Source organism: Acinetobacter sp. CY05 (assembly GCF_059515805.1).
Genome location: NZ_JCAKMW010000011.1, coordinates 57,672 through 107,069, shown reverse-complemented (window position 1 = coordinate 107,069; position 49,398 = coordinate 57,672). Strand labels below are relative to the sequence as shown.

Below are 49,398 nucleotides of genomic sequence, written 5' to 3'. Positions count from 1 at the left end.
AAGAACAACTTGTTGTGGATTCTTACCGGTCGCCAATCTTTCGTTAAGGAGGTGATCCAGCCGCAGGTTCCCCTACGGCTACCTTGTTACGACTTCACCCCAGTCATCGGCCACACCGTGGTAAGCGTCCTCCTTACGGTTAGACTACCTACTTCTGGTGCAACAAACTCCCATGGTGTGACGGGCGGTGTGTACAAGGCCCGGGAACGTATTCACCGCGGCATTCTGATCCGCGATTACTAGCGATTCCGACTTCATGGAGTCGAGTTGCAGACTCCAATCCGGACTACGATCGGCTTTTTGAGATTAGCATCCTCTCGCGAGGTAGCAACCCTTTGTACCGACCATTGTAGCACGTGTGTAGCCCTGGTCGTAAGGGCCATGATGACTTGACGTCGTCCCCGCCTTCCTCCAGTTTGTCACTGGCAGTATCCTTAAAGTTCCCACCCGAAGTGCTGGCAAATAAGGAAAAGGGTTGCGCTCGTTGCGGGACTTAACCCAACATCTCACGACACGAGCTGACGACAGCCATGCAGCACCTGTATCAGAGTTCCCGAAGGCACCAATCCATCTCTGGAAAGTTCTCTGTATGTCAAGACCAGGTAAGGTTCTTCGCGTTGCATCGAATTAAACCACATGCTCCACCGCTTGTGCGGGCCCCCGTCAATTCATTTGAGTTTTAGTCTTGCGACCGTACTCCCCAGGCGGTCTACTTATCGCGTTAGCTGCGCCACTAAAGCCTCAAAGGCCCCAACGGCTAGTAGACATCGTTTACGGCATGGACTACCAGGGTATCTAATCCTGTTTGCTCCCCATGCTTTCGTACCTCAGCGTCAGTATTAGGCCAGATGGCTGCCTTCGCCATCGGTATTCCTCCAGATCTCTACGCATTTCACCGCTACACCTGGAATTCTACCATCCTCTCCCATACTCTAGCTTCCCAGTATCGAATGCAATTCCTAAGTTAAGCTCAGGGATTTCACATCCGACTTAAAAAGCCGCCTACGCACGCTTTACGCCCAGTAAATCCGATTAACGCTCGCACCCTCTGTATTACCGCGGCTGCTGGCACAGAGTTAGCCGGTGCTTATTCTGCGAGTAACGTCCACTATCCTAGAGTATTAATCTAAGTAGCCTCCTCCTCGCTTAAAGTGCTTTACAACCAAAAGGCCTTCTTCACACACGCGGCATGGCTGGATCAGGCTTTCGCCCATTGTCCAATATTCCCCACTGCTGCCTCCCGTAGGAGTCTGGGCCGTGTCTCAGTCCCAGTGTGGCGGATCATCCTCTCAGACCCGCTACAGATCGTCGCCTTGGTAGGCCTTTACCCCACCAACTAGCTAATCCGACTTAGGCTCATCCATTAACGCAAGGTCCGAAGATCCCCTGCTTTCCCCCGTAGGGCGTATGCGGTATTAGCAGTCGTTTCCAACTGTTGTCCCCCATTAATGGGCAGATTCCTAAGCATTACTCACCCGTCCGCCGCTGAATCCAGTAGCAAGCTACCTTCATCCGCTCGACTTGCATGTGTTAAGCCTGCCGCCAGCGTTCAATCTGAGCCATGATCAAACTCTTCAGTTTAAAATCAATAGTGCCTATAGGGCACCAATCTTGGCTCATCAATTACTGACAAAAAATTTGCTCAAATAAACTTCGAGAAATTCTTACCAATTATCAATGAAAATATATTCGATTGATCAACCAGTAAAAATCCACACAAGTTGTTCTTCATAATCTCTTAATGATTTTCTTGCATCTTCGTCAGAAGCAAGTAGTCGGCTATAATACTCTTATTCTCACAAGAGTCAAGCGATTTATTTCAATCACCGCCGATGGATGGGCATTATAGAGAGATTTAATCGTCTTGCAAGTGATTTAAGTTAAAAAGATAAATTTTGAGTTGTTGATTGTATATTAAATCACCAACCATCTTCTTTAGCGATAATCGCCATAGGACTAAAAGCCAAATCACACTGTGTTTGATCTTGTTTTAGCTCTTGGTATTTTAAACTGCGACAATCTACATATTCACAATAGCCATGCTCACCTTCAAATTTTTGGCCATTAATGACGACTTGATAGGAGAAGCTACCGACAAAACCTGCTGCTAAGCCAAATTTAAAATCACCACGACTTTGTCCACAAATGTCTATCTTAATGTCATGTTGTTGCAATGACCAACAAAACACTCGTGGTAAATACATAGATTGATCATTAGGGGTTCTTACACATGGATATAATCTTTGAATCTCTAAACACAAATTTTTATCAAAGATCTGTACTTGTCCGGTCGCAATATTTTTTAGATACAAGCGTGAGTAGAGAACTAAATTAAACTGATCCCGCAATTGCAGCACAATCAATTGTTGGGTATCACTGAGCGGAATCAGTTGATAAATATAAAAAGCTAAAGGTAGCCAACTAAAGTCGATAGCCCGACCATATTCCACCACACCCAATTGATCAATAGCATAAACTTGATCTTTATAAATCACTTGTCCCTGACACTGACAAGGGAGCGACCAATACTGACCTAATGACCAACGTAGCTGACAAAAATAACTGACCAGATCTAAGCTTTGGATGTTCAGCTTAAAACTCAGCTCTGGATCCCGCCTCTCTAATTTTAAATAAGGCAATTTCCCTGAAAGCTGTTCACGCTCAGCAAATTGAAATTGTTGCTCTTGAAATGAACAGTCTTGAGCAATGTCATAGGCATGAAAATGCCCCACACTATGCATACTACTGCTCGCGAGTACAGTTGCCACTTGTAAAGGCTTCTGGATATTAAGATGCGGCTGTTGAAAAATTGGCGCCCGAGGCTGACCAATTAAGCTGTAGAAATTAAGATAATGTAGTGGTGCAGGTAAATTTGGAATTTTTATTGCTTGGTGAATAATTTTATAACGCCCTTGTTGGGCATGCAGCGCTACGGGCTGAGGTGGAGCCTGATAAAATTGTTTAGAACGATCGATTAAATCCTGAAACAACTGCATATCAAGCTCCTTATCTTGTTATGCGTGGTGATTCTTTCTCGCCATAAATGTTGTTACAAAACCAGATAATGCATAAATGACCGAGATCACCAAAATACCTACTGGAATGTTATACGTTACCGCAGCAAGAATAAACACTGCAAGAGGTAGCACGGCAAATGGTACCCGCTTACGGTCAACAGTCTTAAATGAATAATATTTAATATTGGATATCATCAAAAGACCCGCAACCACAATCGAGACTGCATTAACAATTTGAACACCCAAATCACTTAAATCAAAGATTTCTGGCGTATTTAAGCCCACCCAAACCAAGGTCACCATCATGATGGCTGCTAAAGGACTGGCAACCCCAATAAAGTAACGTTTATCCACTACACCAATTTGAACATTAAAACGGGCTAAGCGAAAAGCAGCACAAGCCGTATAGACAAAGCAAGCTGCTAAACCTAAACGACCTAAGTCATTTAAACTCCAGCTATACATTAAAATTGCGGGGGCAACACCAAAGGCCAGTAAATCTGACAATGAGTCAAACTGCTCACCAAAGGCACTTTGTGCCCCTATAGCACGTGCCACACGACCATCTAAACCATCAAGCAATGCAGCCACAAAAATTGCATAAATGGCTTGTTGAAACTCCCCATTCATACTGGCAATAATCGAATAAAAGCCTGATAACAACGCTGCGGTTGTTATCAGATTTGGCCACAGATAGATACCACGACGCTTCACCTTACGCCCTTCATGAGTTTGTTCTTCTTCCACCACTTCAAACGTAATCCCATCATGATCGTGATCTTGAGAACTATATTCTCCCTCAGGCTTCGATTGATTTGTCATTATTTTCTATCCTAACTGTAACCATTTTTCTCTAACTAAATCTTGAGTCAGTGCTTATTCGCCGACTAACCAACGCACCGCAGCATGACCACCATTTTCGCTCATGCGTAAATGTGGGAATAACCATTGTAAAGCTTCATCTGCATCTTGAGAGAATTTCCAAGGTGGATTGATCACCAGTAAACCACAGCCGTTTAAGCCCACAGGGGTGTCATCTGGCCACACACAGACTTCACAGACCAATTGACGACGAATGCCTGTTTTGTACATTTTCTTTTCAAAGCGCTCAATCATGGCACGGTCTTTAATTGGGTACCAAATTGCAAATACGCCTGTTGGCCATTTTTTGTAAGCGGCAACAATCAGCTCAACCAATTGTGGGAAGTCCTTACGCTCTAATTCGTAAGGTGGATCAATCATCACCAAGCCGCGTTTTTCTTTCGGTGGAATCACCCCTAATAAACCTTCGTAAGCGTCACGCTCATGTAAACCTGCGCGCTTGTCACGAATGTTCATATATAGCTGTTGAAATACATCACGCTGCATTTCAAAAATAGTGGCTTTATCGGTGTCGCGCATGCCTTCTAAAGCAAACCACGGCGAACCAGGGTAAGCACCTTTACCTGAACCCTCACGCATTTTTTCAACAATATCTAAATACTGTTTTACACCCTCAGGTGCATTACGTTTAATCGAGTCATCAAGCTTGACTAAACGGTGAATACCATTTAAAAATTCGCCTGATTTTTGTGCTGCTGAAGTTGATAAATCATATTTACCCGCACCACCATGTGTATCGATATAGCGATATGGCTTATCTTTTTGATTAAGGCGAGTCAAAATCTGAAGCAATAAAACGTGCTTCATGACATCGGCAAAGTTGCCTGCATGGAAATGGTGTCGGTAATTCATGTTTCATTCAATTCCTAAGATCAACACGTATTTTAGCATGAAAAAGTGTTTCTTTCCGAGCCGATTCTTGCTCTAGAATAGCTGACCTTTTTTCGTGATGTATAGAGAGTTTGTATATGGACGCAGCCACAATCCCTTTAGGTTGGAACATTGATCAAATCCTCGATGATTTAGATCAACACGGATTGAGTATTATTGATGCCGCCTACCCTCAACACTATCAGCAAGCAGTCGTACAAGAATGCTTATTACATTTAGATGAGTTTCGCAACGCCGCCATTCAAAATGGTGTAGTCAGTGATATTAGAAGCGACCATATTTTATGGCTTAAACCAGAACTTCAAGTCTCCGATCAACATAGCCAGACTCTAGCTGCCTTAGCACATCATTTAAACCGCGCCTTTTATTTGGGCATTAAAGATGTAGAAGCACATTTTGCCTGCTATAACGCTGGCGAGTTTTATGCGCTGCACCGTGATAATCCGCAAGGCAAAAATGGTCGTATGATTTCAAGCGTGTATTATTTGCATGAACATTGGCAAAATGATTGGGGCGGTGAATTACGCTTGCAAGATAAACACGGTGCTTGGCATATTATCAAGCCTCAACCTAACCGTATTGCACTGTTCCAAAGTGATTTACTACATGAAGTTTTAGCTTCCAAACAACAACGCCTCTCCATTACTGCTTGGTTACGTAGTGACAACTCGATCTTTTAAGCCTTTAAATTTTTAGAATCAGCCTCATAATAGGCTGCATATTGTAAGCAATTGAGGATAAAGCCAATGCGTATGACCACCAAACAAATTATTCAACGTATTGGTGAAACAGATCAATTATTTTTGCAGGGCAATACCCCAGAACTTGCGTTAGAGCGTGGTGATCTACGTTTGCAATTGGTCACTCTTAGCCAAGTACGTCAAGAACAGGTGCATTTTTTACAAGAAGCCATTGTGCTATTAGAGCAAGGCCGCATTGAGTTTGAAGAAATTGAGATGATTTTGTATATCAAGCTATCTTTGCATTTGGCCAAAGCCTATATGTTGTTCTTTGAGCTAACGCGCGAAAAGCATTATGCGCTGATTACACAGCAAATTATGAAAGCCTTGACCCAAGCCGAACATAGCGATGTATTCTTCTTCTTGGCTTATGCTTCAGCAGCCAAAGAAGAGCCAGCAATGACCCGTTATTGGTTAAAGAAATATAGTCAAAGCAAAGATTTTGATTTTGATTTGGTACATCAGCACCCGTGTTTTAATGCTTACCGTGAACAAGAGTGGTTTCATCAAATTTTAAAAGCCAAAATGCATTAAAAAAACGCCTCTAATGAGGCGTTTTTTTATGCAGTTTGTAAGCGGTAGGCATCTAGATGTAATTGTTGATTCAATTCATCCACCCAAATTGCCCAATCATCATCTTGTACCAAATGACTAATGAGCAATGAGCGCTGACCTTTATTCCAAAAAGGCGCATCGTGTAGAGAAACTGCCGCAGGCAATTGGTGAGTGCGCACGTAAAGTTCAATAGCTGCAGGACTGTTAGCAAGACCCAATTGTGAAAATAACAGCTCTAAAGATGGTTTATGTTGCATAATTAGCGCCTCTTATCAATTTATTTGTCATTTATTATGTGTATAACTTATAAGAAAGCGTAAAAAAAACCTAGTCATTTTGACTAGGTTTGTTGTTTCAATTTGTACAACCATAGCATCTATACATCTTTACCATCATTTTGGTGCAACAAAGCATTGAGTTCATCTACTACAATCGCCCAATCGTCGTCTTTTTTCCAGTGACTAATAATAAAGTCACGTTGCGACGGACTCCAAAATGGCGCTTTATGTAAGGGCATGTTCTGATCTAATTGATGATCACTAATAAATGCATCAATGTCAGCTTGATTGCTGTCTAAGCCAAGTTGCTGAAACAATAATTCTAAAGTGGGTTGTTCATCAAACATATTCTGATCCTGTCAAGTCATCACTTGCTTCTACACTAACGGGCTTTGGATTTAAGATCAGCTACAACACGTTTGCAGGGTGTTATTTTTTGTACATAAAAAAAGCACCCCAACAGGAGTGCTCTTTTTTAATTTAGTTAAAAACTAAATTATTTAAGCATGTCAGCAATTGCTGCGCGCTCGCCTTCTAACTCGTCAAGCGTGAATTGGATACGCTCACGGCTGAATTCGTCGATTTCAAGACCTTGAACGATCTTGTATTCGCCATTTTCGCAAGTTACAGGGAAACCGAACATTACCCCTTCAGGGATACCATAAGAACCGTCAGAAGGAATACCCATCGTTACCCATTCGCCGTTTGTGCCAAGCGCCCAATCACGCATATGGTCAATTGCAGCGTTTGCAGCAGATGCAGCAGAAGATAAACCACGCGCTTCGATGATCGCAGCACCACGTTTACCAACAGTTGGAAGGAACACATCTTTGTTCCATTCAGCATCGTTGATTTTGTCTTTTAAGCTTTCGCCGTTTACTGTAGCAAAACGGTAGTCAGCATACATTGTTGGAGAGTGGTTACCCCAAACAGTCATTGTTTTGATATCAGAAACTGCAACATTTGCTTTTTGAGCAAGTTGGCTTAACGCACGGTTGTGGTCAAGACGTAACATTGCTGTGAAGTTTTTCGCTGGAAGATCTGGAGCAGATTTCATTGCGATGTAAGCATTCGTGTTCGCAGGGTTACCTACAACAAGAACTTTAACGTCACGGCTTGCAACTTCGTTCAGTGCTTGGCCTTGACCGATAAAGATCTTACCATTTTCAGTAAGTAATTCAGCACGTTCCATACCTGGACCACGTGGACGTGAACCAACAAGAAGCGCGTAATCAGCATCTTTAAATGCAACTTTAGGATCATCAGTACCGATCATGCCAGCCAATAATGGGAAAGCACAGTCGTCAAGTTCCATCATTACGCCTTTAAGCGCAGCTTGAGCTTTCTCAAAAGGAACTTCTAATAATTGAAGGATAACTGGTTGGTCTTTACCCAACATTTCACCGCTAGCAATACGGAATAATAAGCTGTAACCGATTTGACCAGCAGCGCCAGTAACGGCAACGCGAACAGGTTGCTTCATGTAATTATCTCCAATCGAGGATCGTCATAATGATTAAATAGCTGTTCTATTTAATCTTAATAAGCATAAACGGCAAAGATTGTACTCCAATCCTTCGCCAGATGCATGTAAAACAGAATGCATTTCCACAAAAGTATGATAGAAAATATAAATAAATTTTCAAAAAAACTTAGTACGCCCCTTTTATGTAATAGCGTGTTGGGCAATTCGATTGAACCGGTTGTGGACAGGCTTTGTACTGTCCTTTGGCGTTATAACACACTCGAACTTCGGTCAGATAGCTCATATGACGTTGACTTTGACAGTGAAAATGCAGTGCTTTGCTAGTGAGCTGCGGATTTAATCTTAAAAATTCTTGCTGAATATGACTGGCTGAGACTTGATAGGTTTCAGCCCGCGAAAGATCAGTCGGAACTTTTAAACGATCCGCATAATTAATAATGGCACGGAAATACTGACTGGCATTCATAGGGACACAGCCCCCCACACTGTTCCAAAGTTGCAAGCGTGCGGGTTCATCGGGCATGACCCGTGCTACCACTTTGGCTTGTAAGGGGGGTAAGGTGGCCGATGATGTGGTCCGACAACGCGCTGACATGTGTTCAGGATATAAACCCACAATATTTAAAGAATACCCCTCTAAACATTTGCGCTTCTTACTTTGACTACTGTTGAGATGACACATCGCAGGTGTCATCTGAATTTGCATTACATAACCCGTGACAGGCGTGCCTGCATTAACCTGAGAAGCTAAGCCCCAAGTCAATAATGCCAAGCTAAAACCTGTCCAATAGTTCAAATCATTCATCCTCTTAAGGAGTACTCATACGCATTGGGATGCTAGTCATACGTTGACTGATGGGTTTAGCACCCTGCCCCAACAACATGCCGTAATGCGTGGCATTGGTCATGACATGTTTGACATAGTCACGTGTTTCTAGCAAAGGAATTGATTCTGTATATTGATCTGCAGCTAAAGATTGTGTCTCTGGTTGCCAACGACGGGCACGGTTAGGTCCAGCATTGTAACCTGCTGTGGCCAGTACCGCATTTTGACTCAATTGCTGATGAATCATCGATAAATAAAACGTGCCATAACGTAAATTGGTGTTTGGATCCGTTAAGGCCGCAGGGTTATAGGCTTCACCCATATTTTTAGCCACCAATTTGGCCGTATCTGGCATAATTTGCATTAACCCCCCAGCCCCAACATGTGAACGTGCGCCTGTATTAAAACGACTTTCTTGACGCATGAGTCCATAAGCCCATGCAGGATCTATACCAGCACGGTAGCTATGATTGACCACTAAATCTTTATGCGGTGTAGCAAAACGATAATTATAGTTATGTTTTTTAACAGTACGGTCAGCCGCATAGATTGCACGGTCGTACCAGCCCATATCGGTGGCGCGTTTGGCAGCGGCCAACAATAAGCCATCGTCATGTTTTAGGTACGCTTGGCGAACCGCCCAATTCCACTCACGATTAACATAACTATCTGCTGCACCCACGCTACGCAAGGCAAAAGCTCGATTAAAATGAATGTCTTGGCTTAAACGCACCACATCACTTTGACTTGGCTCACTACTTAACGGTAGTTTGGGTGCTTCACCAACGCGCGCTTTGGCCAACAAATTATGATAATCATCGCCTTGCGCTAGGCGCTTATAAATCTCTTGAGCAGTGCGTTTGGATTTACTGTCACCACGTTGCTCAGATGCACGCGCTAACCAATATTGCCAACGATCTTCTTGACGCTGCGTTGGGCTCATAGCATCAATCGCGCGGATTAAAGCTTCCCAATGGCTAAAACGAATGGCTTGACGGGCATAAATTTCAGCCTCTTCTGCACTAAATGGCAAACCATAACTGGCGTCTAAATATTTAATCACATCGGCTTTAAAGTTATTTTTCATCACCGTTGTACCGCCAATATAGCCCACGGCGCGGTACAGTGCGCGTTGTACATCTTGCGGTGTACCTTCTGCAGCACGTGGTACTGAGGCAATCGCAGTATCTAAATCGCTATCGGCTAAACGTCCCATGGCATAAATTAAATAGGCGTGATCAATATTGCTGGCTTTAGGGGCTGACCATAAATAATTCAGTGGATTAGCCTGAATTTGATTGAGCTGCGCTAGTGATAAATTCATGCCCATGGTTTGTGCTGTTGCAATCGCTTGCCCAGCTTGACCGGCGCGCAGCTGCACCCACACTCGCTGCTGCCGATCTTGTGTGGTCATCAGCGGACTTGATAACATCATACGACCTAAACCGGTACAGGATTCAGGTTGCGTATTGGTGGCCAACCAGACATCTTTATATTCAGCAAATACTAAGGGATCACCCATTTTGGCTCTGACTTGCGCGATGGCACAACTTTCTGCTTGATCGGCATTATGCACATACTGCAATACAGGCTGGGCCGGGGCAAAATCGGCCATTTTGACTTTTTCTTCCACATAGTCCGCACTTAATTTTTCTGCCATGGCTGAGTTTGGATAGCGCTGTGCGAAACTCATAATTGCTTGAGGACTTTGTGAGGCTAAATTACGGTTGAGTAACCAATATTCAGGATAGTAGCCCAGCACATCATTTTGCATCGAGACCTGATATTGGCGTAATAATTCGGTGTTACCCGCATTAGCGGCACGTAAGGCATCATTGAATTGTTGTTCTGCTGCTGTTGCACAGCCCGCAACGGCAATTGATGCGACCCCCAATGCCAGTTTTAAATGCTTTTTATGTTGGATCATGATGTTACTGAAGGTAGACATACGCTGCTGTTTCGTCATTTGGGTTTCGCCTGAGTCGTTTCACTCACCATTTTCGGCTAGTTTAAATACTCTGAGTTAAGTCGTGTGTTGAGTTGTGTAACCTTATGATTACACAATATTAATTTTCAGACATTTTTTATCCATAAATCAATCTGATGCCTGCACCAATTAGCGCTGTCCGTTTGCTAAAATTTCCTGCTAAAATGTGCCCCTTTCATTTCTCATGCGCGCTATGGCAATTTTGCCACATTCAAGGTCTATTTTTCCCAGAATGTCGCGTGCTTTATCCCGTTTTATCGTTTAGGAGCTTACATGACGGTTCAAACCTTCACTCCTTCTGCTGCCCCAGCTGCCTCAGAAAACACTGTTACCCAGCCACAGCACACCCCAGTCGATGGATCAGTTAAAAAACTGTATATCGAAACCCAAGGGTGTCAGATGAATGAGTACGACAGTCATCGTATGGCAGACTTGTTAGGCGATTCACATGGTTATGTGCTAACAACCGATCCTAAAGATGCCGATATTCTACTGATGAATACCTGCTCAATTCGTGAAAAAGCCCAAGAAAAAGTATTCTCAGAACTCGGTCGTTGGCGCAAGCTTAAAGAGAAAAATCCAGATCTTATTATTGGTGTAGGTGGCTGTGTCGCGTCGCAAGAAGGGGACAACATCCAAAAACGCGCTCAATACGTAGATATGGTTTTTGGTCCACAAACACTACACCGTTTACCACAAATGCTGGATCAGCATTTTGACCAGATCGAAAAACCCAAGAAAGAAAAAATCAAACTGGTGGATATTTCTTTCCCAGACATCGAAAAATTTGACTTCTTACCAGAACCACGCGTGGAAGGTTATAAAGCCTTCGTTTCGATCATGGAAGGCTGTTCAAAATACTGCTCTTTCTGTGTCGTACCGTATACCCGCGGTGAAGAAGTATCACGTCCTTTAGATGACGTTTTAGCCGAAATTGCAGGACTTGCTGAAAAAGGCGTGCGTGAAATTTCGCTCTTAGGTCAAAACGTGAATGGCTATCGCGGTGAAACCTTCGATGGTCAAATCTGTACCTTTGCAGATTTGTTACGTCTTGTTGCAGAAATTCCAGGCATTGGTCGTTTGCGTTATACCACATCGCATCCACTTGAATTTAATGATGACCTGATTCAGTGCTACCGTGACTTACCACAAATGGTTTCGCACCTGCATTTACCTGTACAAAGCGGTTCTAATGCAGTGTTACAAGCCATGAAACGTAACCATACTATTGACGTGTATATCGAAAAAATTAAAAAGTTACGTGCTGTGCGTCCTGATATGCATTTATCCAGTGACTTTATTATTGGCTTCCCAGGTGAAACCGACGAGCATTTTGAGGAAACATTCCAATTTATCAAAGATTTAGACTTTGATCACTCATACAGCTTTATCTATTCAAAACGTCCAGGTACACCTGCGGCTGAACTTGAAGATACAACGCCTGAAGATGTCAAAAAAGAACGCTTAGCCAAAGTACAACAATGGATTAAACGCTCAAGTATTGATAAAACTGATGCCATGCTCGGCACGATTCAACGTGTGCTGATTGAAAAAGTCTCTGATAAAGATCCAAACATGCTCGTTGGTACAGCAGACAACACCCGTTATGTGACCTTTATTGGTGATGCCGCTTGGGTGGGTCGCTTTGCTGAGATTGAAATTACCGAAATTAAAACTTTGAATTTAGTTTACGGTGAGCTATTGAATCTTGAGCCTGACGTGGCGTAATGTAAGGATATTGCCAAAACAACTATTTCAAAGGAATTCTCTTGACTGCAACGATTCGACGTACAGTAAATTTTCCCGGCATTTCAATGGACCGTTTACAAAATATGCTTGGTGCATATAACGGTCACTTGAAGCAAATTGAACAACGCTTAGAGGTAGAAATTTCCCATCGTGGCGACACATTCTTTATTGATGGTGAAATTGAAGCAGTCGAGAGAGCCGAAGTGCTCTTGCAAAGCCTGCATGAAGAGTCTGAAAATGCCAAACAAATTAGTGCAGATACCTTGCATATGATGATTCAAGGCAGTCAGACCGATCGTGAGCTGCAAGAGGACTTATCCGAGCAAGAACATACAGGTTTAGACAACGTATGGCTTCAAACCCGCAAAGGGCGAATTAACCCACGCGGTGCCAATCAAAAACGTTATGTACAACGTATTTTACAAAGTGATATTTCTTTTGGTATTGGCCCTGCGGGTACAGGTAAAACCTACCTTGCAGTTGCTGCTGCGGTAGATATGCTTGAGCGCAATGAAATTCAACGTATTTTATTGGTACGCCCTGCGGTAGAGGCAGGCGAAAAGCTGGGTTTTTTACCGGGTGATTTAACCCAAAAAATTGACCCTTATTTACGCCCGCTGTATGACGCTTTATATGAAATGCTGGGCTTTGAAAAAGTGGCAAAACTGATTGAACGTCAAGTCATTGAAGTTGCCCCGCTGGCCTACATGCGCGGACGTACTCTAAACCATTCTTTTGTGATTTTAGATGAAGCGCAAAACACCACACCTGAACAAATGAAAATGTTCTTAACCCGTTTAGGTTTTGGTTCGCGTGCGGTGATTACCGGTGACGTGACACAGGTCGATTTACCGCGTGGTCAACAATCTGGCTTATCGCATGCACTACGCATCATCGAAAATATTAAAGAAATTCACATTACCCGATTCCACTCTCGTGATGTCGTGCGTCACCAATTGGTACAAAAAATTGTTGAAGCCTACGAGGGTTGGGACTCTGAGCAACAACGCCTAACCCGCGCTGAACGTGAACAACGTAAAGCCCTGCAACAGGCGTTGGTGGCCGAAAATGATGCTAAAGCTGATCAGCAGCATCAAGTTTAAATTTTAAGGATCTGTTTTGAAAATCAGTCTTTCCCTACAGCAAGAAATAAGCGCGCCAGAGTTAAACTTAAAACGCGCTTATATTAAAAAAGTTGTAGAAACCACGCTACGCCACATTGAAACGCAAAGTAACTGCGAAATGGGTATTGCCTGTGTTGATAATGATGCCAGTCATCAACTCAATCTAGAATATCGTCAAAAAGACAAACCAACCAATGTGTTATCTTTTCCAAGCGATTTACCTGATGAAATGGCTGCTGTCTTAGACAGTTTCCCAATTGGCGATTTAGTGATTTGTATTCCTGTGGTACTACGCGAAGCCATTGAGCAACATAAAACGCCGCTTGAGCATTTCACGCATATGTTGGTGCATGGCACATTACATCTAATGGGCTATGACCATGAAACCTCAGATGAAGATGCTGAAGAAATGGAAGCGCTTGAAATTGAGATTTTAGCTAAATTAGGTCTAGCCAATCCTTATTTAGAACAAGATTAATTCAGCAAGCATTTTAAACAAAGCGAGCTTCGGCTCGCTTTTTTATTTGACTTCAAATTCAGCATCAGCCGGATCAAAACGCCAAGTCCGTACAATACGTAACTCTTGCGTGTCGCCTAAGGCACGGTCAAAACGTGGAAAAGGCGCCGCCTTACGCACTGATGCCTTAGCCGCTTCATCTAAAATGGCAGAGCCTGAGCTGTCTAATAAACGCAGCGCTATCACCTGTCCATTGGCTGCCAAAATCACCATTAAACGCACCTCGCCGGCTAAGCCCAATTGCTGTGCTTCTAAGGGATAATCACGATTGCCATAGAACTCCACCTTTTTACGAAATTTTTCTAAATAGCTCGCTGCAGGATCAGCTTTGGCATGAACACCATTTACAGTTTTAATCTGCTGCTGACGACTAAAATTTTGCTGTTGCTGTAAATATTCCGCCTCAAGTCCAGCAATTAAAGCAGCTTGCTGCTGATACTGACTGTGCAACGGCTTGATTTCTTCCTGACGTTGATCTTGGCTATGCTGCTTTTGCCAACTTAAAATAGTGGTTAATATCTGCGCATCATTGCTTGAAATAGGCTGTGCATGTTGTTGTATGTTTTGTTCAGGCACCACATGCTGCCCTTGACTGCTTTGTGCTTGCCATGCATGACTTTGCGTTGAAATTCGATGCGCTTCTCGAAAGGTTCCTGCTCCTTGTTGATCCGCTTGCGCTAAAAAATCAGGGCTTTCAATTTTATCTGCGCTAGGTCGAATGCTAATCGCAATTTCTTTGACGGCTTGATCTTTCTCTACTGGCATCGCAAATTCAATAGATAAAACTGCCCCATGCAGCAACACGGCGCAGCCAATCATCAGCAAAAATAGTCGGTCCTGCCACCACACGTGCTGCACTGCTGTAAGATGTTTAAACATACATTAAACCGACAAAAAGCCTGATTCCACAAATCTAAGAAATACAGTATAAGGGATGGTAACTACTGATATTTTTCTGTATAACAGCCCATTATTGTAGCGCTATACTTGCCAAGAATACCTGATTGATTTTAACTATTATGGCAAACATCATCCGACAATAACCAGCTCAAGCTAGGAAGCCCATCATGCAATCACTCATAAGCAATATTTCTAACCGCCTTCGCCAAGTGTACCAAAAGGCAGAAGGATTTATTGAAGATGAACGTGAATTTGCCTTGTCACAAGTCTTCTTAAACGCCACTTTCCAACGTTTTGTAACTGATAACGTGGGTTTACTTAAAGACTTACATGCAGATTTACATGATGATTGGTTACGTTTGTATGCCTCAATTGATGTCAAAGGGATGCAACTGACGCTCTCGGTTGATTTAAAACTACTACAAATGGAGCTCAATAAAGATAAGCAACTCATTGTCTTTGAACAACTAAGTAATACACAAATTTTAGATGCCCAATATCCAAGTGCCCTATACAAATGGGGCGTGCAAAGTGCCTTATTCTTCTATCACAAAGTATTAAAAAAAGATCCTTTAGGGCCAATTTTACAAAAATTTGATGTTATTGAAGTTAAAGATGATTTGCTCTATTTAGATCTTAATCGTTGGTTAGGTAAAAATCGCTCGATTATAGACACTTTAAGTAAAGTGAATATTAACCACGCCGAATTACGTGAATCACAGCTGATGGTCATGGGTAATGTGAATTTGATGGCACTTATGAACAAAATGTCGGAAGATGATGATAAAAAATCGTCGCAAAGTAGCAATCAAGACAGCGATACTGTGACGCCAATTAAGCAAAAGTAAATTTTAATGGTGTGCAATCGCTATGCAAAAAAACACATAAAACTACAGTTTAGTCTTAAATTTAAATTTTTTATTCATGATCTAAGTGCATAATATCTATATACAAATATTGTGCATAGGACTTTCAACTTATGGCTATTTCATTTAAAAAATCTGCGCTTGCGACTATTAGTGTTGCCGCTGTGCTTTTGGCATCGGCAAGTCAAGCCTTTGCCATGAGTCCATTCCAAGCCAATTATCAGTTTAGCTATAACGGTAAAAATATGGGCTCTGCGACCCGAAGCTTAAGTCAAGCTGGCAACAACTGGACTTATGTATTTAGTGCCAAAGCAGGTGGTATTGCATCCGCCTCGGAAACCAGCCGTTTTACGTTTAGTCATGGCAAAATTTCGTCATCAAGCTTTAGCCGTACCAGTAAAATATTGATACACAATAACAGCATGAATATTAAATTTAATCCAAGCAGCAAAACCATTAACACCAAAAAAGACGATAAAGCGCGTTCTTTTGCATGGCAAGCCGGTGTCTTGGATGAACTCAATGCTGAATTACAACTACGTGAAGATTTAAAGGCAGGTGGTTTAAAATCCACTTACTTGATTGCTGATGCAAAAGAGGTTGAAGCACGTCGCTTTGTTAAACAAGGTACAGAACGTGTGAGCACCAATTACGGTACCTTTGATACAGTAAAAGTCATTTTAAAACCAAGTAAGCCAAACCGTAGTACGATTTTCTGGCTAGCACCTAAATTAGACTACTTACCCGTTAAGGTTACTCATCAAGATGGTAACACTTCTTATGGCTTATCTTTAACTGGATATAAAGGCAAAACCAATTAAGACTTGCATTTTTTTGGGTGCTTTTTAAAATACGCATTTGCTGAATTAGCACTCACCCCTTAGAGGATCCTCCCCGTGCATGCACTAGAACAGAAAATCTTGGCTGAAGGTATCGTTCTATCTGATCAGGTTTTAAAAGTTGATTCTTTCTTAAACCACCAGATCGATCCACAATTGATGCAACAAATTGGTCAAGAGTTTGCCCGTTTGTTTAAAGACGCTGGTATCACCAAAATCATTACCATCGAAGCATCTGGTATCGCGCCGGCGGTGATGGCGGGTTTAGAGCTTGGCGTGCCAGTTATTTTTGCGCGTAAATATCAATCTTTAACCTTAAAAGATGATTTATATCGTTCTAAAGTATTTTCGTTTACCAAACAAACTGAAAGCACCATCGCAATTTCAAACAAACACATCAGCGCAAGCGATAAAGTGTTAGTGATTGATGACTTTTTAGCCAATGGTCAAGCAGCTCTTGGCTTAGCGGATTTAATTCACCAAGCTGAAGCTGAAGTTGTGGGTATTGGGATTGTAATTGAAAAATCATTCCAACCAGGTCGTGATATTTTGCTCGAAAAAGGTTACCGCGTAGAATCACTTGCCCGTGTGAAGTCTTTAGCAAACGGTACTGTAGAGTTCGTTCGTGATTAATCCTTAGGTTTAAACGAAAGAGCGCTGATGCGCTCTTTTTTATGCTCTAAATTTAAATCAAGCAGATACCTGATCTTAGCCCAAACAGCCGTGATTTTTTAGCGCCACCTCAAAACATCAAATGAGGTTTTTGACAAATAAGCATACACTTTTTATGCATTGTTCTTTATGATCAAAAGCATTATGTCGTAACAAGTTTATGGAAAAACCTATGCAGTGTCCAAAGTGTGGCAGCGATCAAATTGAACAACGTGACCATGAAGGCGGTTTAAAAACCGCGGGTAGTTGGCTAATGACATCAGCAGGTGCAACTGCGGGTACCGTCGGTGGCGCAGCTACAGGCGCATCAACAGGTGCGGCTATTGGCGCAATTGCCGCAGGCCCCCTAGGTGTCATTGTCGGTGGCACCATTGGTACTTTTGTTGGTGCAATTACTGTAGGTGTCACTGGTGGCGTGTTAGGCAATATATTGGGCAAAAAAGCAGGTGTCATGGTAGACAAAAATCTATTTGCAGATTTTCGTTGCTTAAAATGCAAAAAGCGTTTTAAAGCACACATCCCACCTAGCGACACCCATCAGGAAAAGTGAGTCTCAAACTTACTTAGATGACACTTGTAATTGCTGAGCAACCGTGGCTAAACGTTTACCTTGCTCAATACATAACGCTTTTTCATCACTGCTAATGCTCTGTTCATGGCGCGCACCACTGACGTGACTCACCCCATAAGGCGTGCCGCCTGTTTTAGTATTCGATAAAGCAGGGTGTGCATTGCTTAAGCCCATGATTAACATTCCATGATGGAATAAAGGCGGTAACATACTGAGCAAGGTAGTTTCTTGACCACCATGCATAGAACCTGATGAGGTAAAGACACAAGCAGGTTTATGGTGTAATGCACCACTTAACCACAAACTGGTGGTTTGATCCCAAAAATACTTCATTTCAGCTGCCATATTACCAAAACGTGTTGGTGAGCCTAAAGCTAAGGCTGAACAGTGGGCTAAATCTTCTAAGCTACAGTAAATATCACCATCCTCTGGAATACTCGGTTGCGCCTCAGTCACTACCGTCGCAAGATTGGGCACAGTACGAATTTTTACCGCCATACCCGCCGCCTCAACCCCATCGGCAATGAAATGTGCCAACTGCTTTGTGGCACCATATTTGCTGTAATACAGCACAAGAACATAAGCTTCGGTCATGATTGTAAACGTCATAAAAAAGAAAACTATACGGTATTGTGCTGCTTTTTTGGTTAAGCTTAAAGCTGAAAAATCGACAAACACATTAAAAAAATTGAGATGTTGCGCGTATGTTAGAAAATTTACTCAAAAAGATTCCCTTTTATGACCACACTTGGTTTCAGTTTATCTTGTTTGTGATTCGTCGTTTTGAAGCAGATAAATGTCGTGATCAAGCAGGCTCGCTCACCTACACCACACTGTTTGCTGTGGTGCCTATGCTGACCGTGTTTTTAGTGATTATTTCTTCTATTAAAGCCTTGGAGCCTGCGCGACAACAAATTCAACAACTCATTTACAGTAATTTCTTACCTAAAACCACCATTGCTTTTGACAAAGCCTTAAGTGCCTTTGCTGATAAATCGAGTAATTTGACAGTCATTGGTATTTTATTTCTATTTATTACCACCGTGATGATGCTGACCAGTATTGAAACTGCGTTCAACCGTATTTGGCGAGTGAAAGAAACTCGCGGTGGGATCATGGGTTTTATGCGCTATTGGACCATTATTTCGCTAGGTCCTATTTTGCTCGGTAGTGCCTTTGTGATTTCATCGGCCTTGGCATCACTGAATGTCTTAAGTAATAATTTTACAGGTTATGAGCTCAATGGTGCCTTTGTACTGTGGGCGATTTCCTTTGGTCTGACTTTCTTAGGTTTCTTCATTTTGTATTGGACTATTCCCAACCGCAATGTACCGATTAAATCAGCTTTAGTGGCTGGTATTTTTAGTGCTAGCGTCTTTGAAGCCTTAAAAAACTTATTTGGTTTTGTCATGTCTAACTTTACCAGCTATGAGATTGTGTATGGTGCCTTTGCTGCCGTGCCTATTTTTCTACTCTGGATTTATTTATCTTGGAATATTATTTTATTAGGCGTCGAAATTAGCTTTGCTATGACAGCATTTAATTCAGAAAAAGAACAAAAACGTCATCCTTTAATTATGTTGCTTGATCTGCTGGAATTATTTTATCAAAAACAAAAACTCGGTAAACCAGTAACTGAGGCACAAGCTTTAGACGTACTAGGACGGGAGGAAATTGGCTGTTGGCCTACCTATGTTGATTTACTTGAACAACAACATTTAATTCAGCGCACCGACAATAATGACTATGTTTTATCTAGAAACCTGAACGAAGTCGATTTTTGGCAATTTTATAGCCAACTACCCTATACCCTGCCGCAGCGTAAAGATGTGGGGAATATTCATCCTGATGATGAATGGATGCAGAAACTTGGTCCTGCTCTCATTGATGCTGATGATTATTTGGCAGCAAAACTTTCTATTCCTTTATCTAAAATTTTAGATCGTCACTAAAAGTTAAAATCACCCAGCTAAAAAAAGCGCCTCATGGGCGCTATTTTTAGTTATCGGTTGCAAAGGCAATATCGGTGAGTCCGGCTCCACTCGCCCGAGACATCACTTGTGCAACAGTGTCATAACGTGCCTCTTTATCAGCTTTTAAAATTAAGGTCGGCTGACGTTCAGCTTGTCCAGCATCTGTTAAGCGCTGCTCTAGCTCTGCAATTGTGATCACTTGATCATCCCAAGCCACATCGCCATTGGCATTAATGCTGACTTGAATTTGCTCTGGCGGTAGATCAACAACTTCCGCTGTGGTTTGTGGCAAGGTTAATGGAATTGATGGGTTAGCAACAGTGGCTGTCACCAAAAAGATGATCATCAATACCAACATAATATCGATAAGCGGAATGAGGTTCATCTCATTCATGCCTGCATCGTTGTCTTCACCCAATTGAAAAGCCATTAAGCTTGACCTCCAACTAAACCTTTTTGTGCTGTAGTTGCTTCAGCTTTGACGCTGCTGTCTTGTTGCAACATGGTATCAATCAGCAAGCTATGTGCATGATCTTGTAATTCATTGCTTAATGTCTTGTTAAAGCGCGTGCAAATGTTATAAGCAATTACCGCAGGAATCGCCACAGCCAAACCAAAGCCCGTCATAATCAAAGCTTCACCAACTGGCGTTGCTACTTGCGCTAAACCTGCTTGACCACTTTTACCCACAGCAACCAACGCATGGAAAATTCCCCATACTGTACCAAATAGACCCACGAATGGTGCAAGTGAGGCAATGGTCCCTAATACTGAAACACCTTTTTCAGCAGATGCTTTTTCTGATGCAATTTGGCGCAGTAAAGCTTGCTCTGCCACAGCTTTACGCTGCTCAAAATTAAGCGGTGCAAATTTGGCTTTTAAACCGGTTAAGGCGGTAGACAGTTGAGCATAAGCGATCTGTTTAAGCTGACGTGTACCTAATAGACGTAGCACAAAGATGGTCCACGTTGCGATTGACATCGCCAATAACACGAAATACAGCGTCTTACTTACCGCATCTGCATGTTCCCAGTAAACTGAAAAGTTCATACTCGAACTCCTAATAAATGTTAGCCGTTAGGATTCAACGTTAATTCAAATGGTTGCGAAGCCGAAATCGGATAAGCGACACCATTTTCCTTATATGGTTTGAATTTTGCACTCATCACAGCGCGACGAATTTTTTCATCTAAAGCAGGTACACCACTCGATTGGGTAATACGCGCCACTTTAATATTGCCTTTTTCATCCGCTTCAATATGTACCACAACACGGCGGGTTTCACCTTGTAAATCTTTGTTGCTGTATTGCGGCTTAGGTGAACGACTCCATTGTACGCCCGAACCCCCAATTGATACAGATTTAGGTGATGGCGGCGCAGCAGGTGCAGGTGGTGCTGGTTCAGCCTTAGGCGCTGGTGGTGTTGGCTCTACTTTAGGCGCAGGTGGTGTAACCACAACAGATTCTGCTTTAGTCACTACTTTAGTTTCAACCACAGGGCTTGGCTTAGCCACTGGCTGTGGTTTCGCTTCAACTGGTTGAGCCACTGGTTTTGGTGCTTCCGCTTTTTTCACCTGTTCCACTTTTTCTACTTTTTTAGGTGGTGGCGGTGGTGTGTCTTTTGGAACAATCTTCACTTCTTTTGGCGGCGGCGGTGGTGTTTCTTTTTTCGGTTCCGCTTTAGGCTTTGGTGGCTCAGGTTTAACCTGTTCTTGAATTTTGACAAAACGAACCTTGAGCGGCTCTTTTTCAACGGGTTTGAGTTCAGGTGTCTTCATATGTGCCACGCCCCATAATACAGCTGCATGACCAAGGGCCACAGCCACAAGTGCCGTGATTAATTTCTTCTTCATCGGGTGTGGCGTTTGAGGGCTTAGTGGAGACATCTGACTCATTAGAATCTGTTACCTTGTAAAAGCAAAATTTATTGCATGTCCTGAATACATCAAGCTTATCGGTTCATACAATCAAAGTGGCAACATGATAAATGAGAAGTGTTTTCATTTGCAACCATTAATTTGACAATCTTGATGACTTTTTCAAATGATGCAGATAAAAAAAGGGCATACAGCCTGTATCCCCTTTTTCTGGCTTAAATTCTCAGATTATTGGAAAACAACTGTTTTGTTGCCATCCACAATAATACGATCTTCTAAATGCCATTTGACCGCACGTGCTAGTACATTACGCTCTACATCTTGCCCGAGCTCACGTAATTGTTCAACGGTAAAGTCATGGTTTACACGCTCTACATCTTGTTCAATAATTGGGCCTTGGTCAAGGTCAGCAGTCACGTAATGTGCTGTTGCACCAATCAATTTCACACCTTTTTCGTGCGCTTGTTTGTATGGGTTAGCCCCCACAAACGCAGGCAAGAATGAGTGATGAATGTTGATCACTTTCATTTGCCATTTTTCAACAAATTCTTCATCGAGAATTTGCATATAACGCGCCAAGACCAATAAATCGTTGCCTTGCATCAATTCATCAATTTTTGCATATGCTTCGCGTTTATTGTCTTTATTGACCGGTACCACTTCAAACGGAATGCCAAAGTTTTCTACCGAATCACGTAAAGTTTCATGGTTAGAGACGACTTTGGTAATTTCGCATGGTAAACCGCCACGTGCATGACGCCATAGCAGCTCAAGCAAAGCATGATCTACTTTAGAGACCAAAATACCTACTTTCTTAATATCGCTCACTAAAGCCAAACGCCATTGCATGTCATAACGCTCAGCAACATTGACTGCAAACGTTTGGATAATGCTTTCTTTACGACTTTGTAAGTTGTCTAACTCAAACTCAACACGCATGAAATAACGTCCGCCTTGAGCTTCAGTCGCGTATTGATCAAGTGCGGTAATGTTTGCTCCCTGATGATACAAAAAGCTCGATACAGCCTGCACGATTCCTGGCTTATCTTCACAAGTAATCAGTAAACGTGCTGTGTTAGCAGTACTCATATTCATGTTGGTTGATCGCACTCGTAAACTAATAAAAAAATAAGCCGAGTATTCTAACGTGTTTCTAAACCTTTCTAAATAGCAGATTACATTTCTGAATTGTCAGTTGTCGCTAGATGAGTAAATAATTCAGATGGGCCTAGCGTTTGTAACAAGTTTTCATAAGTGGCACGACTTTCACCCCGTAAATAAGCTCCTTCCAAAAACAGCATTTGACGTAGCGCTTGTAACACCCACTTTTCTTCTAAGTGATTAGAGTCACTAATATGCCCTGACATATATAAAAAGTTGGTCCAGTTGGTCAGCATAATCCATAAATTAATGGTCAACGCCTCAATTTCTGAATCTGTCATTGCCATTAAGCCCGCATTAACAAAGGCTTTATAAATTTTCTGCCCTTGCTGCATCACTTGATTGGCAAATCGCGGATACATTTGTCTAAAATCTTCATGATTTTCCACCAAGTGATAAACATCACGATGCAAAAAACGATACGCCCACAATTGACTACTTAAAACTTGAAAGTAGCGAATTTTATCGTTGGCATCTAAAACCCGATCATCAGGTAAAGCCAGCATTTCCAAAGTTTGCTGCTGATATTGCGCCATCAGCTCTTTAATAATTTCGTTTTTATTGCGAAAGTGATAATACAGATTGCCGGGACTCATGTTCAGTTCAGCCGCAATATGATTGGTGGTGACCGAACGTTCGCCACGCTCATTAAACAATTGCAGACTCAACTGCAAAATTCGTTCTTTGGTCTTCAAAGTTTTGGAATGAGACATGCGTTTTTCCGAAAAATAACCAGACAGGCAACATAAAGTTGCTTGACAATTAGAGCAAATACTCTAAAAATTTTATACATCGCTTTCGTTTTATGGTATCACGTCATGAACAGTCAAACAAAAACAACTTCTATGACCGCTCAGCGTTTTAATCTGCAAGATTTACAAGATATTTTAGATTTACAAAAGACGGCTTATTTACGTCATCCTCTCTCAACTGCCCATGAACGAATTGAACGCTTAAATCGTCTAAAACGTATTTTAATTAAATACCAAGATCAATTTGCTGATGCCATTAACAAAGATTATGGCAACCGTTCTATTAGTGAAACCAAGATTGGCGAACTACTAACCTGTTTAGAGCAAATCAAATATTACGCTAAACATATCCATCAATGGATGAAACCCTCCAAACGCCGTATCGCTTTGATTCATCAACCGGCTAAAGCTTGGGTCGAATATCAACCTTTAGGTGTGGTGGGAATTATTGCGCCGTGGAATTATCCCCTTTTACTGTCGGTTGGCCCTTTAATCTGTGCTTTAGCGGCTGGCAATCACGCCATGATTAAGGTATCAAGTGCTTCAAGTCATTTTGGCCGTGTGTTGGAAATGGCACTCTCTGAAGCATTTCCGCAAGATTTAGTGTCCGTGATTAATGGTGGTGGTCCAATTTCAGATGCTTTTTGTCATTTGGCCTTTGATAAAATGATTTTTACCGGCTCAACTGCAGTGGGTAAAACTGTCATGAAAGCTGCCTCTGACAACTTAGTGCCCGTTATTTTAGAGTTGGGCGGTAAATCACCCGTCTTGGTGCATCCGTCTATGCATATGCAAGATGTGGCCGAGCGTATTGCCGCAGGAAAACTTTGGAATGCAGGACAAACCTGTGTTGCCCCAGACTATATGTTCTTACCAAAAGGCAAAACTGAGGAATTTATTCAGTACTTCACAGCTTATGTGAGCAAAATGTATCCAGTCTTTAAAGATAACCAAGACTACACTGCGATCATTAATGATAAACAGTATACGCGCCTGCAAAAATGTCTAGATGATGCTAAAATAAAAGGCGCTAATATCATTGAAATTTATAAAGAAAAAGAGGATTTATTGGGTACACGAAAAATCGTTCCAACCCTGCTCACCAATGTCTCAACAGACATGCAAATTATGCAAGAAGAGATCTTTGGTCCCCTACTTCCAATACTAGAATATGATCAAATTGACGATGTAATCGACTTTATTAATAGCCGTCCGCGTCCACTTGCTTTATACTACTTCGACTTTAACCGCGCACGTGCGAATTATGTCGCACAGCGTACCCATTCAGGGCACTTTGGACAGAATACGGTTATTACCCATGTCGCACAGGACGATCTACCTTTTGGTGGCGTTGGTGCATCAGGTATGGGCAAATATCACGGTCCTGAGGGTTTCTTCAGTTTGTCGCATGAACGGTCGGTAATGTCGAATCCTAAGCTGTATAGCCTAAAATTCATTCTGCCGCCCTTTAATAAGCCGATTCACAGACTGATTTCGAAGCTGCTACTGCGTTAACTGATTAAGGCATAACCTATCAGACAGGGTCATGCCTTGTTTCAGAGAAAATCGCTTGTCTTTTAAGCGCATTTTTGGTATAAAACGCCCCTTGAATGAATTCATCCTTTATTTTTGACTGGCCAAACAGGTTTGCTGTTGGCTAAATCATTGGAGTTACACCATGTCTAAGGTTTGCCAAGTTACCGGCAAGCGTCCAGTCGTTGGTAACAACGTCTCACACGCCAACAACAAAACTAAACGCCGGTTCGAGCCGAACCTGCATCACCACCGTTTCTGGTTAGAAAGCGAAAAACGTTTCGTACGTCTTCGTTTAACCACTAAAGGTATGCGTATCATTGATAAATTGGGCATTGAAAAGGTTGTTGCTGATCTTCGTGCTCAAGGCCAAAAGATCTAAGGAGTCCTTACAATGCGTGATAAGATTCGCCTAGTTTCTACAGCTGGTACAGGTTACTTCTATACCACGACTAAGAACAAACGTACTATGCCGGAAAAAATGGAAATCAAAAAATTTGATCCAAAAATCCGTCAACACGTAATCTTCAAAGAAGCTAAAATTAAATAATTTTAGTGTTCTTGCAAAAAAACGACTCCTTGTGGGTCGTTTTTTTTTGCACTTTTTTTACTCAGCTTGTTACACTTTTAGTGATTTTTCTGGCATTTTTCATGCTTTTATTTTTACCCCTATGCAGCTGAAAGGAGTTTTTAGTGCCTCATGACGTAGATCTGATTATTTTACTTGCTGTTGGCTTTGGCCTAGCACTGCTATTTGGCTATCTTGCCGCACGTTTACGCTTACCCCCCTTAATTGGTTATTTAGTGGCTGGTATTTTAATTAGCCCCAATACCCCAGGAGTCGTGGGTGATTTGGCCCTAGCCAACCAATTGGCTGAATTAGGCGTCATGTTCTTAATGTTTGGCGTGGGGATGCATTTTTCTTTAAACGATTTAATGCAAGTCAAACGCATTGCCCTGCCCGGCGCCATCTTACAAATTGCAGTCGCTACTCTGTTAGGGATTGGCGTTTCCATGATGTGGGGCTGGAGTTTTGGTGCTGCACTGATCTTTGGCTTGAGTCTTTCTTGTGCCAGTACCGTGGTACTGCTTAAAGCCTTAGGCGACCGTGGCTTACTTGAATCCGTCAATGGTAAAATTGCCGTTGGTTGGCTCTTGGTTGAAGATTTAGTCATGGTCTTGGCCTTAGTGCTACTTCCTGCTACGGCAGTATTACTGGGTGGTCAGGCAGTTGAAGGGGCAAGTGATGAAAATATTTGGCTCACACTAGGCATTACTTTACTCAAAGTTACTGGCTTTATTGCCTTTATGCTGATTATTGGTAAACGTGTCGTACCGATGATTATGCAAGTGGTGGCACGTTTAGGCTCACGTGAGTTATTTACTTTGACTGTAGTCGCAGCTGCGATTTCGATTGCCTTTGGTGCCTATAAAGTCTTTGGTGTCTCTATGGCATTGGGTGCTTTCTTTGCTGGCATGGTGGTCAAAGAGTCCGATTTTAGCCATCGCGCAGAAGAAGAAACACTGCCACTGCGTGAAATTTTTGCCATTTTATTCTTTGTGGCAGTCGGCATGCTGTTTGACCCCCGTATTTTACTCGAACAGCCCTTACATGTTTTAGCCGTTGTTGCCATCATCATGGTGGGTAAAACCCTCGCTGCAATGGCCTTGGTGCTATTTTTCCGCTATCCGATTAATACCGCCTTAACTGTGGGTGCATCGCTCGCGCAGATTGGCGAATTTTCATTTATTTTAGCCGCCTTAGGTGTATCGCTAAACTTATTGTCACTTGAGGGTCAAAACTTAATTTTAGCCGGTGCTTTAATTTCCATTACCCTAAATAGTTTTATCTTCTCAGCAATTGAACCTGTACAACGTTGGATCCGTGAACGCTCATCCCTAGCACGTTTATTAGAGCGTAGTGGTGACCCATTAGCCATGCTACCTGATGAAGTTTCACAGGATTACCTACGCGATCAGGTGGTCTTAGTTGGTCATGGTGAAGTGGGGCGTCGTATTACCCAAACTCTCATGCAAAACAATATTAAAGTGGTCATTGCCGAAGAAAACCGTGAAATTGTGGAAAAATTACGTGAAAAAGGCATTGCAGCTGTATCTGGCGTTGCCACCGAACCGAGCGTATTAATCCAAGCACATATTCAACATGCGCGTCTGTTGGTGCTATCACCTATGGATATTATTGATATTCATAAGATCGTGGATATTGCCAAAACATTAAATCCACAGATTCAAGTGTTGCTATGTGCTGAAAGCAAAGAAGAAGCTGAGGTGATTCGTCGTGATAATATTGGTGATGTGTATTATGCCAAAGAAGAAATGGCCACCAATATGAGTAATCATATTTTAAACCAAATTGAGCTAGCGCATCATCAAAGTCCAAGTCATTAATATTTCACTTTAAAAAAACGCGCCTCAAGGCGCGTTTTTTAGCTCATATATTTGGGCTTTTCATCCACCACTTGTGCTTGCATTTCATTCATTTGCTGCTCTAATAAACCAAAAAGTGCAGCTTGAATCATGCTTTGCGCGATCACAGCAGTGTGATCACCCAGTAAAGCTTTCACTTCATCATTAAATTGAATAGTGACTAAGGGCTTCTCTTCTGAACCAGCATTACGCAATGCTAATTCACCACTTTCAAGTTGAACCAATTCTAAAATGGCTTCTTGATTACCAAATAATTGCTTTAATTGTTCAATAGACATAGTTTCTCCATGGTCAACATGGTGGCAAAACAACAATTGCATTGCTGTGACTGTACTGTTGAGATTGGGGCAAGCCTTTAACTTACAAGTAAAACCGTTAAAATTCTACCATTTCGTTACGAAAACCCTCAATCAGCTCAGTCAGTTCACGATGCCATTCGCGCAAAATTTTGCTATCTGGTAACCATGCTTGTGGGCTTTGCGTGACTTTAATAATTAAATTAGATGAAGTTTCACTTTCTGGCTCAGGCGCAGAAGGCTCAGGCGCATATTGGGCTAAGCGATAAGCACGTTTTAACTCAGCAATAAAACCGTCCTTAGCAAGTTTTTGTAATACGTTAATTTCAGGTGATACTTGCCCTTTAGCTGCCATCAGTTCTTCAATGGATTTTAAAGTGGGTTGAGGGTCATTTAAACGGTAATAGCGGCTGAGTTCTTGCAAAAATGCCAGTACAGCGCCATGCAAATGAAAAACTGCAGCTTCGCGCTGTGCTTGCGCTTGTTGAACATGTTCGGTTTGTTCTGCCTGTTGGCAAGCCAAACGGCTAAAATAAAGTTTCTGATTGGTTCGATCAGCATGGAAGCGAGCAACTCGAGACATGTGCTTTTTCCTTAATATGTGTTTGATTTTGGCGCTTCTAACTTAAATCCTGCTTGCTCATTTGACAATCAAATATTTCTTTTAGTGTAACAATATGATTTTAAATCGTTTATTTTTTAATCTCTTTAAAGATAATCTGATTTATCGCAAGCCTAAAAAAGGCGCATCACGCGCCTTTAGGATTACTCTGCTTTTGGCTTCTCTTCAGCAGCCTTAACACGGATACCCATGCCTTTGACCTTTAAAGTATTTAAACCTTTAATTGCTTTAATCGCTTCACGCGGGTTTGGCATTTCAACAAAGCCAAAACCTTTCGATTTACCTGTTACAGCATCCAGTACCACCACAGTTTCATCGACTTTACCGTATGCTTTAAACAGATCAAGTAATTCAGCATCAGTCACTGAACGTTCTAAATTACGCACTAAAATTTTCATTACATCTTCCAATAGGCAAAATCATCAAAAAGTATTTGCCTAGCTTACTTTTTGAATACGTATCTCTGAGCCCTAGTTTAATCGAGATCAATGCCAAAATCTAAATTAATCGCTTGGCGTTCAATTAAAGCACTTTTCACAGTTTGCTGACGGGTACGGGTATGGGTGTGCATATTGCACAGCAAATGACTGAGTTCATTCAGGAAATAGCTTTCTAACTTGCGCCCTTGTTCATCAACCTTAGTCACTGCCCAATGACTTAAACTTTGTTTGGTTAAAATTAATTCGTTTTGCGCACGGGTTAAAGCCACATATAACACACGGCGTTCTTCCTCAATGGCGTCAAAATCGCCTTGCGCACGTGCGTGTGGATATTGTCCTGCCGAGACATTGGCCACATAACAGACCTTTTGCTCTGTGCCTTTGGCCGAATGAATGGTAATTAAAGTCACTACATCGGTATCAGATTGACGCTCAACTTCTGAGATAGAAACAGGATCCAATACGTATTCTTCTAAAAATTCACTCAGTTGGCTGTGCTTAGTTGCCAATTGTTTGACCAGCTCAAAATCACCTTGGCGTTTATGCCAATCTTTTTTGTAATTGTCACTCAGCTGCTGTTCCAGTGCTTGTATGCCTAAAGTCACGCAATGTTGAACTTCATGACGCAGTTCTTGCATTTGCTTCATAATTAAAATCGCTTGCAAAGGGACTTTGCCAAAGCGTTCTAATTCACTAAACACCTGATCTATATGCGTGGCTTGTAACAGCTTTTGCGCTAAACGACTGGCACCAACATCACCAACACCCGGCCATAGGGTTAAAAAGCGCATCCAGGCAATATCATCCATAGGATTAGCCACTACGCGTAATAAACTAATTAAATCTTTGACATGTGCGGTTTCAAGCAGCTTCATGCCGCCAATAAAACGATACGGTACATTGGCTTGAATACAGGCGGCTTCAATACTACGTGCGGCAAAGCTAGAACGTACCAATACCATATGATCACGCCATGGCGCAGCATTTAAAAAATGCCGTTCTTTAATATCAATGGCAATCCATTTGGCTTCGTCAAACTCATTGGGGAAAATGTGCATCTGTGGCTTGATACCATCACCGCGATGCGCCTCTAAGCGTTTGTCATAAGCAATTGGGCTACCTTCTAATAGCCAATTGGATAAATCTAAAATTTCTTGGGTAGAACGATAATTTTGTTCCAATTTATAAATTTTGGCCTTGGGTATACGTTCTTTAAAGTGATGAATATTTTCAAAATCTGCGCCACGGAAGCCGTAAATAGATTGCGCGTCATCACCTACACAAAACAGCGAAATACGCTCTTTCAAGGGTTCTAACAACGCCCATTGTAAGGGATTGGTGTCTTGCATTTCATCGACCAACATATGCTGACACAAGCCTGCTACGTAATCGACTAAACCCTCAGATTGTGCCAGTGCTGCTGCGACAATCGCCAAAATATCATCATAATCTAAAAAGTGACGTGCCTGTTTACGGCTTTCATATTCTTGCATAATGTCGGCAATTTGCCCGTGATACAGCTCAAATTCTGGCATATTGGCTGCTAAGACTTGTGAAAGTTTTTGTCGTGTATTACGCGCAAAAGAATATAAGTCACACAGATCTTTGGGCGCGGGTAAAGCATTGGGATTTTTCTTATCATCTTTACCACGAATTAAACGAAACATCATCAACTGATCATCACGATCAATAATGGTGAAATTTTCTAAACCAAAGGCTTTGGGCACACGGCGCAATAAATACATACAAAAGGTATGGAAAGTTGAGGCACGTAAACCTTTGGCTTGTTCGCCTAATGCCAATTCTACCCGCGCCACAATTTCACTGGCCGCACGACGGGTAAAGGTTAAAATTTGAATTTGGTTGGCAGGAATGCCTTGTTCAATCAGATAAGCCGCGCGCGCCACAATGGTTTTGGTTTTGCCACAGCCTGCGCCTGCGAGCACTAAACTATGCTGTGCTTGAGTGGTTGCGGCCTGTTTTTGCTGCGGATTCAATTCATTGATTAGGGCGTCTAAACTCATTCTTGGGCATCTATTGGGTTTTTGCCTATTTTAACAGAAAAACAGCCGCCTTAATTTTGCTGCTTAAGCCATGCTAACGTGGCTTGTTGTAAATAGTGACTTGCATTTTGCATAGCTTCTATTTGGCTCACCTGTTTTGGATTAATGCCAATAATTTGGCTAAAACCTTGCTCATATAAACTTTCAATGCCCTCGCCGATGCAACCTGCAAAAGCAATCACAGGTTTATTCAAGCGCTTAGCCAGTTGAGCTACAGCAAATGGGGTTTTACCTAAAGCAGTTTGCCCATCCAGTTTACCCTCGCCTGTGAGCACATAATCAGCTTGCTGAATTTTGGTAACTAAACTAGTGTGCTCCATCACAAGCTCAGCGCCAGATTGCATCTTAGCCCCACAAAATGCCATTAAGGCAAAACCTAAACCACCTGCTGCACCAGCCCCTGCACGATTGGAAAAATCTCTACCCACAACCTGTTTAACCCGTGCTGCATAATGTTGAAGATTGGCATCAAGTTGCTTAACCATCTCAGCATCTGCGCCTTTTTGTGGGGCAAAAATATGCGACGCGCCATTGGCTCCACAGAGCGGATTATTCACATCTGAGGCAATCACAATCTCTATATGTTTTAAGCGCGCATCAAGTTGCGATAAATCTATATAAGCAATTTGATTTAGATTACCGCCACATACCTGTATGTTTTGTTGGTTGTGATCTAAAAACTGAACGCCTAAGGCTTGTGCTAGCCCACTGCCGCCATCATTGGTGATACTGCCGCCCAAACCTAAAATGACTTTCTTTACCCCTAAATCGAGTGCTTGTTGCAGCATTTGCCCCGTACCATACGTAGAAGTCAGCAGTGGATTACGCTGATGAGGTTTAAGCAGATCTATGCCATTGGCTTTGGCCATTTCAATGACTGCTGTTTGACCCGCATCTAGCAGGGCAAAATAAGTGTGGATAGTTTGACTGGCTAAAGGGCCTTGTACCTGACACGCAATTTTTTGCCCTTGGCCAGCAGACAATAAGGCGTCGAGTGTACCTTCACCGCCGTCGGCCATCGGTACTAAAATACAAGTGGCGCTATGATCATGTGCCAAAATTGCACGTTGCATGGCCTGACACGCCTCAACTGCTGTCATACTTTGTTTAAAAGAATCAGGGGCCAGTACAAAAGTAGCCATACCTTTCTCCAGTGATAATGAGTGAATCAGCCATAAATTGTATTTAGTCTTTGATCCAACCCAATTCTTGGGCAGTGCGCATTTGAATCACGGTGGCCTTTAGACTTTGAGCCATTTTTTTGCTTTGTGGCGAGGATGGAATACTGACTGCCATAATTTCTGCTTTTGCCTGCGGATATAAGGGCCGCTGTTCTGGTGTAGCATAGCCATGTGGATAAATCGGCTGACCTGTGGACAAATTATATTTATCGCTGGCACCAAAGGCATGCAATAACTCGTGCATAATCATAATTTGGTTTTGTTCACGTTGTTTAGGTGTAGCAAATAAATGTACCACCCCAATACGGCCTTTTTGCAAAGCGGTCGAGTGTGGCAAGGGCTGCCCTGCTTGAGCTTGTTGATAATTTAAATATAAGGTCACGCTTGGCGAGCCATCAGCACTTTGCTGTTGTTGCCATGCATAAAAACGGAATTTTAAACTCCACAGCATCGTGCGCCAAATACTGGCATCTTGCGGCACCCCAGGTGGCGCCTGTTGTAATTGGCGGCCTAACTGAACATAAACTTGGATCGGCATCCGATAACGTTTGGACATTTCTTGTAAATATGCGGATAACTCCAGGTAATCCTGCATGCTTAACTGCTGTAGATAGGCTGCGGTTTTAGGGTCAGCATCGGCATTAATCGGATGTAATAAAACAAAAATCGGACGTTGCCAGTTTTGGTGATGGTCTTGCCAAGTGGTGACTGCAGCCCAAATTAAAATCAGCAATAAAATACTGATTCGGATATTTTTCCACATAATGCCTGTCAATTGTTTTAATTATGCAAAACAGTGTATAAAAAAATGCTGACCTCAAGTCAGCATTTTTGTTATTTGTCGATTAAATTATCCAGTTTAGCCTTCAACCCATTTGCCATCTTGATAAACCAATGACCATTTAGTCGCTTTACCTTCAGGCGTTTCTGAACCAATGTATTGCGCTTGGTTCTTACGACTAAATTTCACTAAAGTTGGATTCCCTTCAGGGTCAACATCAGGGGCTTGCAAAATAAATTGATACTTTGGATCTAGCTGATCTGCCACAGTGCGGATTTCTGCCACTTTTGGCGCACGGGTTTCACGTACTTTCGGGAACTTACTTGCCGCCAAGAATAAACCTGCGGCACCATCACGTAACACAAAGAAGTCATCATGCTTAGTTGAGCGTAAATGTTCCATTTTAATTGGATCTACACGCGGCGGTGCAGGCTGACCACTCTTTAACACTTTACGGGTATTGTCACAGCTGGTACAGGCAAAGTACGGTCCAAAACGACCCGTTTTAAGCTGCATTTCGCCATCACATTTGTCGCAAGGAATGGTTGGGCCATCGTAGCCTTTAATTTTGAACTCGCCTTCTTCAAGCTCAAAACCGCTACAGTCTGGGTTGTTACCGCAAATATGTAACTTACGACCACCGTCCACCACATAACTGTCCATAGCAGTTGCACATATTGGGCAGCGCTTTTTAGACAGTAAGTCCGCGGTTTCTGCCGCTTCATCATCCGACAGTGCTGCAAGTGACTCTACAGGCGTTAAGTTTAACGTGCCTTTACAACGTTCTTTAGGCGGTAAGTTATAGCCTGAGCAGCCTAAGAATACGCCCGTCGTACCAGTACGAATCTGCATAGGACGTTCACATTCTTTACAATGCACCGCATCCACTTCCACTGGCAAATTACGACGCATGCCATCTTCGCCTTGGGCTTTACCTAAACGCTGTTTAAAGTCACCATAGAATTGATTGAGTAGATCTTTCCAGTTTTGCTCACCATCGGCGACTTTATCTAACTGACCTTCTAAATCTGCAGTAAAAGCGTAATTCATCAGGTTGTTAAAGTTTTCGTCTAAGCGATCGGTAACAATTTCACCCATTTTTTCAGCAAATAAACGACGGTTATCGAGCTTCACATAACCACGATCTTGAATGGTTGAAATAATCGCTGCATAGGTTGATGGACGACCAATACCACGTTTTTCTAATTCTTTGACCAATGACGCTTCGGTGAAACGTGCTGGCGGCTTAGTAAAGTGTTGTGAAGGATCAAGTTTCTCTAACTTTAATACTTCACCTACTTTCACCGCAGGCAATAAAATATCGTCGTCAGCTTTATTCGCGCCGCGTACTTTGGTAAAACCATCAAATACCAGTGTACGGCCTTTGGCTTTAAGTTCTACCCCATTGGCATCCACTAAAATCGTTGATGATAAATATTGTGCTGCTGTCATTTGGCAAGATACAAACTGACGCCAAATCAAGTCATATAAACGCTGTGCATCACGCTCAACACCAGCAAGGCTATCGCCTTTAAGTGCTACATTGGATGGACGAATTGCTTCATGCGCTTCTTGTGCACCGGCTTTGTTGCCATAACGATTTGGCTGCTCTGGCAAGTATTGATTGCCATATTCAGTTTCGATATGACCACGTACCATGCTCACAGCATCATCACTTAAGAACGTCGAGTCGGTACGCATATAAGTGATAAAACCACCTTCATATAAACGCTGTGCCAACATCATAGTTTTCTTTACAGAAAAGCCTAAACGGGTACTGGCAGCTTGTTGTAGCGTTGAGGTGATATAAGGTGCGCTTGGATTCACCTTAGTCGGTTTATCTTCACGGCTAGTCACTTTATATTCAGCATTTTCAATCAGCTTTAACAGCTGTTCTGTGTCTGCTTGATTACGTAGCTTTAAGGTTTTGCCATGATGCTTGACCGCTTCTAAACGAATCTGGTCATTTTCGGCTTTAGTGTCTGCAAAGACTTGCCAATATTCTTCTGGAACAAAAGCACGAATTTCACGTTCGCGTTCTACCACCAGTTTAACTGCAACCGATTGCACCCGACCTGCCGATAAACCACGGGCAATTTTCTCCCATAACAGTGGCGAGATCATAAAGCCCACCACACGGTCTAAGAAACGACGTGCTTGCTGTGCATTGACTTTATTAATGTCTAAACGTGCAGGATGCTTAAAGGCTTCTTGAATGGCATTTTTGGTAATTTCATTAAACACCACACGTTGATAACGTGATTCATCGCCACCAATCACTTCTTTTAAATGCCATGCAATTGCTTCCCCTTCACGGTCCATATCCGTTGCGAGGTAGACTTCATCTACATCGGCAGCTAATTTTTTAAGTTCTGCCACCACATTTTCTTTACCCGGCAAGACTTGGTACTGTGCTTGCCAATCATGCTCAGGGTCTACGCCCATACGCTTAATTAAAGCATTTTGTGCTTTGAGTGCTTTGTCTTCTTCACTCAACTTAGTACGTGTTGCTGGTTTTTTTTCTGTTGTTTTGGCACCACCGCTGGTCGGTAAGTCACGTACATGACCTACAGATGATTTCACGATGTAGTTTGAGCCTAAGTATTTATTGATTGTTTTCGCTTTTGCAGGCGACTCCACAATCACTAATGCACGCTTTTTCGCAGCATCAGGATTTGCTGTCGTGCTTTTGGATGTGGATCGAGGAGCGTTCGCCATAATTAAACCGTCGTTACTGAAATATTAAAAGTTAAAGTTGAGCCAAAGATTCAAGCAAAGCTTTGATATCTTCAAGTTGTGTTGCTTTAAGGTCTGATTCTTCGTCCCAATAGAGTCCTACACAGTTGGCCTGCATATCAATAGCATAAATGCCCTTTAATGCAACCTCTAAGCCTTGGAATTTTTGATCACCTTGCACCACAACAAGCTTGTGATCAACCACACGTGCTCGCATTAAATGTAAGCGTGCATCTGGAATCAAAACACTATAATAGGCCACCATACTGGCACGGTTTTCTGTCGCCATGGGCACATGTGTCCAATCTGGCGCTGCAACAAGTCGCGGATGTAATCCCATATTGCGGGCTTTTTCGCGCATATGACCTAAGGCTTTTTCTCGAGGGCTTACGCGTAGACCAAAAATTGAGCCTACAACAAACACCACAATAAAAACGGCAACCCAAATTCCAACGTTATCCATAGCTCAACCTTTATGTTCTATTATTAGAGTTGCATAAGCCGAATAGAAAAGGCAAGTGGCTAAGTCGAATTTAATGCATAAGCCGCACTTTAAGCACTCGAGCAGCCCCTATTTACTTGGTTTTAATTGTCAAAAAGACTTTAATTTAAAAACATTTCATGGCTATAGACCACTTCGTGTCCATTCCAGTAAATGTAACCTTTTTCAATTAATTCTTTGAGCAATAAACGAATGTCCGCTTTAGGGAACATTTGTTCCAGTAAATCACGTAAGGCGTAAATATCTTTTGGTTTTTGATCTTTTAAATCACGTAAGCGACGCGCAACTTCAAGCTGTACCGGATCAATCTTGGCAAAGTTTTTAAATAGCGCTTGCTGTGCAGTTTGAATATTGCTGCTGTCTGGTGGCAGCACTGGCTGTTGCTCTGATGCTGAACCCTCTAAGTGCTCAATGGCTGCATCTAAGCTCGCCGCTTGAGGAATGGTGGTTTGATCTTGACTTAAATTTAATTGCACCCACTGTTTTAAGACTTTTTTACGAAAATTAATCTGGTCATCATAGCGTTTGACTAATTTTAAATTAATTAACATACCCACTAAGCTATTGGCCTTTTCAGGTACAATTTGTAATACATTTACCAAAGAATTTTTAAGTTTTTCAATGGTGTTAGGCTTACCTGTCATTTTAGCTAAAGCATCACAATACTGTTTAACCAATTGCAATTGCGGGTGCTGTTTAATTTTAGTCACGCTAGGTAAGCTAAATTGAGCACTATGTGAATGATGCGCTTCAGCCTGTTGCACTTGAATCAGATGTGCGCTGATATTAGAGCTTTGTAATAATTCCAGTAATGCCACACTTGAATCCATGGCAGAAATAATTTCGATATGTGTCTCAGGTGGCAATAACGCCATCAATTGCCCCACCAGCATGGCATATTGATATTCTTTATATTCAGCTTTCACGCAATCTAACACCACAACTTGCCCACTCGTGACCCATCCTGCAAACTCAGTGAGATCTTCTAAAGCAAACTCAAATTTTCCAGTGGCATTAAAGATATACACCACAGGATAGTGATGTATCACTTCGCGCAGCAGTTGTAGCGTTGGAGTTTTATTTTCAAGGTCAAGTAAAACAGCTTTATCAGACATAGCGAATTAGGGTGATCAGTAAACTAAAGCATTACAACCATAAGCGAAACAAAGGTCAAATAAAATCTGCGACTTGATCACCCTCTTCAGAGCCAAGGATCTAAAGCGAACAATGCCTTAGTAATGTGGTGGGCGGTTGGTCATCGGATCAAAAGCGGCAATTCCCTCGGACAAATCAGCAGATTCGATGCGACGGTACAAAAGTTGCATTTGTTTTTTTAAATCAGCAATTTCCAGCGCCTGACGTGCCACTTGGTCATTGAGTTGATCAACTAAATCGTCTAAAAATGCAATTCGCACTTGCAAATCTTCAATGGGTGCGGACAATGACGCTTGATCATGTAGATTTTGTTGTTTAGTCATTTAAAGTCCTCGTTTGGGATTTCAGGAAACATTATGGCCTATATTACTTTAAGGGATGTCCAACTTGCGTTTGGTGGACCTGCCTTGCTCGACGGCGCAAATTTCAGTTTAGAACGCGGCGAAAGAGTGTGTTTGATTGGCCGTAACGGTGAGGGTAAGTCTACTTTACTCAAGCTGATTGAGGGAAGTTTATTACCCGATAACGGTGAAGTTTCACTGCAAAATGGGATTACCATTGCCATGCTGGCTCAAGATGTACCGATGGATTCGGGTCGTGTGGCAGATATTGTAGCCGATGGTGCAGGTGAAGCAGCACAAGTGTTACGTGACTATCATGCGGCAAGTGAATCTTGCGTACTCGGTGATATGGATGCTTGCGACCGTATGGGTCACTTGCAACATCAAATGGATCAGCTCGATGGCTGGGCACTTGAAACTAAAGTGAACTCAATTTTAAGCAAGATGGGCTTAGACCCAGAAGCTGATTTAAGCGATTTATCTGGCGGACGTAAACGCCGTGTACTATTGGCACGCGCTTTGTTAACCCAACCCGATGTGTTGTTACTCGATGAACCCACTAACCATTTAGATGTGGAAAGCATTGAATGGTTAGAAAAATTTTTACTCGATCAAAATAATCTGACTTTATTATTTATCTCGCATGACCGTTCATTTGTCGACAATGTCGCAACGCGTATTGTTGAGCTGGATCGTGGTACTTTACGTAGCTATGAAGGTAACTATTCACGTTACTTAGAGCTTAAAGCGCAGCAAATGGAAGCGGAAGAAAAGCAAAACGCTTTATTTGAGAAAAAACTCGCTGAAGAAGAAGTCTGGATTCGCCAAGGTATTAAAGCACGTCGTACCCGTAACGAAGGTCGTGTTCGTGCCTTAAAAGCATTACGTGAAGAATCTAAAGCACGTCGCTTCCAACAAGGCAAAGTGGCGATGGCCACCCAAGATGCACAGCGTTCAGGCAAAGTGGTCTTTGAAGTTGAAAATCTAAGCGTTCAATTTGGCAATCAAGAGCCGATTATCAATAACTTCTCTGCGCTGGTATTGCGTGGTGACCGTATTGGCTTAGTGGGTGATAATGGTGTTGGTAAAACCACACTCATTAAAGCGATTTTGGGTGAAATTGCCCATACAGGTACAGTCAAAACTGGTACCCAATTAGAAGTGGCCTACTTTGACCAATTACGTAATGCCTTAGATTTGGAAAAATCAGTTAAAGATAACGTATCTGAAGGTTCAGATCATGTCGATGTGAATGGTCACCGTCGTCATATCTATAGCTATTTACAAGATTTCTTGTTTAGCCCAGAACGTGCGCGTACCCCTGTTAAAGCATTATCAGGTGGTGAACGTAACCGTATTTTATTGGCCAAGTTATTGCTTAAACCATCTAACCTGATTGTGATGGATGAGCCAACTAACGACTTGGACATGGTGACGCTTGAGCTACTCGAAGAAATGCTCGCAGATTATAAAGGCACATTGCTGTTAATTTCGCATGACCGTGCCTTTATGGACAACGTGGTGACTTCGACTTGGGTATTTGATGGTAAAGGCAACATTGATGAATACATCGGTGGTTACCAAGATTACTTACAACAGCGCCCAGACCCCGCTGTTTTAGCAGCGAAAGCAGCTGCCAAAAAAGCCCAAGCCAAAGTGGAAGCTGCTGCCGCAGTACAAACACCAAAGAAAAAACTCAGCTACAAAGAACAGCGTGAGCTTGATCAACTGCCGATTGAAATGGCGGCACTTGAAGCAGAACAAGCTGAACTTTCGGCAAAACTGGCCGATGGCTCTTGGTTTGTGAGTGATATAGATGCTGCAACCAAAGCTTCACAACGTTTAAGCGAAATTGATGATTTGTTGCTTGAAAAATTAGAACGTTGGGAAGAATTGGACAATATGACCAAATAAGCCCAATGAAAAAACGCCGCTGAATGCGGCGTTTTTTTGGCTATTTTGACACCTTAAGATTTAAACAAACCTTGTTTTTCAATAAATTCAATAATCTGATTGAGACCATCTTGGGTTTTCATATTGGAAAATAAAAAGGGTTTATCGCCACGCATACGTTTGGCATCTTGATCCATGACAGATAAATTAGCACCTACCATCGGTGCTAAATCCGTTTTATTGATAATCAATAAATCTGACTTGGTAATCCCTGGCCCACCTTTACGTGGAATTTTCTCGCCACCGGCTACATCAATCACATACAAGGTTAAGTCAGACAGTTCTGGGCTAAACGTTGCTGCTAAGTTATCACCACCACTTTCAATAATAATTAATTCTAAACCATCAAACTTTTCACATAAATCATCAATGGCTGCTAAGTTAATTGAAGCATCTTCACGAATCGCGGTATGCGGACAACCACCTGTTTCTACACCTACGATCCGTTCTGGGCTCATGGCTTCGTTACGGGTTAAAAAGTTGGAATCCTCTTTGGTATAAATGTCATTGGTCACCACCGCCATATTGTATTTTTCACGTAAAGCCTGACATAAATTTAAAGTCAATGCTGTTTTGCCTGAACCCACTGGACCACCAATACCAACGCGAAGTGGAGAACGTTCTGTCATGTTAATTTTCCTTTTTACTTTCTCTAATTCTCTCTTGTAGAGAGCGGGAACTTTTCTTCCCTGTCCTCTTGCAAGACTGTTAGAGAGCTTGATTTAAATTTTTAAAAATCTTCCTTTAGCCAAGTATGACTTTAGGAACGGAATAAGCGTGAATACTGGGTTTCATGTGCCATACTCAGCATGGCATAACTGGGTAAAGCGCTACTTAATTCTTCATCTTTTCGCTGTAAAGCACGCTCAACCACATCAGGCACTAAGGCATGTAAATGCCATAGAATCCGCTGCCCACTCATTTGCCCCAGTGGTACCGTTTTCACTGCACCCAAAACCTGATTTTCAAGTACAGTAAAGGTATAGGCGGTTAAGACATCGGCTGGATTTAACTGTAAACGTCCGCAAAGCTCTGCATAAACAGGCACAAAACCATATTGCTTTTTCACTACCACAGGCAGCTTAATCACATCTCTAATCCATGCATTTAAAGAAAATGCCAGTTGTTTCGATTCTGCTAACAGCTCTTTACTTTCACGGCTGGCACGGTAGACATCTGCCCAATATTGAAATTCATCTTTTTGCTCATAGCTTTGCATTAAGCGTTTTAAAATCGGTAACTCAAAGCGCAGCAACAGCATTTCAAGCACTTCTTCAAAATAAGCAATGCTGGATGCTTCATCAAAAATCAGACTCTGATCAATCGCGCTTTCTACCCCTTGCGAATAGCAATAGGCACCCACAGGCAATGCCGTAGAGGATAAAGTGAGTAGTTTGAGCAATTGCGCGGCATTAGTGATGGGCATGGTGAATGGCTTTAATTGGGCTTAGACGATGTTCATGCGCATGCTGAGCATAGGCACCACTTTCGGGTTCAAATGGATGCTCGACTTCCTTAACGGTTAAACCTAAACCTTCAACCATTTCAGCCAGTACATGATCGGGTTCAAAATATAAAGCGCTTGGGGTAAGCATCAGTGGAACGTGACGATTACCTAAGTGATAAGCAGCTTTGAGTAAATCAAAATCAGTTTTTGCCACGACTTGCATTAAACGCTCAGGTTTAGCATCGATACGTAAAATATCGCCTTGTTGTGTGGCAATAAATGCGCCACTACGCAAAATACCGGTACGTGGTAAGTCTGCACCAATGTCTGTGCCATTATTTAAGGTAGCGCGGAAGCGGCTTTTTTGGCGGGTATCAAATGTGAGTTGCAGCGTGTCGAAGCGTGTGCCCTCTGCAATGCTTTCGATTCTTTGTGTATAGACCTTCATGCTGTTCCTTTTTGTTGCAAAGCAGGCTTTAGCCAAAGTGGCTAAAGCACTGTTATTTTTGCTTCAAAAGTAAGCATTTTTTATGCCAATTATGGGTTTTATTGGTGCAGCTATTTAAGATCGCAATCTGTATTACCAAACTGATCAAAAATCATTCTCATCTGTAAATCTTGAGAATGTGTTACTGAAAATGAGCCTCCACAATCTAGATTTAAGTGAGGGACTACTTGTTGGACTTGTCCATTTGGGTAAACAAAATAACCTTTCACATTATCAAATCTAAATGAATGAGATCCCTCTTTTAGCTTACCTATCATATAAGTCTTATTTGTAGGGAAATTAGTCACATTTGATATAAATTTATCATTAATATACAAATCTAAGCTAACACCAGAAACACTACCTACAATAACAGGAAATGTTTTAGCTCTTACCGTATATGATGAAACTTTAGCAGATGTCTCAAGTTTATCTTTTAAATCTCTCCATACTTCTAATCTACAATTGTCACTTCTTTGAACAATATCAGCAAGATCCTTTTGAAGAAGGCCTTTATATTCAGCCTTCTCGTATTTTGCAGCTCCCTCAACACCTAAATCCAAAACTTGTTTTAATACTTTATTAAGAGATGCTTTTGCATTTCCACTCAAAGCCACTTCTGAAGTAGATCCAGTAAATACTATATCTTTATCCTTACATAAATCGTTAGCAAACTTTGAAATTGTATTTAGAGCCTCTGCTGAAATTTCGGCTTTAGATGATGTTGTACTAAATAAACCAATACAAGACAAAACTATAGTGAATAAATAATTTATTCTCATGTTAACCACCTAAATTAAATCCAGCTTATTACAACTATAATCTCAACTTAGTAAATATTTTATTTTTTAACAAAAACTCAACTATATAAATAGTTGATATTTCAGTTAAAAAAATAGAAAAAATAATCATATCAAACCAATAAAATTATAAAAGCAATAGATTTTTTAGGTGAAATTAACGTGACAAATACACCTATCAATAATCAAAACAAAAAATACCTCTGCGCCATTGGCAACACGTCCGCAGGTTCACAGGTCAACAACTTGCCATCTGCCCGAACCTCATAAATCTCAGGATCGACTTCCATCACAGGACAATAAGTATTGTGCTTCATATCCGCTTTAGAAATATTACGCGTACCTTTACATGGACTAATCAGCTTGTTTAAACCTAAAGTTTTATGCACCCCTGCATCAATCGCCACTTGCGACAAAAAGGTAATACAGGTGTTATGTACACCACGCGCATTGGCACCAAACATCGGCCGATAATGCACAGGCTGCGGGGTTGGAATAGACGCATTAATATCACCCATTGGCGCAGCTGCAATCATTCCACCTTTAATAATCATTGAGGGTTTAACCCCAAAAAAGGCTGGCTTCCATAGCACTAAATCGGCAAGTTTACCTTCTTCAATTGAGCCAATTTCATGACTTAAACCATGGGTAATGGCAGGGTTAATCGTATATTTGGCAATATAACGCTTGACGCGTTCATTATCACGATGCGCAGTATCGCCCTCCAAAGCGCCGCGTTGCACTTTCATTTTATGCGCGGTTTGCCATGTACGAATCACCACTTCACCCACACGCCCCATGGCTTGTGAATCGGATGACATCATGGCAATCGCACCTAAATCCTGCAAAATATCTTCCGCAGCAATGGTTTCACGGCGAATCCGACTTTCCGCAAAGGCAATATCTTCGGCAATCGCTGGGTCTAAATGATGACAGACCATCAGCATATCTAAATGCTCATCAATGGTGTTGATGGTATACGGACGGGTTGGATTGGTGGATGATGGCAAGACATTGGGCTGACCAATGGCTTTTAAAATATCAGGCGCATGTCCACCGCCTGCACCTTCGGTGTGGTAAGTGTGAATAGTACGGTTTTTAAATGCCGCTAAGGTTTCTTCTAAGAAACCACTTTCGTTTAAGGTATCGGTATGAATCGCCACCTGTACATCAAATTCATCCGCTACAGTCAAACAGTTATCAATCGCGGCAGGGGTTGAACCCCAATCTTCATGTAATTTTAAACCCACCACACCTGCACGAATTTGCTCGGCAATCGGTTCAGGTTGGCTAAGATTGCCTTTGCCGAGTAAACCAATATTTATCGGCAAATCATCAATGGCTTGTAGCATGGTGGCAATATGCCATGGGCCGGGCGTCACTGTGGTTGCTGATGTGCCTGCTGCAGGGCCTGTACCACCGCCAATCATGGTGGTCACGCCTGACATCAGTGCCGTTTCCACTTGCTGTGGACAAATCCAATGAATATGGGTATCAACGCCACCTGCCGTTAAAATCTGCCCTTCGCCCGCAATTACTTCAGTTGCCGCACCAAGAGGAATCGTAATATTAGGCTGAATATCTGGATTTCCGGCTTTACCAATTTTCCAAATTCGGCCATTTTTTAAACCCACGTCGGCTTTAATAATGCCCCACCAATCCACAATTAAAGCATTGGTAATCACGGTATCGGCAACGTCTTCAGCCAACAGTTGTGACTGCCCCATCCCATCACGAATGACTTTACCGCCACCAAATTTAACTTCTTCACCATAGGTGGTCAGGTCTTGTTCGACTTCAATAAATAGCTCGGTATCGGCTAAACGAACGCGGTCGCCTACGGTGGGGCCAAACATTTCCGCATAAGCACGGCGTGACATTTTCATCTTGTTTTCCTTAATCCAACTTACCCATTACACGACCCGCAAAGCCATACACTTCACGTTTGCCACTCAGTGCCACCAATTCAATATCGCGGCTTTGTCCCGGCTCAAAACGTACCGCTGTTCCTGCTGCGATATTCAGGCGATAACCTCGCGCTTGTTCGCGGTCAAATTGCAACGCGTCATTGGCCTCAGCAAAATGAAAATGTGAACCGACTTGAATAGGACGATCGCCTGCATTAGCCACACGCATTTTTAAGGTTTCACGACCCACATTCATTTCAATGTCTTGGTTTAAAGTAATGACTTCTCCCGGAATCATAGCCAGCTCCTAAACAATCGGTTGATGCACAGTGACAAGCTTAGAACCATCTGGAAAAGTGGCTTCAACTTGAACTTCAGCAATCATTTCAGGGATGCCATCCATGACATCATCACGACTTAATAAAGTGGTGCCGTAATGCATAAGCTCACTTACGCTCATACCATCCCGTGCGCCCTCTAATAGCGCTGCCGAAATAAATGCAATCGCTTCTGGATAATTGAGTTTTAAACCCCGCGCTTTACGACGCTCTGCGACTAAACCCGCAGTAAAGATCAACATTTTGTCTTTTTCAGTAGGATTAAGTTCCATGTTGCTTTCCTAAATATTTTCTTGGTGTGTTATGCAAAATGTGTGCACGTTATAGAAAGCTGCCCCTAGTCTTCTCCTTATAGGAGAGGGAAATTTACACCTATGTAAAAATGCCTTCTCCTTTTGGGAGATAAGAAGCACTGCTTTGCAAGGCATAAGAGTAAAATTAAGTGCGCCAAATTCTTGGAAATTCTTCATCTAGATCAAACCAATAGCGGCGTAACTTGGCTCGAATCGCGGCAAAGGCATCATGACAATGACGCACATCGTTGCCCAAATAACGCGCTGTAATCACATCATCAAGCAGTGTTAGGCGCACATTAACTTGCATACGCATCATTAATTCACGGATTTGATCAATTTGAGCCTCTAAAGTTGTGCTATTGCGCTGTGCTGGTGGAGCGACAGCCCATAAGCTGCCCATCACTGCCTGACCATGCATGCCTAAACAGGAGCTTAAAAAGCGGTCATTACCACTAAAATTTAAACGATCGGTGACTAATAATCTGTCATCCCGATACAACTGCAAGCTGCTTTGGTAGCTCCCTTGACTAAATTGCTCAGCACAAGCTTGACGACCCAGCACCAACATATCCCACCCCATAAAACTTGCACTTTGATCGAGCATAACTTTGGTGGATGAATTGGCACATGCACCATTAAAGAGCATGGTTTCTTGCGGCAGCCATTCAAAAATAGCGGAGTCTTTCACTGTAATTTCAATATGTTGAAAGGCTTGTTTTTGATTGGTTTTATACCATTTGCCTGCCCCCGGTGTCGTCACTAAGGCATGGGCAGCTTGGCTGGCCTGCATGTGAAAGCTTAAATGATCTCCCCCCGCAATCCCCGCAGGTGGATGCACAATAATGGCATGGCAAACACCGGTTTTTTCTGGCCATAGCATTTTTTGCACTCGAACAGGACCTGTATGTTTTCTGTGCTTTAAAATGGTGCAATTTTGCGCAGCAACAAAGTCAAGCTCCAGTCTAGCAAACCAATATTGCGTGGCATTTGCTTTGGGCGTTACTAAGGCTTGATTCATGATCCCCTCAAATGACAAAGAATTTCCGCAGTGGCTTGCTTAAGCAATAATTGCACCAATTTCTAGCAACGTGGTGTTTGGGGCAAGTTGCGCTTTCATTTGTGCTTCGTGCTAAACTGCTGCGCTCATTTGCTTTAATTCAGTTGTTATGAGTCAAAAACGCACCTATCAGCCCGGTAAATTTGAGTGGTCATTCCTGTTGCCTAAATATTGGGGCATATGGCTGGGTATTGTGTTGTTGATGCTGTTGGCCATGTTACCGTGGGCCATACAACAACGTCTGGCACATATTTTGGGTCGTTTTGCTTTTAAAAAATTAAAATCACGGCGTAAAACCACCCTGCGCAACTTAGAAGTCTGTTTCCCAGAATGGTCAGCGCAACAATTACAAGACAACGCGCGCCAGGTGTTTATTGACCAAATGCTGGGGATTTTTGAAACCCTTAATGCATGGTATACGCCAAAATGGTTTCAAGGTCGGGTGACAATTGAAGGTTTAGAGCATATTCAACATGCGCAAGCCCAAGGTCAAGGTATTCTACTGTTAGGTACACATTCCACTTTGCTAGATGCTGGTGGTTATGCCTGCGCGCAGTTCTTTGATCCCGATGTCGTCTATCGTCCGCAAAATAATCCACTCCTCGATATGCTGATTTATCGCTGCCGACACACCATTTATCAAAACCAAATTGACCATGATGATATGCGGGGTTTAATCCGTCATTTAAAAAATGGCCGTCCAATTTGGTACAGTCCAGATCAAGATTTTGGCTTAAAACAAGGCGTGATGGCGCCATTCTTTGGCGTGTCTGCGGCAACCGTAACCGCACATCGTCGTTTACTCAAAATGACCAAAGCTGCCGCAATTCCTTTGTATTTCTATCGTCATGGTGATATTAAAGATCCCAAATATCACATTATGATTGAGCCCGCACTCGACCACTTCCCAAGCCAAGATGAACTTGCCGATGCCACGCGTACCAATCAAATCATTGAAGCGCAGTTACGCATCGCACCCACCCAATATATGTGGTTCCATCGTCGTTTTAAAACCCGCCCACAAGGCTATGACAAAATTTACTAAGGCAGGAATTTGATATGAAAGTCATGCAGTTATTGCCCGAACTTAATAGTGGCGGTGTAGAACGCGGTACTCTAGAAATCGCGCATGCTTTAGTGCAAGCGGGTCATGAATCTGTAGTGGTGTCTAACGGTGGCCGTTTAGTCGTTGAATTAGAAGCACAAGGCTCTAAACATTGTACCCTTGCCATTCATAAAAAAGCCTTATCGAGCTTATGGCAGATTGGTCCGCTGCGTGATTTGATCGAGCAAGAGCAACCCGATATTGTACATGTGCGTTCGCGCGTCCCCGCTTGGCTGACCCATTTTGCGTTAAAAGGTATCTCTAAAGACAAGCGTCCACATTTAATTTCGACAGTACATGGTTTTTACTCCATTAACCGTTATAGCCAAATTATGACTCAAGCAGAAAAAGTCATTGCGGTATCGGATAGCGTGATGGATTACATCACCCAAAATTATAAAAACTGCCCACCACAAGATATTGTACGGATTTACCGTGGCATTGACCCAACAGCATTTCCACATGGTTATCAGCCCTCAGCAGATTGGCAAGCAAAAACTTGGCAGGAATTTCCTGAGCTAAAAGATAAATTTTTGATTTGTTTACCCGGTCGTATTACCCGCCTCAAAGGTCATGAAACTTTGATTACCCTCATGCAGCAGATTAAAGCGGAGTTTCCACAAGCACATGCTGTGGTGGTCGGTGGCGCAGACCCGAAAAAAGCGGCGTATTTAGACGAGCTAAAAAGCAATATTCAGGCGCAAGGTTTAAGCAAGCACATTACCTTTGTCGGTCATCGTTCAGATATTCGCGAATGGTTGGCCTTTTCTGACCTGACTTTATCCTTGTCTAATCAAGCAGAAACCTTTGGCCGTACCGTATTAGAAGCATTGTCAGTGGGCACACCTGTGATTGGTTGGCAACGCGGCGGCGTCGCAGAAATTTTATCTCAGCTTTATCCGCAAGGTTTAGTTGCAGTCGATGATCAAGCGACTTTATTAGCAAAGCTCAAGCAACATATTCAACAACCGCAAGTTGTAGCGCCTGTAAATAGATTTAGTTTAGATGAGATGTGTAATCAGACTTTAGCCTTGTATAACCAAGTTATACACAGCAAATAAGTCAAAACCCGAGTTCTACATCCTGTAAAACTCGGGTCTTATAAGGTTGTGCTTGCAATATTATTGTTGTTTTTTGTTCTGTGGTTTTCCTTGCCAACATCAAATCCGTGATGCTTGATTCCTACAGCTATTTTCGTCCTGAGTGGGATATTCCATTCCCGATTCCATCTGCTGTTAAAGCTAGATTAAGCTAATCAGGTCTAGCTGCCAATTGGCAACATACCTCATTTTATGTACGTAAATGCTTACACCATCACATAACAGCTTAAGGGGTTTTTGTCCCATCTTTATAGTCTTTTGCCATATCATCAGTCACTATTTTTTCCTCTCGTTCCGCCTTAGCAATGCCCTCTTGGATGGCTTGTTGTGCCTCCTCTTCATCAGCATCGGTTTGTTCAAGCTCTTCTTGAATTTGCTCAAAGACGCGCCCTGTTTGTAGCACCACAAATACTGGAAAATGGTCTGAACCCATATGTGGCAGCCGTTGCATATCCACTAAGGCAAAGTCAGTGCTGTGAAAAATATGATCCAGCGACCAGCGTAGCAAAGGATAATTGGCATGGAAAGTATTGACATATTTACGCCCCACCCGTGGATCAAGCAGGCCACTAATGCGTTGAAACAGTCGCGTCGTTCGCGACCAAGCCACGTCATTTAAATCACCCATCACAATGCAGCTTTCATCAAGATCTTTAATTTGATCACCCACAATCAGCAATTCAGCATCACGTAAAGTTGAGTCTTTGGCTTCAGTAGGGCTTGGCGGTTTAGGATGTAAGCAATAGAGCTGTACCTCATGACCTGAACGTAAGGTGACGGTGGTATGAATGGAAGGAATCTCATCACTTAAGATAAATTTCACTTCGGTGTCTTTGAGCGGCAACTTACTATACAGATGCATACCATATAAGTTGTCTAAAGGCACAGGCACACGGTAAGGATAGGTTTTTTCGATGCATGCCAACTCATTTTGCCAAGTCTGATCAGTTTCTAAAGTAAGAACAATATCAGGTTGATATTTCTCAATTTCTGCAATCAAGAGATAGTATTTTTTATTGGGTGTTAATACATTTGATACCAATAACGAAATCTGTTTATCAGGATCAAGTTGTTCAGGTCGCACACTGGCTACCTGTTTTTTCCAGATAAAGGTATATGGTAAAACCATTTTGAGTTGGTAAGCGAG

Annotated in this window: 51 protein-coding genes and 1 rRNA gene (1 of these 52 cut by a window edge); 17 read left to right on the top strand and 35 right to left on the bottom strand. The window is 42.3% G+C overall.

Annotated features, from left to right (window positions below; translation table 11 throughout):
• Positions 1-44 precede the first annotated feature (44 nt).
• The 4 genes from AC5YCD_RS09645 to AC5YCD_RS09630 all read right to left on the bottom strand — a co-directional run bounded on the left by AC5YCD_RS09645 (position 45) and on the right by AC5YCD_RS09630 (position 4,751).
• Positions 45-1,581, bottom strand: a 16S ribosomal RNA gene (locus AC5YCD_RS09645).
• Positions 1,582-1,919: 338 nt separating this feature from the next.
• Entirely contained in the window at positions 1,920-2,996 is a 1,077-nt protein-coding gene (locus AC5YCD_RS09640) for a DUF6670 family protein (RefSeq protein ID WP_496129837.1), read from the bottom strand.
• 18 nt (positions 2,997-3,014) lie between these two features.
• Positions 3,015-3,839: a CDP-diacylglycerol--serine O-phosphatidyltransferase gene (gene pssA, locus AC5YCD_RS09635; protein WP_496129836.1), complete on the bottom strand. Its 825-nt coding sequence runs from the start codon at positions 3,837-3,839 to the stop codon at positions 3,015-3,017.
• A 54-nt stretch (positions 3,840-3,893) separates the two neighbouring features.
• Complete coding sequence (locus AC5YCD_RS09630) at positions 3,894-4,751, bottom strand: 23S rRNA (adenine(2030)-N(6))-methyltransferase RlmJ (RefSeq protein WP_496129835.1); 858 nt, start codon at positions 4,749-4,751, stop codon at positions 3,894-3,896.
• Positions 4,752-4,867: 116 nt separating this feature from the next.
• Between AC5YCD_RS09630 and AC5YCD_RS09625 the strand changes: the two genes are divergently transcribed.
• Together AC5YCD_RS09625 and AC5YCD_RS09620 are read left to right on the top strand one after the other, a co-directional pair.
• Positions 4,868-5,470: a 2OG-Fe(II) oxygenase gene (locus tag AC5YCD_RS09625; RefSeq protein WP_496129834.1), complete on the top strand. Its 603-nt coding sequence runs from the start codon at positions 4,868-4,870 to the stop codon at positions 5,468-5,470.
• 66 nt (positions 5,471-5,536) lie between these two features.
• Complete coding sequence (locus AC5YCD_RS09620) at positions 5,537-6,064, top strand: hypothetical protein (RefSeq protein WP_496129833.1); 528 nt, start codon at positions 5,537-5,539, stop codon at positions 6,062-6,064.
• A gap of 26 nt (positions 6,065-6,090) precedes the next feature.
• Here the strand turns inward: AC5YCD_RS09620 and AC5YCD_RS09615 are convergent, their stop codons facing one another.
• The 5 genes from AC5YCD_RS09615 to AC5YCD_RS09595 all read right to left on the bottom strand — a co-directional run bounded on the left by AC5YCD_RS09615 (position 6,091) and on the right by AC5YCD_RS09595 (position 10,623).
• Positions 6,091-6,342, bottom strand: coding sequence for a DUF2789 family protein (locus AC5YCD_RS09615; RefSeq protein WP_496129832.1), 252 nt, complete (start codon positions 6,340-6,342; stop codon positions 6,091-6,093).
• Between the two features lie 119 nt (positions 6,343-6,461).
• Positions 6,462-6,710 (bottom strand): DUF2789 family protein, encoded by a 249-nt coding sequence (locus tag AC5YCD_RS09610; RefSeq protein ID WP_496129831.1) that lies wholly within the window; start codon positions 6,708-6,710, stop codon positions 6,462-6,464.
• A 149-nt stretch (positions 6,711-6,859) separates the two neighbouring features.
• On the bottom strand, positions 6,860-7,846 hold the full coding sequence (locus AC5YCD_RS09605; protein WP_496129830.1) for a malate dehydrogenase: 987 nt from the start codon (positions 7,844-7,846) through the stop codon (positions 6,860-6,862).
• A gap of 169 nt (positions 7,847-8,015) precedes the next feature.
• On the bottom strand, positions 8,016-8,654 hold the full coding sequence (locus tag AC5YCD_RS09600) for a ribonuclease T2 family protein (RefSeq protein WP_496129829.1): 639 nt from the start codon (positions 8,652-8,654) through the stop codon (positions 8,016-8,018).
• A 4-nt stretch (positions 8,655-8,658) separates the two neighbouring features.
• Positions 8,659-10,623, bottom strand: coding sequence for a lytic transglycosylase domain-containing protein (locus AC5YCD_RS09595; protein ID WP_496129839.1), 1,965 nt, complete (start codon positions 10,621-10,623; stop codon positions 8,659-8,661).
• 312 nt (positions 10,624-10,935) lie between these two features.
• Between AC5YCD_RS09595 and miaB the strand changes: the two genes are divergently transcribed.
• Genes miaB through ybeY form a run of 3 tightly spaced genes read left to right on the top strand, consistent with a single transcriptional unit; the run spans position 10,936 to position 14,013 of the window.
• Positions 10,936-12,390, top strand: a complete 1,455-nt coding sequence (miaB, locus tag AC5YCD_RS09590; protein WP_496129828.1) for a tRNA (N6-isopentenyl adenosine(37)-C2)-methylthiotransferase MiaB — start codon at positions 10,936-10,938, stop codon at positions 12,388-12,390.
• 41 nt (positions 12,391-12,431) lie between these two features.
• Positions 12,432-13,514, top strand: a complete 1,083-nt coding sequence (locus AC5YCD_RS09585; protein WP_496129827.1) for a PhoH family protein — start codon at positions 12,432-12,434, stop codon at positions 13,512-13,514.
• A 16-nt stretch (positions 13,515-13,530) separates the two neighbouring features.
• Positions 13,531-14,013 (top strand): rRNA maturation RNase YbeY, encoded by a 483-nt coding sequence (gene ybeY, locus AC5YCD_RS09580; RefSeq protein WP_496129826.1) that lies wholly within the window; start codon positions 13,531-13,533, stop codon positions 14,011-14,013.
• A gap of 42 nt (positions 14,014-14,055) precedes the next feature.
• Here the strand turns inward: ybeY and AC5YCD_RS09575 are convergent, their stop codons facing one another.
• On the bottom strand, positions 14,056-14,931 hold the full coding sequence (locus tag AC5YCD_RS09575; RefSeq protein ID WP_496129825.1) for an energy transducer TonB: 876 nt from the start codon (positions 14,929-14,931) through the stop codon (positions 14,056-14,058).
• Positions 14,932-15,119: 188 nt separating this feature from the next.
• On the opposite strand from AC5YCD_RS09575, the gene AC5YCD_RS09570 reads away from it, so the two are divergent.
• The 4 genes from AC5YCD_RS09570 to AC5YCD_RS09555 all read left to right on the top strand — a co-directional run bounded on the left by AC5YCD_RS09570 (position 15,120) and on the right by AC5YCD_RS09555 (position 17,879).
• Positions 15,120-15,800, top strand: coding sequence for a hypothetical protein (locus AC5YCD_RS09570; RefSeq protein ID WP_496129824.1), 681 nt, complete (start codon positions 15,120-15,122; stop codon positions 15,798-15,800).
• 131 nt (positions 15,801-15,931) lie between these two features.
• Positions 15,932-16,639: a DUF3108 domain-containing protein gene (locus AC5YCD_RS09565; protein WP_496129823.1), complete on the top strand. Its 708-nt coding sequence runs from the start codon at positions 15,932-15,934 to the stop codon at positions 16,637-16,639.
• A gap of 75 nt (positions 16,640-16,714) precedes the next feature.
• Entirely contained in the window at positions 16,715-17,290 is a 576-nt protein-coding gene (locus AC5YCD_RS09560) for a xanthine phosphoribosyltransferase (protein ID WP_496129822.1), read from the top strand.
• Positions 17,291-17,489: 199 nt separating this feature from the next.
• Positions 17,490-17,879, top strand: a complete 390-nt coding sequence (locus AC5YCD_RS09555) for a hypothetical protein (RefSeq protein ID WP_496129821.1) — start codon at positions 17,490-17,492, stop codon at positions 17,877-17,879.
• 9 nt (positions 17,880-17,888) lie between these two features.
• Here AC5YCD_RS09555 and wrbA read toward each other — a convergent pair whose 3' ends face one another.
• Positions 17,889-18,509 carry an NAD(P)H:quinone oxidoreductase gene (gene wrbA, locus AC5YCD_RS09550; protein ID WP_496129820.1) on the bottom strand — a complete coding sequence of 207 codons (621 nt, stop codon included), beginning with the start codon at positions 18,507-18,509 and terminating at the stop codon, positions 17,889-17,891.
• A gap of 95 nt (positions 18,510-18,604) precedes the next feature.
• Between wrbA and AC5YCD_RS09545 the strand changes: the two genes are divergently transcribed.
• Entirely contained in the window at positions 18,605-19,852 is a 1,248-nt protein-coding gene (locus tag AC5YCD_RS09545; RefSeq protein ID WP_496129819.1) for a YihY family inner membrane protein, read from the top strand.
• A 46-nt stretch (positions 19,853-19,898) separates the two neighbouring features.
• On the opposite strand, the gene AC5YCD_RS09540 is transcribed toward AC5YCD_RS09545, so the two are convergent.
• From AC5YCD_RS09540 to AC5YCD_RS09520, 5 genes are all read right to left on the bottom strand, one after another.
• The gene (locus tag AC5YCD_RS09540; RefSeq protein WP_496129818.1) at positions 19,899-20,303 is read right to left on the bottom strand and encodes an ExbD/TolR family protein; all 405 of its coding nucleotides are present in this window, start codon (positions 20,301-20,303) and stop codon (positions 19,899-19,901) included.
• A complete protein-coding gene (locus tag AC5YCD_RS09535; protein WP_496129817.1) occupies positions 20,303-20,923 on the bottom strand; it encodes a MotA/TolQ/ExbB proton channel family protein in 621 nt (206 codons plus the stop codon). The genes AC5YCD_RS09540 and AC5YCD_RS09535 overlap by 1 nt, the downstream gene beginning before the upstream one ends.
• A 20-nt stretch (positions 20,924-20,943) precedes the next feature.
• Positions 20,944-21,768, bottom strand: coding sequence for a TonB family protein (locus tag AC5YCD_RS09530; RefSeq protein ID WP_496129816.1), 825 nt, complete (start codon positions 21,766-21,768; stop codon positions 20,944-20,946).
• A gap of 210 nt (positions 21,769-21,978) precedes the next feature.
• A complete protein-coding gene (gene purU, locus AC5YCD_RS09525; RefSeq protein WP_496129815.1) occupies positions 21,979-22,845 on the bottom strand; it encodes a formyltetrahydrofolate deformylase in 867 nt (288 codons plus the stop codon).
• An 80-nt stretch (positions 22,846-22,925) separates the two neighbouring features.
• Positions 22,926-23,624 (bottom strand): TetR/AcrR family transcriptional regulator, encoded by a 699-nt coding sequence (locus AC5YCD_RS09520; protein ID WP_496129814.1) that lies wholly within the window; start codon positions 23,622-23,624, stop codon positions 22,926-22,928.
• A 105-nt stretch (positions 23,625-23,729) separates the two neighbouring features.
• Here AC5YCD_RS09520 and AC5YCD_RS09515 point away from each other — a divergent pair, with 105 nt between their 5' ends.
• The 4 genes from AC5YCD_RS09515 (at position 23,730) to AC5YCD_RS09500 (ending at position 27,605) form a co-directional block, all read left to right on the top strand.
• Positions 23,730-25,178, top strand: a complete 1,449-nt coding sequence (locus AC5YCD_RS09515; RefSeq protein ID WP_496129813.1) for a coniferyl aldehyde dehydrogenase — start codon at positions 23,730-23,732, stop codon at positions 25,176-25,178.
• 163 nt (positions 25,179-25,341) lie between these two features.
• Positions 25,342-25,578: a 50S ribosomal protein L28 gene (gene rpmB / locus AC5YCD_RS09510; protein ID WP_000048256.1), complete on the top strand. Its 237-nt coding sequence runs from the start codon at positions 25,342-25,344 to the stop codon at positions 25,576-25,578.
• Positions 25,579-25,590: 12 nt separating this feature from the next.
• Complete coding sequence (gene rpmG, locus AC5YCD_RS09505; protein ID WP_003654787.1) at positions 25,591-25,746, top strand: 50S ribosomal protein L33; 156 nt, start codon at positions 25,591-25,593, stop codon at positions 25,744-25,746.
• 143 nt (positions 25,747-25,889) lie between these two features.
• The gene (locus AC5YCD_RS09500; RefSeq protein ID WP_496129812.1) at positions 25,890-27,605 is read left to right on the top strand and encodes a cation:proton antiporter; all 1,716 of its coding nucleotides are present in this window, start codon (positions 25,890-25,892) and stop codon (positions 27,603-27,605) included.
• 38 nt (positions 27,606-27,643) lie between these two features.
• Here AC5YCD_RS09500 and AC5YCD_RS09495 read toward each other — a convergent pair whose 3' ends face one another.
• From AC5YCD_RS09495 to AC5YCD_RS09450, 10 genes are all read right to left on the bottom strand, one after another.
• On the bottom strand, positions 27,644-27,922 hold the full coding sequence (locus tag AC5YCD_RS09495; RefSeq protein ID WP_496129811.1) for a hypothetical protein: 279 nt from the start codon (positions 27,920-27,922) through the stop codon (positions 27,644-27,646).
• 97 nt (positions 27,923-28,019) lie between these two features.
• On the bottom strand, positions 28,020-28,523 hold the full coding sequence (locus AC5YCD_RS09490) for a DUF6586 family protein (protein ID WP_168401930.1): 504 nt from the start codon (positions 28,521-28,523) through the stop codon (positions 28,020-28,022).
• A gap of 182 nt (positions 28,524-28,705) precedes the next feature.
• Positions 28,706-28,960 carry an RNA recognition motif domain-containing protein gene (locus AC5YCD_RS09485; RefSeq protein ID WP_496129810.1) on the bottom strand — a complete coding sequence of 85 codons (255 nt, stop codon included), beginning with the start codon at positions 28,958-28,960 and terminating at the stop codon, positions 28,706-28,708.
• Between the two features lie 77 nt (positions 28,961-29,037).
• Positions 29,038-31,026, bottom strand: coding sequence for an ATP-dependent helicase (locus tag AC5YCD_RS09480; protein ID WP_496129809.1), 1,989 nt, complete (start codon positions 31,024-31,026; stop codon positions 29,038-29,040).
• A 50-nt stretch (positions 31,027-31,076) separates the two neighbouring features.
• Complete coding sequence (locus AC5YCD_RS09475) at positions 31,077-32,207, bottom strand: glycerate kinase family protein (protein WP_496129808.1); 1,131 nt, start codon at positions 32,205-32,207, stop codon at positions 31,077-31,079.
• 43 nt (positions 32,208-32,250) lie between these two features.
• Complete coding sequence (locus AC5YCD_RS09470) at positions 32,251-33,009, bottom strand: hypothetical protein (protein WP_496129807.1); 759 nt, start codon at positions 33,007-33,009, stop codon at positions 32,251-32,253.
• 96 nt (positions 33,010-33,105) lie between these two features.
• Positions 33,106-35,745 carry a type I DNA topoisomerase gene (gene topA / locus AC5YCD_RS09465; protein WP_496129806.1) on the bottom strand — a complete coding sequence of 880 codons (2,640 nt, stop codon included), beginning with the start codon at positions 35,743-35,745 and terminating at the stop codon, positions 33,106-33,108.
• A gap of 31 nt (positions 35,746-35,776) precedes the next feature.
• The gene (locus tag AC5YCD_RS09460) at positions 35,777-36,226 is read right to left on the bottom strand and encodes an ammonium transporter (RefSeq protein ID WP_496129805.1); all 450 of its coding nucleotides are present in this window, start codon (positions 36,224-36,226) and stop codon (positions 35,777-35,779) included.
• Positions 36,227-36,366: 140 nt separating this feature from the next.
• Positions 36,367-37,380 carry a hypothetical protein gene (locus AC5YCD_RS09455; protein WP_496129804.1) on the bottom strand — a complete coding sequence of 338 codons (1,014 nt, stop codon included), beginning with the start codon at positions 37,378-37,380 and terminating at the stop codon, positions 36,367-36,369.
• A gap of 117 nt (positions 37,381-37,497) precedes the next feature.
• Entirely contained in the window at positions 37,498-37,743 is a 246-nt protein-coding gene (locus AC5YCD_RS09450) for a SlyX family protein (RefSeq protein WP_496129803.1), read from the bottom strand.
• Between the two features lie 33 nt (positions 37,744-37,776).
• Here AC5YCD_RS09450 and AC5YCD_RS09445 point away from each other — a divergent pair, with 33 nt between their 5' ends.
• Positions 37,777-39,675, top strand: coding sequence for an ATP-binding cassette domain-containing protein (locus AC5YCD_RS09445; RefSeq protein ID WP_496129802.1), 1,899 nt, complete (start codon positions 37,777-37,779; stop codon positions 39,673-39,675).
• A 53-nt stretch (positions 39,676-39,728) separates the two neighbouring features.
• Here AC5YCD_RS09445 and ureG read toward each other — a convergent pair whose 3' ends face one another.
• From ureG to AC5YCD_RS09405, 8 genes are all read right to left on the bottom strand, one after another.
• Complete coding sequence (gene ureG / locus AC5YCD_RS09440) at positions 39,729-40,343, bottom strand: urease accessory protein UreG (RefSeq protein WP_496129801.1); 615 nt, start codon at positions 40,341-40,343, stop codon at positions 39,729-39,731.
• A 131-nt stretch (positions 40,344-40,474) separates the two neighbouring features.
• Complete coding sequence (locus tag AC5YCD_RS09435) at positions 40,475-41,140, bottom strand: urease accessory protein UreF (protein WP_496129800.1); 666 nt, start codon at positions 41,138-41,140, stop codon at positions 40,475-40,477.
• On the bottom strand, positions 41,127-41,609 hold the full coding sequence (ureE, locus tag AC5YCD_RS09430; RefSeq protein ID WP_496129799.1) for an urease accessory protein UreE: 483 nt from the start codon (positions 41,607-41,609) through the stop codon (positions 41,127-41,129). Before ureE ends, AC5YCD_RS09435 begins: the two co-directional genes overlap by 14 nt.
• Before the next feature lie 110 nt (positions 41,610-41,719).
• The gene (locus AC5YCD_RS09425) at positions 41,720-42,430 is read right to left on the bottom strand and encodes a hypothetical protein (protein ID WP_496129798.1); all 711 of its coding nucleotides are present in this window, start codon (positions 42,428-42,430) and stop codon (positions 41,720-41,722) included.
• A 203-nt stretch (positions 42,431-42,633) separates the two neighbouring features.
• A complete protein-coding gene (gene ureC, locus AC5YCD_RS09420; protein ID WP_496129797.1) occupies positions 42,634-44,334 on the bottom strand; it encodes an urease subunit alpha in 1,701 nt (566 codons plus the stop codon).
• Between the two features lie 10 nt (positions 44,335-44,344).
• Positions 44,345-44,653, bottom strand: coding sequence for an urease subunit beta (locus tag AC5YCD_RS09415; RefSeq protein WP_122901019.1), 309 nt, complete (start codon positions 44,651-44,653; stop codon positions 44,345-44,347).
• Positions 44,654-44,662: 9 nt separating this feature from the next.
• Positions 44,663-44,965 carry an urease subunit gamma gene (ureA, locus tag AC5YCD_RS09410; protein WP_496129796.1) on the bottom strand — a complete coding sequence of 101 codons (303 nt, stop codon included), beginning with the start codon at positions 44,963-44,965 and terminating at the stop codon, positions 44,663-44,665.
• Between the two features lie 166 nt (positions 44,966-45,131).
• Positions 45,132-46,007, bottom strand: a complete 876-nt coding sequence (locus AC5YCD_RS09405; RefSeq protein ID WP_496129795.1) for an urease accessory protein UreD — start codon at positions 46,005-46,007, stop codon at positions 45,132-45,134.
• A 148-nt stretch (positions 46,008-46,155) separates the two neighbouring features.
• Between AC5YCD_RS09405 and lpxL the strand changes: the two genes are divergently transcribed.
• Both lpxL and AC5YCD_RS09395 read left to right on the top strand, forming a co-directional pair.
• On the top strand, positions 46,156-47,091 hold the full coding sequence (gene lpxL, locus AC5YCD_RS09400) for an LpxL/LpxP family Kdo(2)-lipid IV(A) lauroyl/palmitoleoyl acyltransferase (protein WP_496129794.1): 936 nt from the start codon (positions 46,156-46,158) through the stop codon (positions 47,089-47,091).
• A gap of 14 nt (positions 47,092-47,105) precedes the next feature.
• Positions 47,106-48,212 (top strand): glycosyltransferase family 4 protein, encoded by a 1,107-nt coding sequence (locus tag AC5YCD_RS09395; protein WP_496129793.1) that lies wholly within the window; start codon positions 47,106-47,108, stop codon positions 48,210-48,212.
• Between the two features lie 265 nt (positions 48,213-48,477).
• On the opposite strand, the gene AC5YCD_RS09390 is transcribed toward AC5YCD_RS09395, so the two are convergent.
• A protein-coding gene (locus AC5YCD_RS09390) for an endonuclease/exonuclease/phosphatase family protein (protein WP_496129792.1) crosses the window boundary here: on the bottom strand, positions 48,478-49,398 show its 3' portion. 207 nt of this gene lie beyond the right edge of the window; the window shows 921 of its 1,128 coding nt (coding positions 208-1,128); its start codon lies off the right edge, out of view; the stop codon is at positions 48,478-48,480.

Coding starts and splice junctions, on each gene's coding strand:
- AC5YCD_RS09530 (WP_496129816.1), bottom strand. CDS start 21,768: ATGAGTCAGATGTCTCCACTAAGCCCTCAAACGCCACACCCGATGAAG.
- AC5YCD_RS09540 (WP_496129818.1), bottom strand. CDS start 20,303: ATGGCTTTTCAATTGGGTGAAGACAACGATGCAGGCATGAATGAGATG.
- AC5YCD_RS09555 (WP_496129821.1), top strand. CDS start 17,490: ATGGAAAAACCTATGCAGTGTCCAAAGTGTGGCAGCGATCAAATTGAA.
- AC5YCD_RS09620 (WP_496129833.1), top strand. CDS start 5,537: ATGCGTATGACCACCAAACAAATTATTCAACGTATTGGTGAAACAGAT.
- AC5YCD_RS09470 (WP_496129807.1), bottom strand. CDS start 33,009: ATGTGGAAAAATATCCGAATCAGTATTTTATTGCTGATTTTAATTTGG.
- purU (WP_496129815.1), bottom strand. CDS start 22,845: ATGAATATGAGTACTGCTAACACAGCACGTTTACTGATTACTTGTGAA.
- AC5YCD_RS09640 (WP_496129837.1), bottom strand. CDS start 2,996: ATGCAGTTGTTTCAGGATTTAATCGATCGTTCTAAACAATTTTATCAG.
- pssA (WP_496129836.1), bottom strand. CDS start 3,839: ATGACAAATCAATCGAAGCCTGAGGGAGAATATAGTTCTCAAGATCAC.
- AC5YCD_RS09595 (WP_496129839.1), bottom strand. CDS start 10,623: ATGTCTACCTTCAGTAACATCATGATCCAACATAAAAAGCATTTAAAA.
- AC5YCD_RS09495 (WP_496129811.1), bottom strand. CDS start 27,922: ATGTCTATTGAACAATTAAAGCAATTATTTGGTAATCAAGAAGCCATT.
- AC5YCD_RS09455 (WP_496129804.1), bottom strand. CDS start 37,380: ATGTCTGATAAAGCTGTTTTACTTGACCTTGAAAATAAAACTCCAACG.
- rpmB (WP_000048256.1), top strand. CDS start 25,342: ATGTCTAAGGTTTGCCAAGTTACCGGCAAGCGTCCAGTCGTTGGTAAC.
- AC5YCD_RS09405 (WP_496129795.1), bottom strand. CDS start 46,007: ATGAATCAAGCCTTAGTAACGCCCAAAGCAAATGCCACGCAATATTGG.
- miaB (WP_496129828.1), top strand. CDS start 10,936: ATGACGGTTCAAACCTTCACTCCTTCTGCTGCCCCAGCTGCCTCAGAA.
- AC5YCD_RS09480 (WP_496129809.1), bottom strand. CDS start 31,026: ATGAGTTTAGACGCCCTAATCAATGAATTGAATCCGCAGCAAAAACAG.
- AC5YCD_RS09545 (WP_496129819.1), top strand. CDS start 18,605: ATGTTAGAAAATTTACTCAAAAAGATTCCCTTTTATGACCACACTTGG.
- AC5YCD_RS09605 (WP_496129830.1), bottom strand. CDS start 7,846: ATGAAGCAACCTGTTCGCGTTGCCGTTACTGGCGCTGCTGGTCAAATC.
- AC5YCD_RS09535 (WP_496129817.1), bottom strand. CDS start 20,923: ATGAACTTTTCAGTTTACTGGGAACATGCAGATGCGGTAAGTAAGACG.
- AC5YCD_RS09425 (WP_496129798.1), bottom strand. CDS start 42,430: ATGAGAATAAATTATTTATTCACTATAGTTTTGTCTTGTATTGGTTTA.
- AC5YCD_RS09485 (WP_496129810.1), bottom strand. CDS start 28,960: ATGAAAATTTTAGTGCGTAATTTAGAACGTTCAGTGACTGATGCTGAA.
- AC5YCD_RS09630 (WP_496129835.1), bottom strand. CDS start 4,751: ATGAATTACCGACACCATTTCCATGCAGGCAACTTTGCCGATGTCATG.
- AC5YCD_RS09520 (WP_496129814.1), bottom strand. CDS start 23,624: ATGTCTCATTCCAAAACTTTGAAGACCAAAGAACGAATTTTGCAGTTG.
- ureC (WP_496129797.1), bottom strand. CDS start 44,334: ATGAAAATGTCACGCCGTGCTTATGCGGAAATGTTTGGCCCCACCGTA.
- ureG (WP_496129801.1), bottom strand. CDS start 40,343: ATGACAGAACGTTCTCCACTTCGCGTTGGTATTGGTGGTCCAGTGGGT.
- ureE (WP_496129799.1), bottom strand. CDS start 41,609: ATGAAGGTCTATACACAAAGAATCGAAAGCATTGCAGAGGGCACACGC.
- AC5YCD_RS09490 (WP_168401930.1), bottom strand. CDS start 28,523: ATGTCTCGAGTTGCTCGCTTCCATGCTGATCGAACCAATCAGAAACTT.
- AC5YCD_RS09435 (WP_496129800.1), bottom strand. CDS start 41,140: ATGCCCATCACTAATGCCGCGCAATTGCTCAAACTACTCACTTTATCC.
- wrbA (WP_496129820.1), bottom strand. CDS start 18,509: ATGACGTTTACAATCATGACCGAAGCTTATGTTCTTGTGCTGTATTAC.
- AC5YCD_RS09625 (WP_496129834.1), top strand. CDS start 4,868: ATGGACGCAGCCACAATCCCTTTAGGTTGGAACATTGATCAAATCCTC.
- ureA (WP_496129796.1), bottom strand. CDS start 44,965: ATGGAACTTAATCCTACTGAAAAAGACAAAATGTTGATCTTTACTGCG.
- topA (WP_496129806.1), bottom strand. CDS start 35,745: ATGGCGAACGCTCCTCGATCCACATCCAAAAGCACGACAGCAAATCCT.
- AC5YCD_RS09570 (WP_496129824.1), top strand. CDS start 15,120: ATGCAATCACTCATAAGCAATATTTCTAACCGCCTTCGCCAAGTGTAC.
- rpmG (WP_003654787.1), top strand. CDS start 25,591: ATGCGTGATAAGATTCGCCTAGTTTCTACAGCTGGTACAGGTTACTTC.
- AC5YCD_RS09395 (WP_496129793.1), top strand. CDS start 47,106: ATGAAAGTCATGCAGTTATTGCCCGAACTTAATAGTGGCGGTGTAGAA.
- AC5YCD_RS09575 (WP_496129825.1), bottom strand. CDS start 14,931: ATGTTTAAACATCTTACAGCAGTGCAGCACGTGTGGTGGCAGGACCGA.
- lpxL (WP_496129794.1), top strand. CDS start 46,156: ATGAGTCAAAAACGCACCTATCAGCCCGGTAAATTTGAGTGGTCATTC.
- AC5YCD_RS09565 (WP_496129823.1), top strand. CDS start 15,932: ATGGCTATTTCATTTAAAAAATCTGCGCTTGCGACTATTAGTGTTGCC.
- AC5YCD_RS09475 (WP_496129808.1), bottom strand. CDS start 32,207: ATGGCTACTTTTGTACTGGCCCCTGATTCTTTTAAACAAAGTATGACA.
- AC5YCD_RS09600 (WP_496129829.1), bottom strand. CDS start 8,654: ATGAATGATTTGAACTATTGGACAGGTTTTAGCTTGGCATTATTGACT.
- AC5YCD_RS09450 (WP_496129803.1), bottom strand. CDS start 37,743: ATGACTAAACAACAAAATCTACATGATCAAGCGTCATTGTCCGCACCC.
- AC5YCD_RS09415 (WP_122901019.1), bottom strand. CDS start 44,653: ATGATTCCGGGAGAAGTCATTACTTTAAACCAAGACATTGAAATGAAT.
- AC5YCD_RS09460 (WP_496129805.1), bottom strand. CDS start 36,226: ATGGATAACGTTGGAATTTGGGTTGCCGTTTTTATTGTGGTGTTTGTT.
- AC5YCD_RS09515 (WP_496129813.1), top strand. CDS start 23,730: ATGAACAGTCAAACAAAAACAACTTCTATGACCGCTCAGCGTTTTAAT.
- AC5YCD_RS09445 (WP_496129802.1), top strand. CDS start 37,777: ATGGCCTATATTACTTTAAGGGATGTCCAACTTGCGTTTGGTGGACCT.
- AC5YCD_RS09610 (WP_496129831.1), bottom strand. CDS start 6,710: ATGTTTGATGAACAACCCACTTTAGAATTATTGTTTCAGCAACTTGGC.
- AC5YCD_RS09615 (WP_496129832.1), bottom strand. CDS start 6,342: ATGCAACATAAACCATCTTTAGAGCTGTTATTTTCACAATTGGGTCTT.